The sequence below is a fragment of the Pseudoalteromonas fenneropenaei genome, from assembly GCF_042643375.1.
Classification (GTDB): domain Bacteria; phylum Pseudomonadota; class Gammaproteobacteria; order Enterobacterales; family Alteromonadaceae; genus Pseudoalteromonas; species Pseudoalteromonas fenneropenaei.
In genome coordinates this window covers 1-52,471 of the sequence record NZ_JBHRSD010000026.1, presented here as the reverse complement: position 1 = coordinate 52,471, position 52,471 = coordinate 1, and the positions used below count along the sequence as shown (strand labels likewise).

General features: G+C 46.2%; 49 protein-coding genes and 2 tRNA genes. 25 read left to right on the top strand and 26 right to left on the bottom strand.

Features of this window, described 5'->3' with window-relative positions; translation table 11 throughout:
- Positions 1 to 61 precede the first annotated feature (61 nt).
- The 3 genes from nusG to ACFOEE_RS14390 all read right to left on the bottom strand — a co-directional run bounded on the left by nusG (position 62) and on the right by ACFOEE_RS14390 (position 1,207).
- The gene (gene nusG, locus ACFOEE_RS14400) at positions 62 to 619 is read right to left on the bottom strand and encodes a transcription termination/antitermination protein NusG (RefSeq protein WP_377125607.1); all 558 of its coding nucleotides are present in this window, start codon (positions 617 to 619) and stop codon (positions 62 to 64) included.
- A 4-nt stretch (positions 620 to 623) separates the two neighbouring features.
- The gene (secE, locus tag ACFOEE_RS14395; RefSeq protein WP_377125604.1) at positions 624 to 1,001 is read right to left on the bottom strand and encodes a preprotein translocase subunit SecE; all 378 of its coding nucleotides are present in this window, start codon (positions 999 to 1,001) and stop codon (positions 624 to 626) included.
- Positions 1,002 to 1,130: 129 nt separating this feature from the next.
- Positions 1,131 to 1,207, bottom strand: a tRNA-Trp gene (locus tag ACFOEE_RS14390).
- A 241-nt stretch (positions 1,208 to 1,448) separates the two neighbouring features.
- Here ACFOEE_RS14390 and ACFOEE_RS14385 point away from each other — a divergent pair.
- Positions 1,449 to 2,612 (top strand): CsgG/HfaB family protein, encoded by a 1,164-nt coding sequence (locus ACFOEE_RS14385; RefSeq protein ID WP_377125601.1) that lies wholly within the window; start codon positions 1,449 to 1,451, stop codon positions 2,610 to 2,612.
- A gap of 7 nt (positions 2,613 to 2,619) precedes the next feature.
- On the opposite strand, the gene ACFOEE_RS14380 is transcribed toward ACFOEE_RS14385, so the two are convergent.
- Together ACFOEE_RS14380 and deoC are read right to left on the bottom strand one after the other, a co-directional pair.
- Complete coding sequence (locus ACFOEE_RS14380; RefSeq protein WP_377125680.1) at positions 2,620 to 3,120, bottom strand: hypothetical protein; 501 nt, start codon at positions 3,118 to 3,120, stop codon at positions 2,620 to 2,622.
- 70 nt (positions 3,121 to 3,190) lie between these two features.
- On the bottom strand, positions 3,191 to 3,940 hold the full coding sequence (gene deoC / locus ACFOEE_RS14375) for a deoxyribose-phosphate aldolase (RefSeq protein WP_377125677.1): 750 nt from the start codon (positions 3,938 to 3,940) through the stop codon (positions 3,191 to 3,193).
- Between the two features lie 460 nt (positions 3,941 to 4,400).
- Between deoC and cysG the strand changes: the two genes are divergently transcribed.
- From cysG to cysQ, 6 genes are read left to right on the top strand one after another with little or no spacing between them, the layout of a single operon-like run.
- Positions 4,401 to 5,840 carry a siroheme synthase CysG gene (gene cysG, locus ACFOEE_RS14370; protein ID WP_377125598.1) on the top strand — a complete coding sequence of 480 codons (1,440 nt, stop codon included), beginning with the start codon at positions 4,401 to 4,403 and terminating at the stop codon, positions 5,838 to 5,840.
- A gap of 34 nt (positions 5,841 to 5,874) precedes the next feature.
- Entirely contained in the window at positions 5,875 to 6,774 is a 900-nt protein-coding gene (gene cysD, locus ACFOEE_RS14365; protein WP_377125595.1) for a sulfate adenylyltransferase subunit CysD, read from the top strand.
- Positions 6,775 to 8,187, top strand: a complete 1,413-nt coding sequence (gene cysN, locus ACFOEE_RS14360; RefSeq protein ID WP_377125592.1) for a sulfate adenylyltransferase subunit CysN — start codon at positions 6,775 to 6,777, stop codon at positions 8,185 to 8,187.
- A 30-nt stretch (positions 8,188 to 8,217) separates the two neighbouring features.
- On the top strand, positions 8,218 to 9,942 hold the full coding sequence (locus ACFOEE_RS14355; RefSeq protein WP_377125589.1) for an SLC13 family permease: 1,725 nt from the start codon (positions 8,218 to 8,220) through the stop codon (positions 9,940 to 9,942).
- Between the two features lie 15 nt (positions 9,943 to 9,957).
- Positions 9,958 to 10,554, top strand: coding sequence for an adenylyl-sulfate kinase (cysC, locus tag ACFOEE_RS14350; RefSeq protein ID WP_377125586.1), 597 nt, complete (start codon positions 9,958 to 9,960; stop codon positions 10,552 to 10,554).
- A gap of 3 nt (positions 10,555 to 10,557) precedes the next feature.
- A complete protein-coding gene (gene cysQ, locus ACFOEE_RS14345) occupies positions 10,558 to 11,328 on the top strand; it encodes a 3'(2'),5'-bisphosphate nucleotidase CysQ (protein WP_377125583.1) in 771 nt (256 codons plus the stop codon).
- A gap of 27 nt (positions 11,329 to 11,355) precedes the next feature.
- Here cysQ and ACFOEE_RS14340 read toward each other — a convergent pair.
- Positions 11,356 to 11,429, bottom strand: a tRNA-Gly gene (locus tag ACFOEE_RS14340).
- A 754-nt stretch (positions 11,430 to 12,183) separates the two neighbouring features.
- Here ACFOEE_RS14340 and ACFOEE_RS14335 point away from each other — a divergent pair.
- The 5 genes from ACFOEE_RS14335 (at position 12,184) to ACFOEE_RS14315 (ending at position 16,631) form a co-directional block, all read left to right on the top strand.
- Positions 12,184 to 12,861, top strand: a complete 678-nt coding sequence (locus tag ACFOEE_RS14335; protein ID WP_377125580.1) for a phosphoribosylanthranilate isomerase — start codon at positions 12,184 to 12,186, stop codon at positions 12,859 to 12,861.
- Positions 12,862 to 12,906: 45 nt separating this feature from the next.
- On the top strand, positions 12,907 to 13,611 hold the full coding sequence (gene upp / locus ACFOEE_RS14330) for a uracil phosphoribosyltransferase (protein ID WP_377125577.1): 705 nt from the start codon (positions 12,907 to 12,909) through the stop codon (positions 13,609 to 13,611).
- The gene (locus tag ACFOEE_RS14325; protein ID WP_377125575.1) at positions 13,608 to 14,516 is read left to right on the top strand and encodes an EamA family transporter; all 909 of its coding nucleotides are present in this window, start codon (positions 13,608 to 13,610) and stop codon (positions 14,514 to 14,516) included. Before upp ends, ACFOEE_RS14325 begins: the two co-directional genes overlap by 4 nt.
- A gap of 11 nt (positions 14,517 to 14,527) precedes the next feature.
- Positions 14,528 to 15,616 (top strand): alkene reductase, encoded by a 1,089-nt coding sequence (locus ACFOEE_RS14320; RefSeq protein ID WP_377125572.1) that lies wholly within the window; start codon positions 14,528 to 14,530, stop codon positions 15,614 to 15,616.
- A gap of 214 nt (positions 15,617 to 15,830) precedes the next feature.
- Positions 15,831 to 16,631, top strand: a complete 801-nt coding sequence (locus ACFOEE_RS14315) for an arylamine N-acetyltransferase family protein (protein ID WP_377125570.1) — start codon at positions 15,831 to 15,833, stop codon at positions 16,629 to 16,631.
- 418 nt (positions 16,632 to 17,049) lie between these two features.
- On the opposite strand, the gene ACFOEE_RS14310 is transcribed toward ACFOEE_RS14315, so the two are convergent.
- The 5 genes from ACFOEE_RS14310 to ACFOEE_RS14290 form a co-directional block, all read right to left on the bottom strand.
- Positions 17,050 to 20,124, bottom strand: a complete 3,075-nt coding sequence (locus tag ACFOEE_RS14310) for an efflux RND transporter permease subunit (protein ID WP_377125567.1) — start codon at positions 20,122 to 20,124, stop codon at positions 17,050 to 17,052.
- Positions 20,121 to 21,233: an efflux RND transporter periplasmic adaptor subunit gene (locus tag ACFOEE_RS14305; RefSeq protein ID WP_377125564.1), complete on the bottom strand. Its 1,113-nt coding sequence runs from the start codon at positions 21,231 to 21,233 to the stop codon at positions 20,121 to 20,123. The genes ACFOEE_RS14310 and ACFOEE_RS14305 overlap by 4 nt, the downstream gene beginning before the upstream one ends.
- Positions 21,234 to 21,434: 201 nt before the next feature.
- On the bottom strand, positions 21,435 to 22,409 hold the full coding sequence (locus tag ACFOEE_RS14300) for a pseudouridine-5'-phosphate glycosidase (protein WP_377125561.1): 975 nt from the start codon (positions 22,407 to 22,409) through the stop codon (positions 21,435 to 21,437).
- 10 nt (positions 22,410 to 22,419) lie between these two features.
- Positions 22,420 to 22,644: an indigoidine synthase IndC gene (locus ACFOEE_RS14295; protein ID WP_377125558.1), complete on the bottom strand. Its 225-nt coding sequence runs from the start codon at positions 22,642 to 22,644 to the stop codon at positions 22,420 to 22,422.
- Positions 22,645 to 22,657: 13 nt separating this feature from the next.
- The gene (locus ACFOEE_RS14290) at positions 22,658 to 26,521 is read right to left on the bottom strand and encodes an amino acid adenylation domain-containing protein (protein WP_377125555.1); all 3,864 of its coding nucleotides are present in this window, start codon (positions 26,519 to 26,521) and stop codon (positions 22,658 to 22,660) included.
- Between the two features lie 220 nt (positions 26,522 to 26,741).
- Here ACFOEE_RS14290 and ACFOEE_RS14285 point away from each other — a divergent pair, with 220 nt between their 5' ends.
- Positions 26,742 to 27,236, top strand: a complete 495-nt coding sequence (locus tag ACFOEE_RS14285; RefSeq protein ID WP_377125552.1) for a MarR family winged helix-turn-helix transcriptional regulator — start codon at positions 26,742 to 26,744, stop codon at positions 27,234 to 27,236.
- A 145-nt stretch (positions 27,237 to 27,381) separates the two neighbouring features.
- Here the strand turns inward: ACFOEE_RS14285 and ACFOEE_RS14280 are convergent, their stop codons facing one another.
- Positions 27,382 to 27,663, bottom strand: coding sequence for a hypothetical protein (locus ACFOEE_RS14280; protein WP_377125549.1), 282 nt, complete (start codon positions 27,661 to 27,663; stop codon positions 27,382 to 27,384).
- Positions 27,664 to 27,855: 192 nt separating this feature from the next.
- Between ACFOEE_RS14280 and ACFOEE_RS14275 the strand changes: the two genes are divergently transcribed.
- Positions 27,856 to 28,221 (top strand): RNA-binding S4 domain-containing protein, encoded by a 366-nt coding sequence (locus tag ACFOEE_RS14275; protein ID WP_377125546.1) that lies wholly within the window; start codon positions 27,856 to 27,858, stop codon positions 28,219 to 28,221.
- A 40-nt stretch (positions 28,222 to 28,261) separates the two neighbouring features.
- On the opposite strand, the gene ACFOEE_RS14270 is transcribed toward ACFOEE_RS14275, so the two are convergent.
- Positions 28,262 to 28,945: a hypothetical protein gene (locus tag ACFOEE_RS14270; RefSeq protein ID WP_377125544.1), complete on the bottom strand. Its 684-nt coding sequence runs from the start codon at positions 28,943 to 28,945 to the stop codon at positions 28,262 to 28,264.
- Positions 28,946 to 29,201: 256 nt separating this feature from the next.
- On the opposite strand from ACFOEE_RS14270, the gene grxB reads away from it, so the two are divergent.
- The 3 genes from grxB (at position 29,202) to ACFOEE_RS14255 (ending at position 30,654) form a co-directional block, all read left to right on the top strand.
- Positions 29,202 to 29,837: a glutaredoxin 2 gene (gene grxB / locus ACFOEE_RS14265; RefSeq protein WP_377125541.1), complete on the top strand. Its 636-nt coding sequence runs from the start codon at positions 29,202 to 29,204 to the stop codon at positions 29,835 to 29,837.
- A 41-nt stretch (positions 29,838 to 29,878) separates the two neighbouring features.
- On the top strand, positions 29,879 to 30,325 hold the full coding sequence (locus ACFOEE_RS14260; RefSeq protein ID WP_377125538.1) for a PaaI family thioesterase: 447 nt from the start codon (positions 29,879 to 29,881) through the stop codon (positions 30,323 to 30,325).
- A 101-nt stretch (positions 30,326 to 30,426) separates the two neighbouring features.
- A complete protein-coding gene (locus tag ACFOEE_RS14255; protein ID WP_377125535.1) occupies positions 30,427 to 30,654 on the top strand; it encodes a hypothetical protein in 228 nt (75 codons plus the stop codon).
- A gap of 45 nt (positions 30,655 to 30,699) precedes the next feature.
- Here the strand turns inward: ACFOEE_RS14255 and ACFOEE_RS14250 are convergent, their stop codons facing one another.
- The 6 genes from ACFOEE_RS14250 to ACFOEE_RS14225 form a co-directional block, all read right to left on the bottom strand.
- Positions 30,700 to 31,227, bottom strand: coding sequence for a DUF4124 domain-containing protein (locus tag ACFOEE_RS14250; RefSeq protein WP_377125532.1), 528 nt, complete (start codon positions 31,225 to 31,227; stop codon positions 30,700 to 30,702).
- A 37-nt stretch (positions 31,228 to 31,264) separates the two neighbouring features.
- A complete protein-coding gene (locus tag ACFOEE_RS14245; protein WP_377125529.1) occupies positions 31,265 to 31,534 on the bottom strand; it encodes a hypothetical protein in 270 nt (89 codons plus the stop codon).
- The gene (locus tag ACFOEE_RS14240; RefSeq protein WP_377125526.1) at positions 31,528 to 32,043 is read right to left on the bottom strand and encodes a hypothetical protein; all 516 of its coding nucleotides are present in this window, start codon (positions 32,041 to 32,043) and stop codon (positions 31,528 to 31,530) included. The genes ACFOEE_RS14245 and ACFOEE_RS14240 overlap by 7 nt, the downstream gene beginning before the upstream one ends.
- A 152-nt stretch (positions 32,044 to 32,195) precedes the next feature.
- Positions 32,196 to 32,936 (bottom strand): phosphoadenylyl-sulfate reductase, encoded by a 741-nt coding sequence (locus ACFOEE_RS14235; protein WP_377125523.1) that lies wholly within the window; start codon positions 32,934 to 32,936, stop codon positions 32,196 to 32,198.
- Between the two features lie 49 nt (positions 32,937 to 32,985).
- Positions 32,986 to 34,707, bottom strand: coding sequence for an assimilatory sulfite reductase (NADPH) hemoprotein subunit (cysI, locus tag ACFOEE_RS14230; RefSeq protein WP_377125520.1), 1,722 nt, complete (start codon positions 34,705 to 34,707; stop codon positions 32,986 to 32,988).
- Positions 34,708 to 34,799: 92 nt separating this feature from the next.
- Entirely contained in the window at positions 34,800 to 36,602 is a 1,803-nt protein-coding gene (locus ACFOEE_RS14225; protein ID WP_377125517.1) for an assimilatory sulfite reductase (NADPH) flavoprotein subunit, read from the bottom strand.
- A 266-nt stretch (positions 36,603 to 36,868) separates the two neighbouring features.
- Between ACFOEE_RS14225 and ACFOEE_RS14220 the strand changes: the two genes are divergently transcribed.
- Positions 36,869 to 38,506, top strand: coding sequence for an endonuclease (locus tag ACFOEE_RS14220; protein ID WP_377125515.1), 1,638 nt, complete (start codon positions 36,869 to 36,871; stop codon positions 38,504 to 38,506).
- Between the two features lie 47 nt (positions 38,507 to 38,553).
- Here the strand turns inward: ACFOEE_RS14220 and ACFOEE_RS14215 are convergent, their stop codons facing one another.
- The 5 genes from ACFOEE_RS14215 to ACFOEE_RS14195 all read right to left on the bottom strand — a co-directional run bounded on the left by ACFOEE_RS14215 (position 38,554) and on the right by ACFOEE_RS14195 (position 44,194).
- A complete protein-coding gene (locus ACFOEE_RS14215) occupies positions 38,554 to 39,507 on the bottom strand; it encodes an ROK family protein (protein WP_377125512.1) in 954 nt (317 codons plus the stop codon).
- Positions 39,504 to 40,766, bottom strand: coding sequence for an MFS transporter (locus tag ACFOEE_RS14210; protein ID WP_377125509.1), 1,263 nt, complete (start codon positions 40,764 to 40,766; stop codon positions 39,504 to 39,506). Before ACFOEE_RS14210 ends, ACFOEE_RS14215 begins: the two co-directional genes overlap by 4 nt.
- Before the next feature lie 177 nt (positions 40,767 to 40,943).
- Positions 40,944 to 42,077 (bottom strand): polysaccharide deacetylase family protein, encoded by a 1,134-nt coding sequence (locus ACFOEE_RS14205; protein ID WP_377125506.1) that lies wholly within the window; start codon positions 42,075 to 42,077, stop codon positions 40,944 to 40,946.
- Positions 42,078 to 42,472: 395 nt separating this feature from the next.
- Positions 42,473 to 43,624, bottom strand: a complete 1,152-nt coding sequence (locus ACFOEE_RS14200; RefSeq protein ID WP_377125503.1) for a DUF3103 family protein — start codon at positions 43,622 to 43,624, stop codon at positions 42,473 to 42,475.
- A 186-nt stretch (positions 43,625 to 43,810) separates the two neighbouring features.
- Positions 43,811 to 44,194 (bottom strand): hypothetical protein, encoded by a 384-nt coding sequence (locus tag ACFOEE_RS14195; RefSeq protein WP_377125500.1) that lies wholly within the window; start codon positions 44,192 to 44,194, stop codon positions 43,811 to 43,813.
- Between the two features lie 166 nt (positions 44,195 to 44,360).
- On the opposite strand from ACFOEE_RS14195, the gene ACFOEE_RS14190 reads away from it, so the two are divergent.
- The 4 genes from ACFOEE_RS14190 (at position 44,361) to ACFOEE_RS14175 (ending at position 48,470) form a co-directional block, all read left to right on the top strand.
- Positions 44,361 to 45,074 (top strand): hypothetical protein, encoded by a 714-nt coding sequence (locus tag ACFOEE_RS14190; RefSeq protein WP_377125497.1) that lies wholly within the window; start codon positions 44,361 to 44,363, stop codon positions 45,072 to 45,074.
- Positions 45,075 to 45,157: 83 nt separating this feature from the next.
- The gene (locus ACFOEE_RS14185) at positions 45,158 to 45,772 is read left to right on the top strand and encodes an endonuclease (RefSeq protein ID WP_377125493.1); all 615 of its coding nucleotides are present in this window, start codon (positions 45,158 to 45,160) and stop codon (positions 45,770 to 45,772) included.
- Between the two features lie 298 nt (positions 45,773 to 46,070).
- Positions 46,071 to 47,684: a S41 family peptidase gene (locus ACFOEE_RS14180; RefSeq protein ID WP_377125490.1), complete on the top strand. Its 1,614-nt coding sequence runs from the start codon at positions 46,071 to 46,073 to the stop codon at positions 47,682 to 47,684.
- Between the two features lie 96 nt (positions 47,685 to 47,780).
- Complete coding sequence (locus ACFOEE_RS14175) at positions 47,781 to 48,470, top strand: 4'-phosphopantetheinyl transferase family protein (RefSeq protein ID WP_377125487.1); 690 nt, start codon at positions 47,781 to 47,783, stop codon at positions 48,468 to 48,470.
- Between the two features lie 57 nt (positions 48,471 to 48,527).
- Here ACFOEE_RS14175 and ACFOEE_RS14170 read toward each other — a convergent pair whose 3' ends face one another.
- Both ACFOEE_RS14170 and ACFOEE_RS14165 read right to left on the bottom strand, forming a co-directional pair.
- Positions 48,528 to 49,298: an amidohydrolase gene (locus tag ACFOEE_RS14170; protein WP_377125484.1), complete on the bottom strand. Its 771-nt coding sequence runs from the start codon at positions 49,296 to 49,298 to the stop codon at positions 48,528 to 48,530.
- Positions 49,286 to 50,380 carry a methionine aminotransferase gene (locus ACFOEE_RS14165; protein ID WP_377125674.1) on the bottom strand — a complete coding sequence of 365 codons (1,095 nt, stop codon included), beginning with the start codon at positions 50,378 to 50,380 and terminating at the stop codon, positions 49,286 to 49,288. The genes ACFOEE_RS14170 and ACFOEE_RS14165 overlap by 13 nt, the downstream gene beginning before the upstream one ends.
- 158 nt (positions 50,381 to 50,538) lie before the next feature.
- On the opposite strand from ACFOEE_RS14165, the gene ACFOEE_RS14160 reads away from it, so the two are divergent.
- From ACFOEE_RS14160 to ACFOEE_RS14150, 3 genes are read left to right on the top strand one after another with little or no spacing between them, the layout of a single operon-like run.
- Positions 50,539 to 51,153, top strand: a complete 615-nt coding sequence (locus ACFOEE_RS14160; RefSeq protein WP_377125481.1) for a methylthioribulose 1-phosphate dehydratase — start codon at positions 50,539 to 50,541, stop codon at positions 51,151 to 51,153.
- Complete coding sequence (gene mtnC / locus ACFOEE_RS14155; protein WP_377125478.1) at positions 51,150 to 51,836, top strand: acireductone synthase; 687 nt, start codon at positions 51,150 to 51,152, stop codon at positions 51,834 to 51,836. Before ACFOEE_RS14160 ends, mtnC begins: the two co-directional genes overlap by 4 nt.
- Positions 51,833 to 52,375, top strand: a complete 543-nt coding sequence (locus tag ACFOEE_RS14150; protein ID WP_377125475.1) for a 1,2-dihydroxy-3-keto-5-methylthiopentene dioxygenase — start codon at positions 51,833 to 51,835, stop codon at positions 52,373 to 52,375. The genes mtnC and ACFOEE_RS14150 overlap by 4 nt, the downstream gene beginning before the upstream one ends.
- Positions 52,376 to 52,471 lie beyond the last annotated feature (96 nt).

The window sequence follows — 52,471 nt, the reverse complement described above, 5'->3', positions numbered from 1 at the left end:
AGTTAATCAGCGGCCTTTTGCAATATTTCAACTGCGATATCGCGTGTTTTTTGCGCGCAGCTTATCTGTCTTGTTCTACTTGACCAAACTCAAGTTCAACCGGGGTAGAGCGACCGAAAATTAGTACCGATACTTTTAAGCGGCTCTTTTCATAATCCACTTCTTCAACCACACCACTGAAATCGGCAAATGGACCATCAGTAACACGTACCACTTCACCTGGCTCATACATTTTAGCAGGCTTAGGTGCGTTGATATTCTCTTGTAAGCGATTAAGAATACGGTCAGCTTCTTTCTTGCTGATTGGCGCTGGGCGATCCGAAGTACCACCCACAAAGCCCATAACACGTGGTGTATTGTTCACTAAGTGCCATGACTTGTCGTTCATTTCCATTTCGACTAACACGTAGCCTGGGAAAAATTTACGCTCAGACTTGCGCTTTTGACCGGCTCGCATCTCAACAACTTCTTCGGTCGGAACTAAAATCTCACCGAAATACTCTTCCAATCCCTCGATTTTAATGTGCTCAAGAATGGTTTGCGCAACACGTTTTTCAAAACCAGAAAAAGCTTGAATAACGTACCAACGCAATTTTCTTTCTTTATTCTCTTCAGACATGGGATTAGATCTCCACTCCAGTTAAATAGCCCACAACGCGGAATAAAATGCCATCCAATCCCCACAGGATAAGTGCCATCACTACGGTTGCAATCAATACGATGAAGGTAGTGTGCATCGCTTCTTGACGCGTTGGCCATACGACTTTACGCACTTCAATACGCGCTTCTTTGGCAAACGCGATAAAAGTTTTACCTTTCTCTGTGGTAGCTGCAATACCAAGCGCGGCTGCGATTGCTACGACAACGCCTACTGCACGTACTAGCACAGAAAGATCTGCGTACATGTAGTTACCCACTACCGCGGCACTTAATAGCACCGCTGCAACTAACCATTTAACCGTGTCCATCGAGCTTGACGGGGTTTCAACATTCGTGCTCATAGCTTATTACCTTTAATACAGACACAACAACCCTGCATCAGACAGGGTAAGTCATTCAATCCAAATTTAGAAATAAGTGCTTTTTTCGGAAAAACAAACATTATTTTAGACTTGGACTATTGAATTAAGTGGCAGGGGCGGCAGGACTCGAACCCGCAACCATCGGTTTTGGAGACCGCTGTTCTACCAATTGGAACTACGCCCCTGCAAAGTGGATGCTCATTATACTGACACTCAGCGTTAAAACAAGAGCAAAACATCGCCTTGGACAAAATTCCCTGCGTTCCGCATTCACCTCAACTGAAATGTTAGTCGCGTCCCCTACAGAAGACTGAGTATCTCTGGTACTCTTTTGAAAACTCTACGAAATAATGATTGTTTTTATTGACGAAAAGACATTATTCAGTTTAATTTATGTCCCGAATTTTTACGCAAGGATGTCTGCATATGTTCAATAATCTGTTTAATCGTAAACTCTACCCTATTCTTATCACGCCATTATTAAGCCTGTTGGTCGCTTGTAATTCTACTTCATCCGGTTCTAGTACCTTCACCAAACAATCCTCGACGCCTAACGTCAATGAAGTTGCTAAACAAGCCTATGACGGTCCAAAAGCACGCATTGCTGTTGCCCGCTTTACTGATAAATCAAATAATGCTTATTGGTACAATAAAGAAATTGGCGATGGCATGGCAGATCAGCTCACTACCGCTTTATTCAATACCAATCGTTTTATCGTACTGGAGCGCCAAGCGCTAGATGCCGTGACTGCAGAACAAGATCTTGCGGCCATGGGGCGAGTAAGCCAAGACACGGCAGCAGCCTACGGTGAGATCGAAGGAGCGGAAATTGTTGTGGTCGCCTCTGTCACCGAGTTTAAAGACAATGCGTCTGGTGGCTCAGTTGGCGGCGGTGGTTGGGTTGGTAACATGATAAGCACGGTATCCGCGGGTTTCTCTGGTGCTCACATGGCTGTCGATATTCGTCTTATTGATACCCGTACCTCACGAATTTTAGCGGCGACCAACATCGAAGGGGGTACCACAGACTTCGATTTCTCAGCAGCAGCCCTTAACTTTGGCGGCTCGATTATGGGCGGCGGCTTAAGCGGTTGGTCTAACACCCCAAAAGAAAAAGCACTGCGGGAAGTAATTATTAAAGCGGTTGCTTTTCTAGAAGGTAAAGTACCTGCCAGCTATTATCGCTATGACCCAAATAATCAACCCGTGCATGGGCAGGCAAGTGTAGCAAAGGCACCAGTGGCGGCAAAAAAAGTGCAAGCTAAGCCTCAAGATGAATTTAGCGTGCCAACAGGTCGTTTAACTCGGGTAGAAAAAATGAATATTGCTATGTCACGCATTCATTTAGTTTGCCTAGGGTATTTGAAAAATAAACCTGAATACGAAGATTTCGAAGTAGATGATGTCAGCTACGATCGCCCGACGGTGGCGGCGCTACGCGCTTATCAAGGCGAGAACGGCTTTGCGGTCACAGGGCTAGCTGATAAAACAACCAAAGAGGCCTTGGATAAATCAGAATGTATTGCACAAAGCAATGCAGCTGGAATGAAATCTCTAGGTAGTTATTTCGGTGTCGACGGCAGCAACTAACCTATCCCTACATGCGGCAAAGACCTTCTTTGCCGAAAAAATCGCAGATCAGCCAGATCTGTTCAAATGGCTGTTGCGGCGGCAAATGCAGTTCACTCAGTACGTGCGCTAAATCGGCGCGATGCCAAAGTGGACTGGCATTGCGAACAACCAACCACACTCGTTCACTGTGATAACTTTTCTTGAATTTTTGTTTCAGTAAGCGCGTCAAAGCTTGGCTGAGATGGTCGCAGTCAGGCGTTTGCGCCATCGCTGCGATATCGCGCTGCATGGCAACCGATAAAGGCCGCCCTAACAGCGCCATAGCTTCGGTTTCACTTGCATAAAGATGTGCAATTTCAAGGTCTAAGCGTGTTTCGCCTAAATAGCAACTGACATCAGGTTTACTGGGTTCATTATGCCAAATATGCCGCATCGGAATGGCAAACTGCTGTTCATACAAACGCATAAACAGCTTGGCTGCGTCATGTTCAAGTTGCAGTTTTTCTTTCTCACTGTCGCGTAACAAATTCATCATGCACCTCACCCGCTGTGACAGTCGATGCTAAAGAAAAAACCTCGTTTAGTCGATGTTTGTACTACCGAATCGTGCTTAAATGTTGGTAAACATCGCGCAGTAAACTCGATGCACCAAAACGAAAATGCGTTGCGTGAAGCCAATCAGCACCCATCAAGCGTGTTGCTAGCGCTAAATAAGGTGCTGCCTCTGCCACAGTTTTTACCCCGCCCGCAGCTTTAAAGCCAACCGCTTTTTGGCATTTAATAATGCTGTTTAACATCACTTCAGCAGCCGCTAAAGTAGCATTAACCGGTACTTTACCTGTACTGGTTTTAATAAAGTCTGCCCCCGCCAAAATCGCGATTTCGCTCGCTTGTGCAATCAAAGCAGGCGTTTGCAGCTCACCACTTTCTATAATGACTTTCAGTTTAACTGCATCACCACAGAGCTGTTTACTCGATTTAATGTATTGCCACGGGGTATCCGCATCATCCGCTAGGAGCTGTTGATAAGGCATGACTAAATCAATTTCATCGGCGCCATCAGCAATCGCAGCTCGCGTTTCTTCAAGCACTTTTTGCAACGCAAGATTCCCGTGCGGGAAATTTGTTACAGTTGCTACTTTGATAGTAGTCCAATCACGCGCCCGTAATTCTTGCTTACACAAAGCAACAAAGCGTGGATAAACACATACCGCGGCCGGTAAGCCTAGCTCAGGCTGAATACTGTCTAACATGGCCTTAATCGAATGCTCAGTGTCATCGCTATTGAGCGAGGTTAAATCCATTAAGCTTAGTGCTTGTCGGGCCACTGCCGTTAAGTCACTCATCATCTCAAATCCTACAAAGATTAAACTCTGTTCAGTAAAAAATATCTTGCCACTTTGCCACAGGACAAATGTCCGTAAAGCAATATTCTCGCTGCTTATTTAAGCGTTTAAGCGAGAATAAACGCTTTGCGTATGTCCACTTTACTTGACGTTGCCGGTACGCGACAAATAAGCAGATCCCCATCAGCCTAGGCCTACTATATAATTGGGATGAGGAGACACAGTCTCCATCGCAGCAACGACAAGTAAGAAAGGCATATCTCATAACCAAACCCTCTAAGCTGAGTTTAGCTCGCCCTATGTATCAAGTGCTTGTATTTATGCTGTTCTGGCCAATAAATTTGGTTTTTATAACTTTTAGATATATGGAGGCTATTTTTATTATTTTTTTGTCGAAATGCCTCACTATATCCTGCAAACCTGAAATATAAGCACCATTGTGATGTTCGAGGAAAGCCAAGTGCAGTACTTACCTATCTTTACCAAGTTAGAGAATAAACCTGTCGTCGTTATCGGCGGTGGCGAGGTAGCACTGCGCAAATGTCGCGCGTTGTTGAAGGCTAAGGCGCAATTGACCGTCGTCGCATTGCATTTTCACCCAGATTTCTATCAGTTTGATAGCGCACAAGTCACTCTGCTTGAGGCAGAGTTCAACCCAACGCAATTGACAGGTGCCATGTTAGTGATAGCAGCAACCGACAATGAAGACGTCAATCAAGCCGTGTTCGCTGCTGCAGAAGCCCAACATATTTTTGTTAATGTGGTCGATGATCAGCCGCGCTGCTCGTTTATTTTCCCCTCTATTGTTGACCGCTCACCTGTCACGATTGCCATTTCAAGTGCAGGTACAGCACCTGTGCTAGCACGCCGCTTACGGGAAAAACTAGAGACTTTGATCCCACAACATATTGGTCCATTAGCCGAGTTGGTGGGTACGTTTCGCGACAAAGTCAAAGCACGCTTTAGCAATCTCGCAGACCGCCGCCAGTTTTGGGAACAAGTATTTGACTCTACCGTGGTCAGTGATGTGCAACGCGGCGATCAAGTCGCCGCTACGCAGCAACTCGAAGCATTACTTGATGCTCAACCTGAGCCTCAAGGCGAAGTGTATATTGTTGGCGCAGGCCCTGGCGACCCAGAATTATTGACCTTAAAAGCACTGCAGTTAATGCAACAAGCGGATGTGGTGGTATACGACTACTTGGTTTCTGACGAAATTATGGAGTTAGTGCGTCGTGATGCAGAACTTATTTGTGTTGGTAAACGCATGGGCGACCACAGTGTGGCACAGGAAGACACCAATAACTTGTTAGTAAAGCTTGCCCAGCAAGGCAAGAAAGTGTGCCGCATTAAAGGTGGTGACCCGTTTATTTACGGTCGTGGCGGTGAAGAAGTTCAAGAGTTAGCGCGTCATCAAGTGCGCTATCAGATAGTGCCGGGCATTACCGCTGCTGCAGGCTGTAGCGCTTATGCAGGGATTCCACTTACCCATCGTGATCACGCACAAGCTATCCAGTTTGTGACTGGACACTGTAAAAAAGACGGACAAGATTTAGATTGGCAGTCATTAGCTAAACCAAATCAAACCTTAGCTGTGTATATGGGGGTAGTGAAGTCGCCGTATATTCAAGCACAGTTATTAGCGCATGGCCGCGGTGCAGACACGCCAGTCGCGATAGTAGAAAATGGTACACGCGCCAATCAACGTGTAGTCAGCACTAGGCTCAACGAATTAGCAAGCACTATAGAAGCGCATCAGATCCAATCACCCGCTTTGCTGATTATCGGTGAAGTGGCAGCGCTGCATAAAGAATTAGCCTGGTTTGGCAATACCGCGCAAACCGCCAGTTTTGCCCAGGCGCTCACCACGGTCAGCCATGCTGACACGAGTGTGGCATAGTTAAATTTAAACAGTTTGAAGTAGGACGACGAACATGGCTTTAACGCATCTTCAGCAACTCGAAGCTGAAAGTATCAGAATTATCCGTGAAGTCGCCGCTGAGTTCGAAAACCCAGTCATGCTCTACTCGATTGGTAAAGACTCGTCGGTGTTACTGCACTTGGCACGTAAGGCTTTTTACCCAGGTAAAATTCCTTTCCCATTATTACACGTGGACACTGACTGGAAATTCCGCGAAATGATCGAGTTTCGTGACCGTCTTGCCAAAGAATATGGTTTTGACTTGTTGGTTCATAAAAACCCTGAAGGTATGGCAATGGGCATCAGCCCGTTTGTGCATGGCTCAGCGAAACATACCGACGTCATGAAAACCCAAGGTTTGAAACAAGCCTTAGATAAATACGGCTTTGACGCTGCGTTTGGTGGGGCGCGCCGTGACGAGGAAAAATCCCGTGCTAAAGAGCGTGTTTACTCATTCCGTGATAAACACCATCGCTGGGACCCAAAGAACCAACGTCCAGAACTATGGAACAACTACAACAGCCAAATCAATCCGGGTGAAAGCATTCGGGTGTTCCCGTTGTCGAACTGGACTGAGTTAGATGTGTGGCAATACATCTACCAAGAAGGCATTGAAATCGTGCCACTGTACTTGTCCAAACCGCGCCCTGTGGTACGACGTAACGGTACTTTGATCATGGTTGATGATGACCGTATGCCACTTGAAGAAGGCGAAGTACCAGAAATGAAGTCAGTGCGTTTTCGCACGCTTGGCTGTTATCCGTTAACGGGTGCAGTAGAATCAACCGCTGATACGTTAACTGGAATTATCGAAGAAATGCTATTGTCGACCTCATCAGAGCGTGAAGGTCGGGTGATTGACCACGATTCAGCTGGGTCAATGGAAAAGAAAAAACGTGAGGGGTACTTCTAAATGTCAACCGCGAATGAAGTCAAAGAACTGGGTATTGAAGCCTATTTATCGCGTCAACAAAGCAAAAGCCTGTTGCGGATGATGACCTGTGGTAGCGTTGACGATGGTAAATCTACCCTGATCGGTCGTTTACTCCATGACAGCCACCAAATCTATGAAGATCAGCTGGCCGCGCTGCATCGTGACAATGAGAAAGTGGGTAACGCCGGCGATGAACTGGATTTAGCCTTACTCGTTGACGGCCTACAAGCCGAGCGTGAGCAAGGGATCACCATTGACGTAGCGTACCGTTATTTCTCAACTGCCAAACGCAAATTTATTATTGCTGACACCCCAGGTCATGAGCAATACACGCGCAATATGGTGACCGGTGCGTCAACCTCAGATTTAGCGATTATTCTTGTTGATGCGCGCTATGGTGTGCAAGTACAAACCAAGCGTCACAGCTTTATCTGTGATTCTTTGGGGATTGCGCAATTTGTGGTGGCTATCAATAAAATGGATATCGTAGGTTTTGATGAAGCGGTATTTAACCGCATCAAAGCCGAGTACCTGAAATTTGCTGAGCAACTCAATGTAAAAGACATTAAGTTTGTGCCTATTTCTGCTTTGAAAGGCGATAACGTGGTGAGCCGCTCGGCACACATGCCTTGGTACAACGAGCAACCGCTGTTAGAACTACTGGAAGATTCTCCAGCAGCAGAAGCAAATCATAGCTTTGAAGCGCGCTTCCCTGTGCAGTACGTGCTCCGTCCAAACCTAGATTTTCGTGGTTTCCAAGGCACCTTAAGCTCAGGTACGCTGGCCGCTGGCCAAGCCATCAAGGTGTTACCTTCAGGTAAACGCTCTACCATCAAAGAATTAGTTACCTTTGATGGTAATCTAGCAACGGCCGAAGCGGGCCAAGCCTTTACCATTACCCTGAACGATGAAATCGATATCAGCCGTGGCGATGTGATTGTGCCTGCTGAATCGAGCGCAGAAGTCAGCAACCAAGTCCAAGCTAAATTAGTGTGGATGCACGACGCGCCATTGGTATTAGGTAAAACCTATAACTTTAAGCTCGCCAGCAAGCGCACTTCGGCAATTGTGAAAAGCATTGATTACACCATCGACGTCAACACGCTTGCTCATGGCAGCGCAGACAATCTGCAATTGAATGAAATCGCGATTGTGACGCTGGAATTAACTGAAACTATCGTGGCTGATCTGTACCGCAACAATCGTGAAATGGGTGCATTCATCCTTATCGACAGACTCTCCAACCTCACCGTTGGAGCTGGCATGATTGAAGCAATTGCCACCACTCAGTCGCAACCACGTAGTCAGTTCAGTGAGTTTGAAGTGGAATTCAATGCTCTGGTTCGCAAGCACTTCCCGCATTGGCAAGCGCTTGATATCAGTAAGTTATAAGCGCATTAGTCGCTAAGGAAGTTTTACACTATGTATGATCAGCTCGTTTTGTCAGGCATTATGGTGGTATTGGTGGGGTGCCTATTTGGCACTCGCCTTAATCCGGCTTGGTTATTTGTCGGCGCCATCTGTACTGCATATCTGGCTGGTCTGATTTCACTGGAAAACATGCTTAGCAATTATGCTAATCCGTCCTTGATCACCTTAGTATTGTTGATCTTGGTATCTATTGCGGTGGAAAAAACCACCCTAATTCAATACCTCGCGCGCAGCCTCGCCAATGGCAGCCTGAATCGCTCGGTCTTGAAGCTGGGTGTTTCCACTGCATTTTTGTCTTCTTTTACCAATAATACCGCGGTCGTCGCATCGCTTATCAGCGCCGTCAAAGACAGTCAAACGCACAGCCCGTCTAAGCTGCTATTGCCACTGTCTTACACCGCCATTCTGGGTGGCACCCTGACACTCATCGGCACCTCGACGAATCTTATCGTTAACGGTTTTGCGGTTGAGGCAGGTATGGCGCCATTAGGCTTTTTCGATTTTACCTTAGTCGGCTTAGGTGCGTTGCTGGTTGGTTTAATCACCATTATGGTGATGCTCAAATACTTGCCCGACAATGGCAAAAAGAACCAAGAAGTGGTGCCTTTCTACCTTGAAGGGAAAGTCCAAGCAGATTCAAAGCTTATTGGCCGTACCGTGGAAGAAAATGGCCTGCGGGATTTAAAAGCGCTGTTTTTAGCGGAAATCATTCGTGGTGAACGCCGTATTTGTGCCGTCACACCGCAGCAAGAGATCCTAGAAGGCGATGTGCTGTTGTTTGTCGGTGATATTCATTCCGTGCCACTATTGCAGCGCTTTGATGGCCTCAAGGTAGTCCACGACAAACACGAAAAAGACGTCAATCATCTGGTTGAGGTGGTGATCAGTCAGTCGTCGAAGTTTCTTGGTAAAACCGTTAAAGAAGTACGTTTTCGTGAGCAATTTCATGCCGCGGTGATCGCTATCCGCCGCGGTCATGACCGTTTGCAAGGTGGCCTTGGTCACGTGCAGCTGCAAGCCGGCGACTCGTTAATTCTAGCGCCCAGTGAACAGTTTTATGAGTTACCAAACCTTAAACGCGAGTTTGTGTATATTTCTGGCTTAGACCTCCAAACTCATTTGGCACCAAAACAGTCAAATATGGTGATGGCGGGTTTTGTTGCCGTATTGGCGTTCAGTGTGTTTGATCTTGTGCCTATGGTAAAAGGCCTAATGGTACTGTTATTAGCGCTGTGTTTAAGTGGCGCAATTAAAGTGAATGAGATGAAGCGCCGCTTTCCAGTCGATTTGGTCGCCATTGTGGGTAGTGCCATTGGTTTGGCAAAACTGATGATAGATACTGGCCTTGCAGCGCAGATCTCCGCCGGTTTATTTGCCGTACTTGGTGATTTTGGCCCGTATGGTGCTTTTATCGCGATTTTTTTGATGACCGTATTATTTACCGAGCTTATCACCAACAATGCCGCAGCGGCGCTGTCATTTCCAGTTGCTTACGCTCTAGCGGTCGGTTTTGGCGTGAATCCACTGCCGTTTGTAATGGCGGTGGCGTTTGGTGCCTCAGCGAGTTTTATTTCGCCATTCGGTTATCAAACCAATTTAATGGTGTATAGCGCGGGTAATTATCGCGTGCGTGATTATGTTGCAATGGGGCTACCTTTGTCTGTGGTTTATTGCATCACAGTACTGACTTTGATCCCTATGGTCTTTCCGTTTTAATGAGTGAATCAGTTAATGGATGAAAACATTGTTTGGCATAACTATGCCGTTTCTAAAACATCCCGCAGTGAGCAAAAGCGCCACAAGCCTTGTATTTTATGGTTTACTGGTTACTCAGGCTCCGGCAAAAGCACAGTCGCTGGCGCATTAGAAAGTGCGCTGCAGCAATTAGGCGTGCACACTTACTTGCTTGACGGTGACAATGTGCGCCACGGTTTGTGCCGTGATTTAGGCTTTAGCGATGCCGACCGAGTGGAGAATATCCGCCGCGTTGGTGAAGTGGCCAAGCTCATGGTTGATGCGGGCTTAGTGGTATTAACGGCGTTTATTTCCCCCTTCCAAGCAGAACGTGATATGGTTAGGGCGTTAGTTGGCGACGGCGAATTTATCGAAGTGTTCCTTGATACCCCTTTGGATGTGTGTGAAGCGCGTGACCCTAAAGGTCTCTATAAAAAGGCCAGAGCGGGCGAAATCAAACACTTTACTGGCATAGACTCAAGCTACGAGCCACCGCTTGCGCCAGAAGTGCGTATCGACACCAGCCGCGGTCAACTCAACGATTCAATCCAAACGTTACTGAGTTATTTGAAAGAGCACAACATCATAGGATAAGCCATGAACCAAACGGAGCTGCTTGAGGAGATCTTGCATCTTGCCCGCGATGCCGGCAAAGCCATCATGACCATTTACGCCAAAGACTTTACGGTCGAATACAAAGACGATAACAGTCCTGTCACCGATGCCGATTTGGCCGCTCATCGCATCATTGCCGCCAAGCTCGCCGAGTTGACTCCAGAGATCCCTGTGCTCAGCGAAGAAAATGCCTCAATTAGTTGGCAAGAGCGACAACAATGGCAGCGCTATTGGTTAGTTGACCCAATTGATGGCACCAAAGAATTTATCAAGAAAAATGGCGAGTTTACCGTCAATATCGCGCTAATCAAAAACGGCGAACCTGTGCTTGGCGTAGTACATGCCCCCGCACTTAATGTCAGCTACTTAGCCGCCGAAGCGATAGGTGCGTTTCGTGAATGTGGTGAAGCACGCATTGAACTTAAAGTCACTAAAGTGCCAAATCAAGGCACTATTAAGGTGGTTGGCTCGCGCTCGCATCCTTCACCTGACTTAGCAGATTACCTCAGTCAATTTGAAGACGTCGACATGGTGCCAAAAGGCAGTTCGCTCAAGCTGTGTTTAGTCGCAGAAGGTGCTGCGGATGTGTATCCACGGCTTGGCCCCACCAGTGAATGGGATACTGCCGCAGGCCATGCCGTCGCAGCTATTGCTGGTGCACGTGTAAGCCAATTAGATGGCACACCACTGCGCTACAATCAAAAAGACAGCTATTTGAATCCGTATTTTGTAGTCTCGCGATTGGAATCTTAAGCTAGGCTTGGTGCAGGGATTAAAGATTGGAGCGGGTGATGGGAATCGAACCCACGTCTAAAGCTTGGGAAGCTCTCATTCTACCATTGAACTACACCCGCAATACTCACCAACTTAGCTGGTTGGTGAGTTCTAAGTTACTGAGATAAAAATAGTTTGTCAATTACTCCAGAGGATAATATTGGCACTCTGGATGATATTGATTACCTTCAAACCACCAATACACGTTTCATCTACTGAATCCTCCCCTCCTTATCTGAAAAACACCACCGCAGTAATACCAGCCCCTTCCTTGTATCTCAAAATTATTACCCTAGCCATCTAAGCGCACACCTATCGCGCAGCGATAACCAGAGCAAAGGTAAATAACCTCAGCTTCGCATAAGTAATGCGTTTCTAGGTGCTATTTTTACTGACTTCTGCGTTATTTTGAAGCGAAATAGCTCGCTATTCCAGCTCCAAAATGCCTTGAATTCAGACAAAAATATCAAGCTAGAAATATAAAAGATTGCTAAGTTATTGTTTTATTAAGTTTTGCACTATTTCTTATACAAACCTGAGGTTAAATAAGTACCTCCCTGAATACGCCGCCAGCCCAGTAAAACTGTCAATTTATAACAAAGATAAAATTAATTTAAATATCTTTACATAAAGATACTTGACACAAACAGATATTCGCAATATCTTTACATCAAGACAAAACATCCTCCACGAATTGCACGGTGCAATAAACAGTGAAGATTTGTTCGCCTTGGTGTGAGTTGAGTTCATCCAATGCATAAGGACATTTCTTGAACAAGGACGTTCTTACTAGGTAGTGGAAAATTAACTTTAAAATCTAAAAGGAGCTTTACCATGAAAAACATCATTCAAGTAGCAGGTATTATCGATACAAAAGAAGCGCAGCTAGTACTAGATAGCGGCATCGACTGGCTCGGTTTTCCACTGCGTTTACCTTCTGGAAAAGATGACATTACTGAGTCTGAAGCCATCAACATCATCAAGCAGCTAACACCAAATCAAGCGGGTGTATTAATCAGCTACATGCTTGAAGCTGATGAAGTAAGCACATTTTGTAGTCAACTAGGGGTAAAAGCTGTACAGCTACATGGTGATATCACGACCAAGGAGTTGGCAAAACTACGCGCAATGCGCCCGGATTTGTTCATCCTAAAAAGTCTAGTAGTGAAAGAAGATAACGCCGAAGAGCTATTAAGCTTGGTGGACGAAGTAGCAGAATATGTCGACATGTTCATCACTGATACTTTTGACCCAAGAACTGGTGCCAAAGGCGCAACTGGTTTAACTCATAACTGGGAAGTCAGTGCCGAACTGGTACGTCGTTCACCTAAACCACTCATGATGGCTGGCGGCTTGAATCCAGACAATGTCGCAGAAGCAATTCGCCAAGTGCGTCCCGCAGCAATCGACGCGCATACCGGCCTTGAAGGCGCGGATGGTCGCAAAGATCCAGCCAAAATCGCTAAATTTATCGCTGAGGCAGAAAAAGCCTTTGCCGAAATTACTGCTTAACTGACCTGAGCCAAGCCGATGCTTGGCTACCTCAAGGAGAGAATCATGTCTAATAATTCTGCGGCTCTGTCATTCGATTTGAATGTGAGTCAGGCTTTTAACACTGTTGTAGAGCTTGAACAAACCAATCGCTTAAAATCGTTACATGCCAAAATGCGCGATAAAACAGCGACAAAAAGTCAGTTCATCTTCCACGCTGACCAAGTTTTTCGTTTGTTAATCGAAAAAAGCTTCGAGCTACTGCCGTTTGATGATTTGTCAGTCACGACACCGGTAGGCGCGATTTATCGAGGCAAACAACTCGCAAACCCACTTTGTGCGGTTTCGGTGGTACGCGCGGGTGAAAGTATGGAAAACGAACTTCGCCATATTGATTTGAAAATTCCCATTGGGAAAATTCTTATTCAACGTAATCCCTTGACCAAACAACCGAAACTTTACTATTCAAAGTTGCCAGACGACATTGCCGATTGTCACGTCTTGGTGTTTGAGCCTATGTTGGCCACTGGTGGTTCTGCAGCATGCGCTATTCAAGTACTACTGGACGCCGGCGTGCTGGAAGAGCGGATCATTTTGGTCAATTTACTCTGTTCACCGCCAGGTATCGAATACCTCTGCACGCGCTTTCCACGCTTACAAATAGTGACGTCCTCCATTGAACAGCGCTTAAATGAGCACGCATTTATGCTGCCGGGCATTGGGGATTTTGGTGACCGTTATTTTGGCACAACAGATAAGGGGGCAACATGAGCAATCGAGCATTGCTCTTTTGGATGATGGTGGCGAGTCTCGCCCCTATCATCTGGGGGAGTACCTACATAGTTACAACTCAATTACTGGTTGAAAACAAGCCCCTAGTTGCCTCCATGCTACGCGCACTGCCTGCTGGGATCCTATTACTCTTATTTTCTCGTCAACTACCCTCCGGGATCTGGTGGTTTAGAGCCATTGTCCTTGGTGTTTTAAACATTGGTGGCTTTTTTTACTGTCTTTTTTACGCAGCTTACCTGTTACCCGGTGGAGTTGCCGCATTAGTCATGTCATGCCAACCAATCATAGTAATGTTGCTCGGCACCTTAGTACTTAACAACAAACTTTTACCTCGCCAGTTTATTGCATGCGTAGTCGCTGCCATTGGCGTCGCTTTATTAGTTATCAAACCTCATAGCTCGTTGAGTTTCCCTGGTATTATCGCGGGACTTAGCGGTGCCGCGTTGATGGCTACCGGTATCGTTTTCACCAAAAAGTGGGGAAAACCACAAGATGTTTCACTGCCCACGTTTACTGGCTGGCAATTGGTCGTCGGTGGGCTATTTTTATTGCCGTTTGCGCTCTTACAAGAAGGTATGCCAACCCATTTCACAATTAAAAATATAATTGGTTACAGCTACTTAAGTTTAGTAGGCGCATTACTAGCGTATGTTTTATGGTTCAAAGCGATTGAAAAACTACCCGTTGTCACTGTGTCGTTTATTTCCTTCGCCAGCCCAATCGCAGCAACATTATTGGGCTACCTGATTTTGGATGAAAAACTAAATGCACTACAGCTACTTGGGGCTGGGGTGATTATTTTCGCCATCATTATTTCACAGCAACAGCTTTTAAAACGCTCCACAACCACTCAACCAGACGCATTGAGTTCCGCTAAAAATTAAGGATAAACTTTATGAACAAGCTATTTCAACCCGTCAGCTATGGCAACATTATCAGCAGCAACCGTTTCGTGATGGCACCTATGAGCCGCAACCGCGCCACCGAAGATGGCTGCGCAACGGCCATGATGGCGACTTATTATGGCCAACGAGCCAGTGCTGGTCTGATTATTTCTGAAGGCATACAACCCAATCAAGTCGGCCAAGGTTTTATGAACTCACCGGGTTTACATAACCCAGCTCAAGCACAAAGTTGGCGCCGCGTGACACAAGCAGTGCACCATCAAGGTGGCAAAATCGTAGCGCAGCTAATGCATGCTGGACGCATTGGCCACCCATCACTTTATCCCAGCGCTCACCAATCACTTGCACCATCGGCCATTGCTGCAAAAGGAGAAGCTTATACAAGTATGGGACCACAGCCTTACCCCACACCCAAAGCGATGACCAAACAAGATATCATCGACACCGTTAAAGACTTTGCCCAAAGTGCTCAATACGCGATCGCGGCAGGTTTTGACGGAATTGAAATTCATGCAGGCAATGGCTTTTTACTGCATCAATTTATGGCTACCAATTGTAATAGTCGCGATGACGAATATGGCGGCTCAATAGATAACCGCTTACGCCTAACGCGCGAGGTGATAGCTGCGGTATGCGAAGCAATAGGTGCTGCTAGAGTGGGTGTGCGGATCTCGCCCGAAAACAGCTACAACGACATCGCAGAAACCGATAGTGCTGCATTGTACGAAGCGCTGGTGAATAGCTTGCCTAAAAATCTGGCTTACTTACATATTATGGAAGCGGCAAATCGCCCCCAAACCGAAATCATTCGTGCCCTGTGGCAAGGCAGTTTAATTCTCAATCCACATAAAAGTTGGCAGGATGGCCCTGTCAGTCCCACTGTTGCCGAGCAAGTACTTGCAGCTGAACTCTGCGATGGTGTTGCATTTGGTGCATTATTTGTTGCCAACCCTGATCTCGTGGAACGGGTACGCATCGGCGCCGAATTTAATGAGTTGGATAGTAGCAAATTCTATGGTGGTGATGAGGATGGCTACACCACATACCCGAACCTGCAACAAACAGCAGCGCTCGCTTAGCATAAACCTCTGACTACTCTCCTACCACATATGATCAAGGCAAGTTGTTACTTGTCTTGGTCATACATCGCCTTATGTAACCTTTATACAACTCGTTTCTACTCCCTCATTAAGGTACAATCCTTCACGAATTTGAAATAAATCAATTAACGTCCTTGACCTCAGCTTAACTTGAGGTTTTAGAGTGAACTGGAGAATTAAAAGGATGATACGAATGACGACCCAACTTTATCTGGATTCACTACAACTCACTCAACACCATAACTCAGTTGCACAATTAAATGAGATCATTGCAAAACACTTAGCCACCTACAGCTTCTCAAGTATCAATGCCATGAAAGCGGATATTCTATCTCTCGATCCTGAGGCACTAATTGAGCGCTTGGTACTCAAAAAACAAGGTGGCTATTGCTTTGAACAAAACAAGCTCGCCTACTTGGCGTTGCAATCTCTCGGTTATAACGTCACCCCGTTATTAGCGCGCGTCAAGCTTAACAACAACCCAAGTAATGCCAGAACGCACCGCCTAACTATGGTCGAACTCGCAGGTGAACGTTACCTATTTGACGTCGGTTTTGGTTCTAAATGTCCTGCTGGTCTGATCCCTATTTCACAAAGCGGCATGGTCACTCTCAACACCCATCAATACAAAGTTACTGTGACTGAGCAAAACGTTGAAGTCGCATTAGTTGAGCCGGAATTACTCGTGCTTTATAGCGCTGATTTTATTGAAATACTTGAAAGTGATTGTAATGTTGCACATTTTTATAGCCACCAGCATCCCGACTCTGGTTTTGTCCAGCATCTCGTCTTGTCGCGTCGTTTGCTTGGTAAGTGTTACACCTTACGTAACTTGCTGTTTAAAGAACAAGTATTTTCACCCCAGCTGAGCCATGAGCGGATACTGCAAAGCGGTGAGGAATTACGCACTGTGATCCGTGATATATTTAACATCACCATCACCAGTGATGACGCTGAACGTCTGTTTGAGCGTGCTAAACGTAATATGCGCTAACACCCAAAGGCCGCTATTTTGGCGGCCTTTGCCATTCATACTTTACTGCCTTTGCCACGTTATAGCCTTCATCACAAGATGTCGCCCACAACGTCCATCCTGCAATTAACAAGCAAAAGTAAAAAGCGTTAAGAAGGTCGCTTTGCACGAACCCCGCAAAAGGGCTTTGGTTAAGGTTAAGGTTAATCTTACACTTAACCGTCACTTCTAGAATGAGCGCAAACAAAGTTACACCTACTAGGGCAAAACAACAGCAGATGATAGGTTCTCCCTCAATAACTTACCTATACACATGATTTAATATAGATTTCAGATAATGCCTAAATGATGATAACCAGCATCTGAAGAAGGGAGTTTAGGGCTGACAATAAAAAATGGCCAACACTAGGTTGGCCATCACAATAAGGTTAATACTTGTTTATGCTAGCGCGACATTCTGGCTGTGAGGCTGTGTACTCTCGCTTTCGCGTTTGCTGGCAAGCCACACGTAAAAGGCAGGTAACACAAACAGCGTAAACAATGTACCAATCGCCATACCTGCAACTAAGATAATACCAATGCTATTACGCGCTTCGGCTCCTGCCCCACTGACTAGCATTAACGGAAAGTGACCTAGCACAGTCGCCGCAGTTGTCATTAATATCGGGCGTAAGCGCGTCGCAGCAGATTCAACCACAGCTTCTAAACGTGTCATATTTTCTTGCTGCAAATGATTGGCGAATTCCACAATTAAAATACCATTTTTTGCTATCAAGCCGATTAAGGTAATTAGCCCAATCTGCGAATAGATGTTCATGGTTGTAAATTCAAGATACGACAGCATTAGCGCTCCGCTCATCGCAAGTGGCACGCTGCCCACCAATACCACCAAAGGGTCGCGGAAGCTGTTAAACTGCAAGCTCAATAACATGTAGACAATCATTAAAGACACCGCCATCACCGTCAACAAGCTATTGCCTTGGGTTCTTAACTGACGTGATTCACCTGCGTAATCCACTGAATAACTAGGCGGTAGTAGTTCTTTCGCAGCGTTTTCAAGTGCTGTTAATGCAGCTTCTTTAGTGCTGTTGGGTAATACCCCACCAAAAATCCGAAATGCATTTTGCTGCCCAAAGCTACTCAATTGACGTGGTACAGTTTGCCATTTAATCGTCGCAATGGAAGACAACATGATGCTGCTGCTGCCGTCCGGGCCTTTAATAGGTAAACTTAGCAAACGCGAGGGATCCGATTTAATGTTTTGATTCACAACTGGAATAACTTGATAAGCTTTACCATCTGCGTCAAAGCGATTGACATAGTTGTTCGATAGCAACACGCTCAATTGCTTACTGACATAAGCCAAGTCCATATCCAAGTCGGCTATCTTATCGCGCTCAAGTTGAATTTCAATTTGCGGTAAGTCAATTTTCAGGTCGGTATCTGCATATAAGAAATGGCCCGACGCAAATGCCTTACCTATAAGTTGATCTGCATATGCTTTCATTTCCTCATACGGTGCAGATGAACGTACCACCATTTCTACGTCAAATTGACCAGCGGTAGGCAATGGCGCAGGTAAAATCGGCAATGGATTGATCCCCGGTGATTGTGATAAACGTCCGTACACCTCAGGCAAAATCGATTTGGTGGTATAATCGCGCTCACTCGCACTCACAAATTCCACACCACCAAACGCTGAGTTAGTGAAAATGTTTTGCCACATTTGCGTGGTGCCAGGAATTGCCAATAGTCTATCCACCATTGGACGAATATGTTGCTCGTTATAGGCTAACGACGATTCTGGTGGCGATTGTACCAACACGAAAATACTACTTTGATCTTCAACCGGTGCCAGTTCTTTTTGCGACCCCTGATAAAACGGAATAACCAATACACTTAAGGCAAGGGCAACAAAAATAACTTGTTGACGATAGTTGAGCGACTTTAACAACCAACGTTGATAATGATTTTTAAGCGTATCAAAGGCATCATTAACACGACGCGTGAGCGAATTTTCTTTGCCCCCTTCCGGTACTACATAAGCACTCATAATCGGAGATAATGTCAGTGCAACAACACCAGATAAAATCACTGTGAGCGCTAAGGTAAATGCAAACTCTTTAAATAATACGCCTGTTAATCCTGACAAAAACCCGATTGGTAAGTACACCATAGCTAAGGTCAATGTCATCGCCACGATAGGTTTAAACAATTGTTGAGCACTGATCAGTGCGGCGTTAATGCGGTTTTCTCCGTTACGAATGTGTCTAGCCACGTTTTCCACCACTACAATGGCATCATCAACGACCAACCCCACAGATAATACTATCGCTAATACCGTCAATAGATTTAGGGAGAAGCCCACCATATACATGGCAGCTATTGCGCCTAAGATAGATATAGGGATAGTGATCAATGGCACCGCAGCGCTGCGAAATGACCCCATCATAAACAGTACCACCACCCCAACTAGCACGACTGTTTCTATCAAAGTAGTGAAAATCTCATTGAGTGCATCACGCATATACAAAGTGCCATCGTAGGCATAATTAATACGCAGTCCATCTGGCAAAGTTTGGTTGATCTCATCTGTCATGGCATAAAGTGCATCCCCTACCGCGATTTCGTTAGCGCCAGGCAGAGGCCACACTGAAATATACACGGTGTCGTGCTGATCTAAGCGCGCGGATACTTGCGGCTGCTCAGAGCCAAGTTCAACTTTGGCGATATCCCGCAGGTAAAGTGTTTCATTATTAAACTGACGAACTACCAACTGTTCAAATTCAGCAACATTCTTAAGTTGAGTGTTAGCAACTAAGTCGATACGCTGCTTATTGGTTTCAGTAAATCCTAGCGTTGCGATAGTGTTGTTGGCACGTAGCGCTGCAAACACTTCGTCAGCGCTGATATTAAAGGCATCTAAGCGTTCAGAGTCTAAGTAAACACGCATCGCAGGCGTGCGACTGCCTTCAATATCGACTTTTTGCACCCCCTCAATACCTGTGAGGATAGGCGTAACTTGACGCGACAAATAGTCAGTGAGTTGTGTCAGCGGCACATTACGATGTTCAATATTGAGATAAAATAATGCATGGGGGCGGTCTGCGCGCGTCACATTGACGGTTGGATCTTCCGCTTCACTAGGTAGCAAATGCTTAACTTGACCCAAACGCGCCGTGAGCTCAGCTAACACTCGTGTACTATCTTCATTGAGCTTTAAATATGCCGTGACCGTACTTGTACCCGCTTTACTTACTGCATCAACATAATCAACACCGGGAACGGTCGCGGCAACCCGCTCAATAGGTTCAGTAATAAAGCCTTTCACCACATGTGCTGACGCACCAACATATTGGGTTTGAATGACCAAAGAAGCACTTTCAATTTTTGGAAATTGCAACACGGCAATTTTCGCTACTGACCATAAACCCGCGAGGCAAATCATCACAGATAGTACTATGGGTAAGGTAGGTTGAGTAACAAAGCGATCCATCCAATGCTGTTGTTTCATAGCGCTTGCTCCCCTATGGACTGAACTTGACTAGCCACGGTAACAGGTTCAGCATCACTCACAAAAGTTTTCAAACCTTGGCGTAACTTAAATGCCCCACTCCCAGCGATTAACATCCCCTCAGAGATACCAGATAGCACAAGCACTTGGTCGCCAATTCGCTCCCCTAGTGTCACTGGCAGGCGGACCGCCCGAAGCGTATTATGTTCATCCGCTTCAAGTGCATACACAAAATCACCTAAAGGGTCTTTGATAACTGCCAGATGTGATACCGAAAATACTGACTCTGCAGCGCCGACTGGCACGCGCACTTTGACCAGCTGATTAATCGCCAAATTAGCGTTATCGACTGTAGCGCGATAACTAAGTTGACGCGTTTGCTTCGATACTTCAGCAGCAACACTGACTATTTCTCCTGTTATCGCCTGCTGAGATGAGCCTATATTGAGGACTTCAATTGCCGTCTCTTTGCCAAGCACGGGATAAGATTGCGGTAGGGCGAAATCTATCCAAACTTCGCTTGCCACCCCAATCAATTGAGTAATGTTGGTATTTGCAGGCAAGAACTGCCCCAATTGCAAATTGTGGATGCCAACTTGGCCAGTAAAAGGCGCCCGTAAGATTTTCTTGTCTATCTGTACTTGCAACAGCTCAACTTGAGCTGCAAATTGCGCCTGTTGCGCTTGCGCTTCTTCAAGCTGCTGGGCACTTAATTTTTCGCTGGCATGGAGCTGCGTAAAGCGTTGTACACGATTTATTTGTTGACTCAGATTGGCTTTCGCGGCTTTTAGTTGCGCCAATTCTTCTGCATGGTCAATTTCCAGCAAAATGTCGCCCTGGGTGACCATTTCACCAGAATGCATGGCAATTTTACTGATTTTTCCAGCTAACTCATTAACTAACGCTAATGATTGCGGTGCGGTAACCACCCCACTGACTTCTAGATAGGACTGATGCAAACTGCGCTCAGCAGGAAACGCATCGACTAATGCAGCTTGCTCACCGTGTTGACCATTTCTAGCTTCAACTATATGGCTTTTCAGTACCAAACTCCCAACCCCTAACGTGGCGACGGTTGCTACTGCGAATGTCCAAGGTAAATATCTCATAATGAATTCCTTTTAAAACTATCGTTGAATGTTGATTTATACCCTTACCACTTGAAGTCATCTCAGTGGCAACCATCCTTGGTTTCACATACCTGCTGTCAGGTTTCCAACGAGCCGTGCTCACTATTTGGGTATAAACAAAGGCAAATGTTTATTTATGTAAAGTATCTTTATATAAAGATACTTTAGCAAAAAAATTTGTCAATGCTGTACTCGTGAAATATGTTCACGTTGTTCGTTCACACACCCGATGTGGTTACTGCGAGCATGCGCTACCGCAAGCCAACCTGCGGTTCTGGCAGTATTAATAAGTACCGCCTGATTGGCTGCCGCAGAGCGTCCAAACGTCACTCTATCAATGGCTTTCATAATAAACTTAGTCACTGCATTACCGCTCACGCCTTGATCCAGTGCAGCCGCATTCGCCTCGGCAATCGCCGCACTCACTTCCTGACTATCGATTGCATCTTCTTCTTTGGTTGGTGTGCAAATAAGCACAGAGCGCTGCGGGTCAAGTTGCCATTGCAGATTGATCACTTCAGCCAAAACCTCCGCATCATCTAAACGCTGCGGCGCTTTAAATCCACTGGTGCGGCAATAAAAAGCCGGGAAGTCATCAAACTGGTACGCTATCACTGGCACATTGTGGGTTTCTAAAAACTCTAATGTCAGGCCTAAATCTAAGATGTTTTTGGCTCCTGCGCACACCACGGCCACTTTTGAGCGCGTAAACTGGATTAAATCAGAAGAGATATCCATGGTTTGCTGTGCGCCGCGATGAACGCCACCAATACCCGCGGAGGAGAAAAAAGCAATCCCAGCCAATTCTGCAGCAATTAAAGATGACGCAACCGTGGTGGCACCGTGTCCTTTTTGCGCCAAGATAATTGGCAGATCTCGGCTACTGACCTTAGGAATCGCTGCAGTCGTGGCGAATTGTTCGATTTGTTCCACTGTCATACCAACGACAATTTTTCCAGCGATTATGCCTATCGTAGCTGGCACCGCTCCGGATTCTCGCACCGCCGCTTCAACCGCGAGTGCAGTGCGTTTGTTATCTGGGTAATCCAACCCGTGTGTGATCACATTTGACTCAAGTGCAACAACGGCTTGACCGTTATCTAGTGCGCGTTGTACTTCGGGGTTTATCACTAAGTATTTCTCTAACATATTCATTTTCAATCCTTTAATAGTTTGCAAACTTGACCAGTTTGTCTGACGCGTTGAGGAAATAAGGTTCAACAATCTTTTGTTGCCATTGCTCAGGTTGCTCTGGGCATAATGAGATTGAGATCACCTCATCGGAGCATCCCAACACCTTACTAATTGTCTGCATAAGCTCAGTAACCAATTGCTCTTTCTGACTATCACTAAGAAAACATTCAAAGTAATGGAGATTCACATGTGGCATCGTATACTCCCGCTTAACTCGCTTGCGCTAGCAAGTCTGAAGTTAAACTTACTTGAAACTGCAAATATCTTTGGTACAACGCCTGCACTCCATCTGTTTTCAAGATTTCGTAGTGATCTTCAGCCAAATGGACGGTTTCAATTTCCCGTTCGGAAAAACCAGACACATTTTCCAAGAATGAATAATCATCTCCCTTTGCCTTGAAGATCACGGTCGGTGCGTTTACTTTTCGCTCCATTAACTCGTGGAAGGTATATTTGAACTCGTATGTTTGTTCTACGATTTCCACAATTTGCTTCACCATATCGCGGTTCAAAGTACGATGGTTTTTACAAACGAAATCAATAAAGTCGGCTTTGCTACTAACCGTTGCTAAACAACGCTCTAAAATAGGGCCATCAATTCGCTGAAAGAACACCGAGAATAGGATGGTGACAAAGGAACTAGAATCAAAGCTTGGCTCATTCGCTCGCGATTGACCATTTTTGAGCAGCGGTGAACCCGGTGCTATCAGCACTAAGTTTTCCACGTCATCGCCTTGCTGCTCAAGTTGATAAGCCACTTCAAACGCCACTCGCGCCCCAAAAGAATAACCCCATAATTGATAAGGTCCTTGTGGCTGCTGTTCTTTTAACAGCTTAATGTCCGCTCGCGCCATCTCGGCAATGGTTTCATAAGGGACTTCATTGGCATTAATACCGTGCGCTTGTACCCCTATAAATTGGGCTTGTGGTGTAAGTTTTTCTGCTAACGGCTTTAAGCTCATTGGGTAGCCACCTAGACCGGGCCAGCAAAACACTCGACTACTCGCCTGACTCTGATTCAGTGTGATAAGGCGATTGCCGCTATCGTGATCAGCATGTTTGATATAATGTGCCAATTCTTCGATATTCGGTGCCTGAAACAGCACTTGCATTGGTACTGTGAGGTTTAGCTCTTTATTGATGGCATTGATAAGCGTCACGGCCGTCAATGAGTTACCACCACTTTCAAAAAAGTTGTCTTTGACTGAAACTTTGTCCCACTTCAGTGTAGCGCGCCATAATTCTGACAATTTCTCTTCTAATGGCGTACGGGCGGCGACAAATGGCACGTTACTTCCAGCTGTCTCAAGCTTATCTGACGCCCTAATCGCAATGTAATCGACTTTACCATTGGCCGTTTGCGGTAATTTATCAAACACCACGATTTGATTTGGCACCATAAAGCTCGGTAATGATTTTTCCAGCTCATCTTTCAAGATTTCCAACGGGCCACGCATATGGATGGCGTCTTCTTTCATCCCTTCGGAAGCACGTTGTTCATGCGAGATTTTACCACCAACACAGAAATAGAAAGGTCGCATCGGTTTTCCAGTCTGGGCCAAGATATCCCCCATGCGAATTGCCGACGGTAGGTCGTGTCCTGATTTTGAGCTATAACCAGAAGACATCAGACCTAAATACCACGAGTTCATCTGCAAACGCTGCAATTTACGACCAAGATCTATGTAGTGGCGCCAAGTCTCAGTACTGTGATTGAGTAAAGCGATGCCGAATGAAGCTCTCTCGTAAACTTGCTGATTAATCGCAATAACATGTTTTTTCTCAATGACATCTAAGCTAAGTGGTAAGAACTGTTGGCCGTCAAAAGTGTATGTCCCATCCGCTAACTCGTTCATACCTTGCACTTGCAAGATTGCTTCAACTTGCGCTAGTGGCTCAGCTTTACTTTCAGCAATAGTAAAACTACCTAAATAACAATCATCTTGTTCAACCGCTAACACCTCATTGAGCTGGTGATTAAAATAACCATCGCGCACAGACAAGCCATACTGACCAAGAATTTGGTCAAATAACCCAAGCATATGCCCAGTTTCCATCTCAAGTACCTCGAGAATATTGTTTTTGTAAACTGGCTCAATGGCTGATGGCTTACCTAAGAAATGCAGTGATAGAGCCGGCTGCCCTGTTTCAGGCAAAGCTTGTATCAAGTGCAACTGATGATCTTGTGGATTGTAGTAATAAATCCCCGCATCTAAATCAAACAACTGCTGTAATTCCACATAGAGTTGCGTCGCATACAGCGCACCAGGCGATGCATAACCATATTTTGGTAGCAGTCGCTCTGAACTTTTAAACTGGCCAAAATAACGCATGATCTGGCCAAATTCGCCGAAACTGAGTGTTGCAATATCGCGTTTGCCGTGCAGCTCTGGCTGTTGGCTAAACAGTTTAAGTAATTCATCCAACTGGACATCACCACCATCAAAATAGCGATAAGTCTTGCGTGCAAACACAGTTTCCAGTTGGCCTTTACTTGGAGTCGCATTCGGCAGCGCAATCGCTTCATTGCGTAATTGCGTCGTCAACGTTCGCAAACCAGCATTCGATAACTGCGCTTTCACTTGGAGCTTGTTTTTCTTCGACTGGTGATGCTCGCCATGACTACCTTGATCCATAAAAGCCGCTTCACGACTATTAAACTCAACACAGGCAACAAGATTTTGGAAACCCGTACGGTCATCATTTTTAACCACTACCGCTGCATTCTTAACCCAGCTGTGCTTTTCAATCGCCAAGCGGATCTCATCCAGCTCAACACGATAGCCACGTAACTTAATTTGATTATCGGTGCGAGAAAGAAAATGTACTTCACCATCATTATCTTCTCGAACTAAGTCACCCGTTCGGTAAAGTCGGTCATGGTTCGGTTCTGTGCTAAAAGGATTCGCGATAAACTTCTGCGCCGTGCTCGTTTCACGGTTGTAATAACCACGCGCAACTTGCACGCCACTAATGAACAATTCGCCACTTTCACCTTTTGCAACAGGTTGTAGCTGCTCATCCAAAATGTAAAAAGCAGTATCCGCAACGGCCTTACCAATCGCTATTGCCGCAGGTGAATCGGGCAAATTCTCTAAGGTAACTTCATAGCTCGATGCATTGATAGTACATTCAGTCGGGCCATAAAGATTAATTAGACGACGACCCTGTAACTCATTTAAACATTGCGCGGCAAGCTGTTTGGTGAGGATTTCGCCACCACTAAACAGCATAGTTAATGAATCACATAGCTGAATGCCTGGCGAGTCGAGCAATGCTTGTAGCAATGTCGGCACGCATTGTAGCACTGACACTTGATTTTCAATGATGCTATCAATTAGTGCCGCAGGGTTGCGATACATGCCGGCTTCACTAGCCACGATTGTCATACCAATGGCGTTAGCCAACAACTCCCATTGCGCCGCATCAAAGCTAAATGGTGTTTTCTGTAAAATTCGGTCTTGAGCAGTAAAACCAAACTGCGTCAACCATTGCATCTGCGCAGCAATACTATGGTGCTCTATCATGACGCCTTTAGGGTCGCCAGTACTGCCAGATGTGTAAATCATGTAAGCCAAGTCGTTTGGCATTACCTCTGCCTGAAAATGCACAATACAGCTCACTTCCTCAATCGCGATAACAAATACCGATTCATCGACCATGGCAGCGAGTTGAGCTTTTAAATGCTGCTGAGTAATAACAATACGTGCTTTTCCATCTTTGAGCATATATTCAATACGTTTAGCTGGATATTCCGGCGATAGCGGCAAATAACCACAGCCAGCATATAAACTGCCCCACACTGCGCTTATCAGATCCGCAGATGGCTCAATGTAGAGGCCAATATATTCATTTGCCTGTGCATCTAGCTGGTGCAGTAACGCCGCAATATTGGCGGCCTTGTCACCTAATTGGCGATAAGTCAGGCGCTTTTCCTTAGAAATAACTGCGACATTATCACCTTGAGAATTAATCTGGTGTTGCAACATGGCCACGAGATTGGTTGGCAATGTTGCATACTCACCGTTGTTGGCGTTGGTACGACATCGAAGTTCTGTTTTGTGCGAGTTCATAATCAATCCTTGTGTTTCAATCTGTAAATTGGGTCAAATTTTGAACTAACACTTATTAACCAAATGTATAAATTTGGTGAACATGTTAGTCATGTAAAAGATAAGCTATTTTTTCTTAATGTCAACTATCTTTATGTAAAGTTACTTTTCATAATGAGTCTTGTTTTAGAGCTTGATTTGCGTTACTGTGACGTTTTCAGTTAAACAAGGGGATGTATTTATGGAAAAAACTGACTTGGTAGATAAAGTACTAGCACAATGGGCGCGGGAAAAGCCCGAAATTGATCCATGGCCAATGGCAATTATGGGCCGTTTAGTCAGAGCGGATGCGATATTTAGTAAAACGTTGCAAGGTGTTTTCAAACAGTTTGGTTTAAATGGGGGCGAATTCGATGTGTTAGCAACTCTGCGTCGTTCTGGACAGCCTTACGCGTTAACTCCAAACCAGTTACTGCAAACCCTGATGTTGACTTCAGGTTCGATGACCAATCGTATCGATAGGTTAGAGGAAAAATTCTTAGTTGCGAGAAGCCCAGATCCCAATGACCGCCGTGGTGTGGTGGTATCATTAACTGAGCAAGGGCTCAACTTGATTGATGAAGTGATTGTTCAACACGTCGCCAAAGGCAATGATTTATTGGCACCACTTGAACTTGAAGAACAGCAACAACTTGCTAATTTACTTAAGAAACTTTTGGTAGCACACGCACATTAGCGTGTTTTATTAGCTCCTAGCTGATGTACAAAAAACACTATGGTGAGCTCACTTTTGCAATTTACTGTTTTATCAGTTGCAACAGCAGCTATCTCCATCTGCCGCGTGCTTTCTTGTTCGCTTAGGCGTATCCACTGTGGTCAGTTTAGACACGCATCAGCCAGCGCTCGACCGCCTGTTTGGGATAAACAATTTCGTTAAACAGGCGATGGCGCTCATAAGTGAGTTCACCTTCTGTACTCGGCAACCCAGCCTGCACTTGGCTGTGGTGCTCATTAAAACGACCAATCACATTAATCTGTGCAAGGTCACTTTGGGTGAGAGGGTCAATATGCTGTTTCAGATAGGCCCGTACATCATCCGCGGTCATTAAACCTTGTGCATCAAGATTCATTAATTCTTTTTTTAAAGCCGAACGAATGCCCACGTTTACTCCTCAGTTTATGCAAGTTACAACGTCTTGATCAGCGCGTTGCAAAATACACACCAATTGCTGCATTTATATTAAAGACAGCAAAAACAGTGAAAAAGTTTCACTGTCATTTCAGCGTAAGCGTTATAATGGCAAATTAAAGACAATGGCTCAAAGCCACGCTAATTCGCCTCCATGGGGTCATGCATGTACGAAATTGAACTTGAAGAAGAACCGATTGAACTGTGCAACTTACTGAAATTAATTGGTATAGCTGATACAGGCGGACAAGCAAAAATGCTCATAGCCGAAGGTTACGTGCACCTAAATGGTGAGCTTTGCACCTTAAAGCGCAAAAAAATTTATGCTGGCGATCAATTTGAAGTCAACGATGAAAGCTTTGTCGTTTCACTGGCCGCGGGAGTCACACCCGCAGAGCGCAAAGTCGCCACACCTCACACTGAGCCACAAGGGCAGCCGGTACCAAGTAAAGCCGCAAAAACACCAAAGCATAAACAGCGCCAATCTAACATAGATAAAAAAACCGGACGCAAACCCATTTCGTTTGGTTAGAACTGTAAGGTGCACGTTTTGCGGGCACCTTCACTGCCATTTAGTCCACCAAAATTACCTGCCAGTCACAATTTAGTGCGTCGTTCATTTTTTTACGATGACCAAGTGCGACTAACGTCACTGCAGGCTTTTTACCAAAGAATGTTACGACTTCGCCATCATGCCATTGATATGACTGCTCTTCGAGGTATTCACCGGTGCCAGCACTTAAAGTTAAAAAAGGCCGCGTAAAGCGCCAATACCCGTACTGTTTAGTGTTTTCCAGTTGCCAACTGCCATTATGGTTAAGATTTAATTTACGTTCATTCTGTGCGCAATTTAGCGCAAATAACTGCTCTGGCAGAGGAGTTTCACGCACACTACCCCGTAAATACAAACCGTAATGATGTTCTGAGTAAGTATGGTTTTCCTGATTAAAGTCACTGATATATAACTGTGAATACCCCAGCGCTGCGACAACTTCTCGTAACTGGTTAAAGAGTTTTTCATCCGCTTGCGGAGGGAATTTATTTAATCGCGCACCTTCATAGCGCTCAGGGATCGCCGCATCACTTAACTCGTAATCAATATCATGCTCTGTGAGTTGCTGATACAAAGCTTGCTGCTGCACAGCGGTCAGCTCATTGGCAAAAACGTGTACCATAGGTTTTTGTTGGCAAGCACTTAACAGCATCATGCTCGTCACTAAGGTAACTCGGCAAAAAGTCGCAGAGATTGGTAGCATACTCATTTCCTTGATTTGATTACACTCGTAATCTATCGTTCTCAGAAACTAAATACAAGAGTTTAGGTACGATTATGTTGTCGTGGTGATAAGTTACCCAACGCCACCGAGTTGCAATTTCTCATAAAGCGCGATAACTATATAAGCAACCCTTTGAGCAAGTTGCGGTAGCTCTCATGGTCCACACCTTCCCTACAGCGCCTATGTCGCTTGGCGGTGAATGAACCCTCCGCGCTTTTGAAAGTTGAAACTTGTCATGAAATTATATGTTTTTGAACACTGCCCTTATTGCGTCAAAGCTAGACTGGTAGCGAATTACCTTGCTTTACCTGTGGAGCTGGTTTATCTACAAAACGACGATGAAGTCACGCCTCATCGTTTAATTGGGGCCAAAATGGTGCCTATTTTACAGTTTGCCGATGGCACAGCCATGGGTGAAAGTCTTGATATTGCACGCCATTTAGAACAATTAGCGGGGACTGAACTCGCTGCTGGAGCGTTTTTAAGCCAAGCCAATCACTGGGTGAGCGAACATTTGAGCCTCATCTTCCGGCTCACCTTCCCGCGTTGGCCACAAATTACCTTGCCGGAATTTGCCACGCCACAAGCAATTGCGTATTTCCAAAGCAAAAAAGAACAAAAATTGCTGTGCTCATTTACCACGCTCTTGTCCCATAGCGCAGAAGATATTGCCCTGATGCAAACTGCGCTAACCCAACTGAGCTGGCTAAACAGCTCGCCTGAGCTTACCTGGCAAGACGTGCAATTACTGCCATTTATCCGCAACCTGACGGTCGTCAAAGGCCTGGAATTCCCTGAACACGTGCGCCAATACTTGCAATACTGGCAGGCTCGTTGCGATATTCCGCTCTTTTTTACCAACGCGGTGTAAGACATGACGCCCATGCTCAACTCATTTTCAGGAGTTATTTAATGTCTATTTGGTTTCGTCCCATTACCTTAGAACTTTGCCAGCAGTTAGATGAAGGTATGCATGGTAAAGGCTCACTGATGAAAACCCTTGGGATCAGCATCAGTGAAATCGGTGATGATTATTTAGTTGCAACTATGCCCGCAACGCCCGCGCACCATAACCCGATTGGCATGGTACATGGTGGCGCCAATGTCGCGCTCGCCGAGACTGTGGCCAGTTATGCGGCCAATTTTGTGGTTGATTTTGAACGTTTCTACTGTGTTGGTCAGGAGATCAATGCCAATCACCTTAAAGCTTCTCGCAATGGTTTACTCACTGCCACAGCAAGGCCGCTACATTTAGGTAAACGCACCTCAGTATGGGAAGTAAAGATCCACAATGCCAAAGGAGAGTTATGCTGCGTATCGCGTATGACAGCCGCGGTTGTGGCGCGCGCGGGTTGTTGAGCGTTAATTTGATCTGCCGCAAAGCAACCGCATTGCGCTGCTCACAACGCTCAGCATAGTGCGTATACTGAGGGCATGCTCAACAAGGCGAGAATAGCACCATGCCAGCGGTTAAGCTCATCCATGTGTTACATGCGATTATTTGTTGTGGCCTAGCGCTTATTTTGCTCGGCCATTATTTTATTACTTCCAATACATTGGCGCACCTTGGCCCGCTAGGTTTTGTGATCAGTGCGGGTTGCATTGCCTTTGGCCTGATCTTGTCTTTACCAACTAAAATTTACCTAACTATTTTGTTAATGCGGCGGGAAAAGCCAGTAGACCGTTAGAAGCGGGCTTAATCATCGAAACAAAACATCAAAACCATCACACCATTAGTGATGCTTTTCAAGTTGTTCTTCGATTTGCTTTTGCCGCTCGTCCATAAGTTGCTGAACATTTTTTGCATCTTGGAGTGTTTGTTTGATGGCTTGCGGATTTAATGTAGTCAGACCGATATCTGATTTAGCAGGTGTGGACGACTTCACTTGTGCTGCTGGCAGCTGCGATTCAGCAGGGATAACAGTGATTCGACTGGGGTCTAGCTCTAAGGTTTGACTAGGTCCTGCTGGGTTGGGCCTATCAGAATAATGCCACACTCCTTGTGCATCTTGCCAACTATAGATTGTCGGGTTTGGCTGTTGTGCGCTGTTGTCATTGCTATCTACTACTGATTTTGCTTGCTCAAGTAAGGTCGCACTACTTTGCTTAAGGGTGTGAAGTTGCTCATCGAACATTTGCTGACTACTTTCGCTCAGCGCTGAGAACGACAACCAGGTTTTACCATCCGGCCGCTTCAACATAAACAAGCTTGCCACCGCGACTAACATTAACAATATAAAAAAATAACTCGCATACTTCATCGCACAACTCCTTGCTGCGTCTAAACCGGCCCAAAAATTAGGTTTGCGGCTGATACTGACGCAGGATTTTACGATAAGCCTCGCTGCCAATAAAGTCTGTCAAAAACTCATTAAACGCCTGACATTTTTTAGTGGCTTCGTCATTTGCGGCAAACTGCAGTTGTAATGGTGCCGAGCCCACCACAAAACCCGCTTTTACTCGCTCTAATAGCAGAGGAGAGCGCTTTTGATACCAATCTAAAGTTGGTTTGGCGACCACCCCAAAGTGCGCCTGTGCGGTGGGTGCTTTGGCCACTGCGATTAACAACTCAAGTTCAGAATAATAATCACGCCGTTCAATCTGGCCTGTCGCCACTGCGTTTTCAAATGCCGGATAAGTGTAACCAAAACGGCCAAAAAAATCGCCCCTCGCAATTGCTCAATGTGTTGAAACGACGTGTCACTGCTGGTAACGACCACATCTTCAACTGGCAATAACGGTAAACTCCAACAATGTTGGCTAGTGCCTAAAAACCAAGTTTCGGACTCAATGCGCGCATCCACTTGCTGAGTTTGAATAAGCTTTAACGTGCGCACTTCAGGCGCATACTGGATCTTAAGTGGTTGCCCTGTAGCTTCGGAATAAGCACGTAAGATATCCAAGACAATACCAGAGCCTTGCTCAGGACTCAGTACATAAGGTGGATAAGGGGAATTTAATAGAGCAACCGACAGCGGCGTGTTTGACTGCTGCAGGTTTGCAGAGCTAAGCGCAAACACCTGAGCAACTGCCAGGCTCATTCCAGCGAATAGTAACCACTTCAGCAACAGCCTCATTGCCTCTCCAACACAACCTCAACCTTAGCGTGCAAGTTAGGTTTTAAGTTCATATATCAAGGATATTAGCAGCGAATGTAACCGTCAGATAGCAAAAAGGCGCGTCCGCTGCGCCTTTTTAGGAGAATGAAAAAATCGTCACGCGTTTCTAATTAAATACCATCCCCGTCAATATGCAAGCCACATTCGCGATTTAATCCAAAGAAACGTGTTTCTTCTTCGCTCATGCCAGGCTCCAATTTCCGCGTGGTGTGGACATCACCCATAGAAACATAACCTTGCTCCCACAATGGGTGGTACGGTAAATCGAATTTGGTCAGGTACTGGTACACATCGCGGTTGTGCCATTCAATAATTGGATAGACTTTAACCGTGCCACGGCTGATTTCCAAAATGGGCTTATCAGCCCGCGTTGACGACTGACTGCGACGTAAACCACTAAACCAAGTACCCGCACCTATGTCTTGCAACGCGCGTGTCATCGGCTCAACTTTGTTCAGCTGATTATATTGTTTAATCCCCGCTTCACCTTGCTCCCACAGTTTACCGTAACGCGCTTCTTGCCAAGCTGGGCTAAATGGTGAGCGGTACACCTGCAGGTTGAGCTTCAAACGCTCAGTAAGCTCGTCAACAAACTGATAGGTTTCTGGAAACAAATAGCCCGTATCGGTCAATACCACCGGAATATCTGGGCGCGCTTGCGTGACCAAATGCAACATTACGGCAGCTTGGATACCAAAGCTTGAGCTTAAAAAAGCGGTATCAGGCAAATTTTCCAATGCCCAAACTACACGCTCTTCTGCCGTTCTTGACGACAACAAGTGATTAGCCTCGGCCAACAAGGCGGCCTGCTCTTCACTACTGAGTTGTAATAACTGTTTATAGTCGCTCATGTTTTTTCTTGGCGGGGGACTCCCGCCAAGCCTCATTCATTTAATGCTGTTAAGCGTGAAAATCCGTTTTGGATACTTTCACTTCAGCAACGATGCCTTTGCGAATAACAAAGTCACCAAATCCTTCGTTTTCAGTACGCTCATTAACCCACTTACCAATTAGCGCATCCAGCGCTGGCAGATAAACGTCTTCGCCCACGTTTTCTAGGTATAGTTTTGGAATACGCGTGCCTTCACGGTTACCACCTAAGTACACGTTGTATTTGCCTGGGCCTTTACCCACTAAACCGACTTCGGCCAACATCGCGCGGCCACAGCCGTTCGGGCAACCTACCACACGCAGAATAATGTGATCTTCCGCGACATTGTGTTTAGCAAGTAGCACTTCCACTTTGTCGATTAAGTCTGGTAAGTAACGCTCAGCTTCAGCCATTGCCAACGGACACGTTGGTAACGCCACACAGGCCATTGAGTTTTTACGTTGCTCGGTGTGTGAGTCGTCAATCAAGCCATGTTCACGAGCTAATTGCTCAATCAGTGCTTTTTGCTCGGCTGGTACACCCGCAATGATTAAGTTTTGGTTTGCTGTCATGCGGAAATCACCTTGGTGAATTTCAGCGATTTTGCGACAACCTGTTTTTAATGGCTTATCTGGGAAGTCTAAAATACGGCCGTTTTGGATAAACACAGTTAAGTGGTGTTTACCGTCGATGCCTTCTACCCAACCAAAGCGGTCGCCACGGTGGGTAAACTCATATGGACGGCTTTCTTCAAACTTCACGCCTGCACGGTTTTCTACTTCCGCTTTAAATGCGTCAGTACCAAACGCGTCTAAGGTGTACTTAGTCTTGGCGTTTTTACGGTTTACGCGGTTACCCCAGTCACGTTGCACCGACACCACGTGCTCAGCGATTTTCAGCGTGTGCTCAAGCGCGATAAAGCCTAGGTCGTCTGCTTTACGTGGATAGGTTTCAACATCGCCGTGGGTCATTGCCAGACCACCACCAACTAACACGTTAAAGCCAACTAACTTGCCGTTGTCTGCAATAGCCACAAAGTTTAAATCGTTGGCGTGCACGTCCACTTCATTGTTAGGTGGGATCACCACTGTGGTTTTGAACTTACGAGGTAAGTACGTTGAACCTAAAATTGGCTCTTCGGTGGTTTCGGTTTTTTCACCGTTTAACCAAATTTCTGCATACGCTTTAGTGTGCGGCAGTAAATGCTCAGAAATTTTCTTCGCCCACTCATAGGCTTCTTGATGTAACTCAGACTCAACTGGGTTGGTGGTACATAACACGTTACGGTTTACGTCGCCCGCCGTTGCAATTGAGTCGATGCCCACGCTGTTTAGCATTTGGTGCATGCCTTTGATATTCGGCTTTAATACACCGTGAAACTGGAAGGTTTGACGCGTTGTTAAACGAATACTGCCATACATGGTTTTTTCATCGGCGAAAGTGTCGATGGCCAACCATTGCTTAGGCGTGATAATACCGCCTGGCATACGAGCACGTAGCATCACGTTGTGCAGTGGCTCGAGCTTTTGTTTAGTACGCTCAGGACGAATATCACGGTCGTCTTGTTGGTACATACCGTGGAAACGGATCAACTGGAAGTTGTCGCCGTTAAAACCGCCGGTGAGTTGATCCGATAGATCAGCTTCAATGGTGCCACGTAAAAAGTTACTTTGCGTTTTCAAGCGCTCGTTATCAGCCAACTTTGCATTTGGGTCGAGCTTACTGTTTGGCTTAAATTCTGAATTGCTCATGTTAAATCCTAAACTCTGTTCTTTGACGGTAGTAAACGTGTAGTTTGCAGCGTGACGACCAGCCCCTTAGCGGCCGTCTATTGCGTCTTCGCTTAGTACACGTCTTTTTGATAACGATGCGCTGCGCGCAATTCTTTTAAATACTCTTCGGCTTGCTCAGCGTCACGGCTTGAGTGTGCAACTAAAACATCAACAAGCGCCTGATGCACATCTTTCGCCATACGGTTGGCGTCGCCACAGATATAAAGGTGCGCGCCTTTTTCTAACCACGCAACCACTTCAGCACCTTTTTCACGAATACGGTCTTGTACATAGACTTTTTGTGCTTGGTCGCGGCTAAAGGCCAAATCTACCTTAGTCAGTAAGCCTGATTTCACATACCCTTGAATTTCCACTTGGTACAGGAAGTCTTGTGTAAAATGCGGATTACCAAAGAACAACCAGTTTTCGCCTGCCGCACCGCGCGCATCACGCTCCTGTAAGAAAGCGCGGAATGGCGCAATACCTGTACCTGGACCAATCATGATCACTGGTGTGTCGTCGTTTTGTGGCAAGCGGAAGTTGTCGTTGTGCTCAGAGAACACTTTCACTTTTGCGCCTTCTTCAGCGCGTAGCGCTAGGTAGCCCGAACAACCGCCGTGGTGTTTTTCACCAAAGGCATCAAACTCAACTAGACCCACCGTTAAGTGAACTTCTTCTTCCACTTCTGCTTGGCTAGACGCGATAGAGTACAAGCGAGCTTGCAGCTTACGTAAACAATCGACTAAGGTTTGCGCATCGATTGTTGCAGTGTTCTGCTTAATCACATCGTAAATTTGTCGCTCGTTTAAGTACTCGCGCAGTGCTGCCTTGTCTGCAACTAAAGCTTGTAGCGCTGCATTTGCAGTCACTTCTGCATATTTCTCAACAAAGCCAGGGTATGACTGAGTAAGCTCTAATTTTTCAATTAACGCGGTGCGTATTGAAAGTGTTTCCTCACCCACTTTTACCTGCGCATCAGCATCTAGGTTCAATAACGCTAATACTTCGTCAACGCGTGCTTCATCGTTCAGGAAGTACACGCCTAACGCATCACCCGGTAAATAAGTAATGTCTGAGCCTTCTAATGAAATTTCGATATGGCGTACGTCTTTAGTTGAATCACGGCCAGTAATTTTTTGTACCACGCTGAGCTCAGCCGCAAATGGGTTTTGCTTGTTGTATTGTGAAGCCGGTGCTGATACCACAGCAAACGGATTCGCTGCCGCTGGTGTGGCTGCAGCTTGTGCTTTTACAAGCGGTTCGAAGGCGTCTAATGCGCCGGTTAGCCAAGTCGCAGCTTGTGCATCATAGTCAACATCTAAGTCAGCGCGAGCATGCAACACGTCCGCACCTAATGCGGTTAAACGCGTTTCAAAATCTTTTGCGGTTTGGCAGAAGAATTCATAGCTGGTGTCGCCAAGCCCTAGGACGGCGATTTTCACTCCGTCCAGTTTTGGCGCTTTCTTGCTGGCTAAAAAGCCATGTAATGCTTCTGCGGGTTCTGGCGGTTCACCTTCACCATAAGTAGACACCACAATCGCGATAAACTTTTCTTTCTTTAAGTTAGCTGGCTTGTAATCCGCCATATTCACTAACTGCACACTCAGACCACGGGCTTGCGCTTGTTCTTTCAGTTTATTAGCAACACCTTTGGCATTACCGGTTTGCGAACCATAAAGAATCGTTAACGGTGCGCTCTCAACCGTTGGCGCGGTTGCAATGCCAGCCACAGCCGCACTATTTGCACTAGCAGCCAAATAACCACTGACCCAAGCTTGCTGGATTGGATTAAGTTCCGCCACCAGCCCTTGTAACTTCTGAATTTGCTCTTGTGTCAACGGACTGGCCGCAGCACTGAGTAGGTTTACCAACATGTGAGATTCCCCGTAACCCGAAACGATAATTTCTCCCCGTCGGGAGAATGGATTTCTATCCGTGCAGAATACTGAGATCTTGGCCCAACAAAAAAGAATAGAATCGCCTTTTATATTCCATTTAGTTATTGATGAGATAAATATCCTGCAAAAACAGTTTAAAAGAATTATTAAATAAAATGGGACAGGCAATGTTAACATTAGTATAACAAAGGCACCGTAAGCTCGGCCTTTGTTTTTAATAACACTATAAAATAGAGAAAAATATGAAACACGGGAAAATTACCTCAATCTTAGCACTGGCTGCCAGCAGCTGTGCTCTTTACGCCTCGGCGGAGGTCGCCAATGGCGACTTTGAAAGTTGGTCAAATGGCCTACCGAGTAATTGGTCTATTATCGATAGCGGAATTAACGTTACTGCAACCTCGCAGTTTGTTAAGTCTGGCCAAACTGCGGCAAAAATTATCGTTAACACCACAACGCAAAGCGAAACAGACTTCCTGCAAGAAGTGCCAGTGAGTGCAGGCCAAAGCTATACATTTAGCACTTGGCTATACCACACTGAAGGTGGCGTCAAAGCCCGCTTGTATGTTGATGGCTATCAAAATTACTCCGACAACACGCAAGTCAATCAATGGCAGCAAGTTAGCTTTAACTATACGGCTAGCAGCACCAAGAATATCCAAGTTGGTTTGCGCTTTTATGATGTAACGGGTTTTGATGGTAGTGAAGCTGTCTATGTTGATAACTTTCAACCGACGACCACAACCACCACACCTCCACCGCCACAAAGCTGTAGCGCCCACAACGTAACACTGAGCCTGACCACAGATAACTACGGCAGCGAAACCAGTTGGCAACTCAGCTCCGCAACGGGTACTGTAGCCAGCGGTAATGGCTACACCAGTAACTCAACCAACACTGAAAACTTCTGCCTAAGCGACGGTGACTATACCTTTACTATTTTCGATGCTTACGGTGATGGCATTTGTTGTAGCTATGGTAATGGCAGCTACAGTGTTAAAGAAGGCACCACAGAGCTGGCTGCTGGCGCTACATTTACTTCGCAGCAGAGCCACACATTTACCCTAGGCAGTAATAACGGTGGTGACAATGGCGGCGATAATGGTGGTGTAGATACCAGTGGTTACTATGCTTCAGCCAATGGCCTAACAGGTTACAACTTAAAAACTGCGCTCTATAACATTATTCGCGACCATTCCAACCAAGGTTACGGCGCGATTTGGACTTTCTATGACCAAGTGGGGCGCGATCGCTATTTCGAAAACGACAACTCGATTTTAGACCGTTACTCAGAAAAACCAGCGGGTGCAGACAGTTACTCGTACACCGCAGTAGCCGACCAATGTGGTAGTTATAGCGCTGAAGGTGGTTGTTACAACCGCGAACATTCATTCCCGAAAAGCTGGTTTGGCGGCACAGTTGAACCTATGCATTCTGACGTACATCATATTTTTGCCACCGATGGTTTTGTTAACGCCAAACGTAGCAACTATCCATATGGTGAAGTTGCCAGCGCCACTTACACATCGAGTAATGGCAGCAAACTTGGCGCGGCAACGACAAGTTTAGGCTATAGCGGCACGGTATTTGAACCTATCGATGCGTTTAAAGGCGATTTCGCTCGTGCTTACTTCTATATGGCAACACGCTATCAAAATGTCATTGGTAGCTGGCAAAACATCACCACTTCCAGCGATGCGGTGCTAAACGGTAGTAGCGATCAGGTGTTTGAAGCTTGGGTAGTCAACATGCTAAAACGCTGGCACCAGCTCGACCCAGTCGATGCTGCAGAACGCGCGCGCAACGATGCGGCATTTAACCACCAAGGTAACCGTAACCCCTACATCGACCATCCAGAGTTCGTAGAAGCGATTTGGTAAGGTTTGAATTTAACAAGGCCAGCACACGCTGGCCTTTTTTATCTTTGCTAGGCGCAGCAGGAAGCGGCTGACACTTCATAACTTTCACAGAACAAAGCATAAGCGCCGAGCAAGGGTGCATAACTCAGTTGACTCGCGACTACGCTCAGTTGCGGCACCAATAGTGGATGTAACAGCTGCTCTAAGCTTGCTTGCATTGCAGGGGCAAATAAGCCAAAGGATTGCGCCACTGAACCACCCAATACTACTTTGTCGGGATTGAATGCCAGCACAGTGAGCGCGATGGCTTCACCAAGATATTGGCCAAAACTGGCAAATTGCGCCAACGCAGTAGCATCGCCCTGTTTAGCAAGTTCGGCCTGTACTGCACCATCCAGCCCAAGACGGCGAAAAAACTTACCACTGGTAAAATCCTCAACCACGCCATCGCGATAGGGGAAACTGCCAAACTCCCCCGCTGCAGCAAATTTACCCGTGTAGAGTTGTCCATTGAGAATAAGCCCAGCGCCGAGCCCGGTGCCAAGCGTTACCGCAACTAAGTTGTCGACGTCATGGTCGCCATAAGCAAACTCACCCATCGCAAAGCAGTTAGCATCGTTGTGTACCACAACCGGCACAGCAAACTGTAATTCCAAAAATGCCTTGAGCGGCACATTTTGCCAAGCAGGAATATTCACTGTTTCCAGCACCACGCCATTAACCATATCGACCATGCTGGGTACGCCAATGGCAATCCCCACAGTGTTATCGCTCACGGCGTGTGCCACAATGGTGCGGATAAATTGATTTACTTCCGACAAACTACCTGAACTTGGTACATCGTAACGTTGTACCGCACTCATTTTACCATCACGGATCACCACCACATTGGCTTTAGTGCCACCAAGGTCAACACAGATCACCTCTTTCATACTGGCTTTAGCACCGCCGAGATCAACACAGTTCACCTCTTGCACGCTGGCTTTTGCCCTGCCTAAATCAACACAGCTCACTTCTTTCATGCTGGCTCCGGCTTGCTTGCTGCACGCTTACTAAACAAACCTAAAGTGTGGTTGCGCACCAAAGGTTTTGCCCAAATACCGACACTTAAGATATAACCGAGCGGCAATAGCAACACTAACATTGCCAGTTGCAACGAGCCACTCCACTGCGCCAGCAAACCTATGATGGGTGATGCAATCGCACCGCCTACGATCCCTGTGCATAAAATCCCCGCTACCGCGCCATGGCCACTTGCCAATGAATTCAGCGCCAAAGAGAAAAGTACCGACCACATAATAGATAAAAAGAAACCACAGGCAGGAAAAGCCAATAATGCCCAACTTTTGTTGCCAAATACTGCCATCAGCAATGCAATCGCCGCCGATAAAGCAAATACCATCAGCACACGCTGCGCATCAAACAGCTTTAATAACACTAAACCAAACAAACAGCCTAAAGTCAGCATCAGCCAGAATTGGCTCACCACTTCCGCCCCTTGAGTGTTTGGGTCTACTTGATGATATTGTTGTAATAACACCGAAATCGAGTTGGCTATACCTTGCTCCAGTGCCACATAGGCAACGATTGCAAAGAAGAATTTAATCACCGTTGGGTGTTTAAAGTAGTGCCAAGTTTGCGCCGCCTCCACCGTTTCATCAGCTTGGCGAGCTGTACGCGTAATAGGTGTCAACGCAATCCAAACTAACAACAGTACGCAGACCAGCGCGAACAACCAATACATCACCACCCAGCTCATATCTGCTGGCACCAATCCGGCAAACCACGCCCCTACACCTTGTTGCTCAGCAATACCCTGTACTAAATAACTGAATACCAGTGGCGAGAGTGTCGCTGCTGCGCCAAAGGCAAGCTGCGCCAGCACCGAAAACGCCGCAAAATGCTGACTGCCACCACTGCTGCGTAACAATGGATTAATCGCCACCTGTAACAGCGCCATCGCAGTGCCGATACAAAATAATGCCCCCATCGCCACTGCAAAATACGGCCAAAGTGCAAACGTCAGTGCGCCTAACATGGCGAGTAAAAATGCCGCCAACATAGTGGCTTTTTCACCATAGCGTTGTACTAACAAACCTGCTGGAATAGACATCACGCCGTAAGCAATGAAAAATGCAAAGGGAAATAAACCAGCTAGCGTCAAACCAATCTCAAAGCTGCTGATCAGTGCGGGGAAAATAGGCCCCAGAATATTTGTGATAAAAGAAATGGCAAAGAAGGTGGCTATCACCAAAATTACCACAGGTACGTTGATTTTCATCTGCTCCTCCGATAGCCACCAAATGGGCCGTTGTCCTGTATTTGACCATTTAGAGGATGAAAATGTAGGCAATTTCAATGCGCAATTGATACAAACCAATCATGTTAACAAATACGAAACAAGCGCATTGCAGGTGACTCCTTCACCTACAATGTGCTGGCCGATACGGCGAGATTGTTACTTCTCTAAAGTCCACAGCGCCGGTGTGGCAGTTGGCTGCCAGTTTGCTTGTGATGTGTGAGCTTGCAACACGGAGTAGATCTTATCTTGATAAGACACGAACTCACCCAGTTCATAAACGGTTGTGGCTTGCCACGCTGGCGCGTAGTTATCCATGGTATCGAAACGATAGCCAGCCGCACGCGCCTGCTCAGCAAATGCTTTTAGCTTAGGTAAGTTAATGGTTGCACCTTGACCACGCGGACCATCTTCAAATAAAAAGTCATGGGTAAGAATGACGACTTTGTTGTGTGCGATACCGTCGCTACAGTCTAAGTTTGGTGTACGGCTGTTCAGTGGATTCATCACGGTAGCATTACACTGGTTGATAACGCTTTCCATATTTGCCACCATTGCCACACCATCGGCCATCGTTTCTGCAGGGAATGCTACCCCCCAGTTTTCTGGACCCCAATCGAAATCCCAACCATAGACTTTATAGTCATTCGCTGCGAGCTTGTCGGTAATTTGAATCGCAACTTGAGAACTGTTCGTTGAGGTGGCAGGAGTGCAGTTAAATGCAGGATCCCATGGTGGTACCGTATCCGACGTTGCACACAAGCCATCCCCTTTCATCACGGACGTAACACGCCAACCGTTGGTGTAAGGGAGACGCGCCATAGTGCGCATTTTGAAGTTTGGATACAGCTCTGCATCGGGAATAAGCGCCAATAACTTTTCGGTATTGAGCGCAAAAAACTCATAGTCTGATTCCACATTCTGATACGACTTAACCGGCCACAAGCCCACTTCATTACAGTACTCAGCGCCCGAACGTACACCATCAGTACAGTTATGTAGCATATGGTCATAGCTGTGGTTCGCTACCACATGGCCGGCATCAAATACCTTGCGCATTGCTGCCGCCGCCATATCTTCATTTTCATCCCCTTCGCCATACATGTGGAAGGCATTAATGAAAAAAGTCGCTTTAATATCTGCTTCGGTTAATGCATCAACCAGTGCGCTTGTAGCATTAATAGGACCATCATCAAAGGTCAAGAATATAACTTTGTCGTCAGATGGTTGTGCCGCTAACACGCTACTGAATAACACCGCAGCAAGTGAGGCAGATAATTGAGTGAGTTTCATAAATTGTCCTTATTGTTGATTGTTTCAACATATTTATAACAATTAAGAAGCGACTTAAGTGATACGCAACCAGCCAAGACTTATACTTTTTACGCGCAAAAAAAAGACCACCTGAGGTGGTCTTGCCTTTACACGCTTTGACAGTCGGCTTAGCCTTTTCCTTAAGAGCATCTACCCACTGCGCTAAGACTCCTTGTTAACTCTGTATTCCTTCATTCGGCGATGCATACAATGTGCATCCTAGTCAGATTTGATTGTCGCCAAAGCATTGCTGCTCTAGACTTTCTTGCTTCCTTGAGGTTTCCCTAAATTTCCATTAAGAATCCCTATTCTTAAAAAAAGCGGCTTAGTCCTTTAAGCCAGACACCAATAAGCCAATCCTGTTGACACAAGGTTTATCGCGGATTGATGGTCAAGGGAGATAAACTGATTTTTGCATTGCTGCTTGCTCCCATCCGCCCAACGTAACTCTTGCCTTCAAACAGGGTATAAAATACATCAACATAATCATCATCATTGCTAAACCAATGGTCAGGCATGGCTTTGATCAATTGATTGGTCAGTTGGGGGATCAGCGCATAGCCCTGTACTGTTGGATCTGGGATTGCGCGCATGGCAGCGGCCACAATATCCAATAAGGTTGTCGCCAAAGTTTTGTAATTAGTATTGTCATCGTGCTCCATCAGTAACACATCAGCAGCCTGCCAGCGGTATCTATCCCAATAGATCAGGATTTGATTTGGCATATAGTCTTTACCATCATCATCAAGATAAGGCATATCAACGATATCCAATACAGGTTCGTCGCGACTTGGGTTTACGCCATTAACGATGGCATAAATTTCAGCATTACCTAAGACCCAGGGCTCTTGATCATTATTAAGACGGATACGATCAAGCACGCTAGTCGAAATCGGCGTATCATTTAAAGTTTGTAATGGTTGGGCAAATTCTGCCTGACCCTGACGCGCTGCCGTAAAGGCTTGCTGCATCACCGCAAGGCCTTCTTTGAGGCTTTGTTTGGCATCAATTTCTAGCACCAATACGGGTTGCGTTGGTACGTTATGCACGTCAAGTAAATGTACATTGCCAAAGCTGTCAAACGCTTCAACATACTGCCAGTGCTTTTCATCGCCTTGCGGTGCAAATGCGACCAAAGGCTGTTGGCCCTGTTGCCATGCAGATAACATCTCAGCATTGACTAAGCGTAGCTGGTAAAGGTCTGCACCTACGCTGTTTAATCCTTTTAGCTCGCGAGTACGTTGATTCGCTTGCTGCACACTCGGCAATAATGCTGTTGAGGCGGCAAGGTCTTGCAATCCGGCTTTTAATTCATAGCTAGAAAAAGCCTGTTGCCACTTGGCACCACTGGTTGGTAACTGAGTTGCCAACTGGCGCGCCATGGTAGATTTTAGGTTTGCTATCTCATTGCTTTGTACTTGTTGCTGATGTTGCGATGGTTGCGACGTTGCAGCCAAGCTGGCATCAGCCTGAGCTGCACTACTCAGTACCACCATAGTACTAGCAATAGCCATAAGTGTTTTCATATCTGCTCCTTAGCGTATTCCTCGTGTGTTGGAGCGTACATTAAACTTAATTTAACAATTTTGCAACTGGTTAATTATTTTTTAACAAATGAAGCTGAGGCACGCTAAACGACTATATGTAGCATGCTGCATTTGGTTAGAGTAAAAAATCTATCTGGCGCAGCTAAGCGCCACAGGATGAGAGGATTATTCAGCGACAGGATATAAAGTGATTTCCATTCCCGCCCCGATAGCAGAAATGCGCAGCAAGGTATCTACATGTAACGCCTGAGAAAACAGTTTAGGTGCGTAGCCAGAACTAAAGCCAATATCGAATGTCCGTTTACTACAACTTAACCATTGCTTTAATGCCGCTTTTGAGCATGATTCAATTAACTCACACAATTGATTAATCGCATCGTCAGGATTGTTTACTTCGCCTGTAGCCTCAATACGTGCCAGCTGCCGATATTCATCACGATCATAATGCAGCACCACCGCAGTTTTACTTAAGTCTGCAACTAATGCACTGATATCGTGTTTTGATTCGAGTTCAAGATCAACATTTAAAAATTGGATTTCAGGTTTCAACGTGCCCATTCCTCTACTGACAAAGTAACAATGCATATCTTTACAAGTTTATCTAAGTATAGTCTTGCTGGCTATGCCAATCTGCGCCGCTGCGACAATTTGTCTTATTTACCCGCGCGCAAAATCGGGGTAGTTTAAACTTCAATCGCCACAAAAAAAGAACAATATGCTAAAAACTTGGCTAAAACCCGCACGCAAACTGCATAAACTGCTCGGCTACTTACTCGCACTGCAATTATTCGCTTGGCTACTCGGTGGCCTCGTGATGAGTGCGCTACCACTAGAGAAAGTACATGGTAAACATCTTGCCCAGCGCAGTATTGCTAACCCTTTTATACTTAAAGATTATCCAGCTTGGCAACAGCTCGCGCTAGCCACAGAAAGTGTGATCACGCAGCTGCATTTTACCCACTTTTTGGATACGCCCTTGCTAAAAGTTGAGCGTAGCGAACAACCCGCGCTGTATTTCTCAGGTAATACTGGCCAACCTTTTTCACCACCAACGCAACAGCAAATTCAAATTCAGGCCGAGCGCCATTATTTGGGGTCAGGGCAAGTCAGCAATATCACGCTTCTTGATGTAGCCCCCCGTGAAGCAGGCTTTAGAAAAAACGTCTGGCAAGTAAATTTTAACGATTCACTTAGCACTTCATTGTACTTAGATGCACAAAGCGGCCAAGTTATTACAGTACGCAGTACCCTATGGCGGATTTTTGATTTTTTCTGGATGCTGCACATTATGGATTATGATGAGCGCGAGGATTTTAATCACCCGCTATTGATCTTCTTCGCCGCTTGTAGCGTGCTGTTTTGTTTATCCGGCATGGTGCTGCTGTGCCAATCCCCACCTTGGCGCCGTAAGTCTTCCCTGCGTAGTTAAGTCACTAACCGAGCGCATTTTATTGCGCTCAGCACAATAGCTTAGTTATAGTAGCCCAGTCAGAAGTCCACTAAGTGAGTGACATGCGCTACCTATTGTTATGTTTAGGCTTTTTCGCTTTTTCCGCGATCAGCAACCCCATCGATAATTTCTCTGAGGCTAAACGCCATTTACAGAAAACCTTGCCTGCCAATAGTAAAACTTTGTACTGCGGCTGCGATATCAAAAAACAGGGCAAAAAGCTTGTGCCAGATACCACAGCGTGTGGCTATCAAGCGCGCAATCCGACCTTAAAAGATGGCAAGCCCAATCCTCGTGCCGAGCGGATTGAATGGGAACACATAGTTTCAGCGTGGGAATTTGGCCATCAGTTACAATGTTGGCAAAATGGCGGACGGAAAAATTGCCGCGCCACCAGCGAACAATTTCGCATTATGGAAGCCGATATCCACAACCTCGCACCCGCGATAGGGGAAGTGAATGGCGATCGCAGCAACTACAAATTTGCCATGTTGCCTGACGCCAAGCCGCTCTACGGCGCCTGTGAAGTCAAAATCGACTTCAAACAAAAGCTAGTTGAACCGCCACCCGCGGCACGTAAACGCATTGCCGAGGCCTATTTTTATATGGAAAAAACCTACGGCATGAGCATTGCGGATAAACAACGCAAACTCTTCAATGCTTGGCTCCAAGAGTGACGCCTGTAAGTGGTTTGTCACTTTGCAAGTGACCCCATTTTAGCTAGGCTAAACTTAAAGTCGCTACCAAGGTTTGTGCTGTGTAATTAAAGCTTGTAACTGAGCGAGTTTTTTGTCACTTTGTTGCAAATTAAGAGACGGAAAATCACACAGCGCTATACCCATTACTTGGAGTGGCAGGTAGGCGACAAATAAGCTCATCCCCATGAACATAGATCTCCTATGTGATTGTGGTGAGAGCAAACAGTCAACACCGTTGCAACTTCAAATAACACGGGTATAGGACGAAGAGGAACTCATGAATAAATTAACCCACAAGTTATCGTACACGTTATCGTACGCGTTATCGCACGCGACGCTTTTGAGCGGAATTTGTTTGGCATTAACTGCTTGCGGTGGGGGTGGCTCTGGTACGCAAACCGCCACACCTACGCAACCCACTCAACCCGTACAAACCACATGGCAACTCGGCGTCTACCCAGCCAGCAGTGAACTGCAAAACTTATGTGCCAATCCGCGCACTGGCATTGATGAATATACTGGAACTCGTTTTGCCGATAAAACCGGCTCAGCATTTTTGGAAAAAATGTGGCTACGCTCTTGGACCAATGAAACCTACTTATGGGCCAATGAAGTCGCCGATAAAGACCCCAACTCCTTCAGCGATGTCGCAAGCTATTTTGCGCAGTTAAAAACCACTGCGACAACCGCATCCGGTAAGCCTAAAGACTATTTTCATTTCTCTAGAAGCTATGAGGATTACGCCAAAGAATCCCTCAAAGGTGAAACAGCTGGCTATGGCGTACATTGGGCGTTTTTGAGTAATGTGCCCCCACGCGTGTTAAAAGTGGCTTATGTCACCGCAGATACCGCAGCAACGCAAGCGGGACTGCAACGTGGTGACCAAATCCTTGCCATTGATGGTGTCGATATTAACGACAGCACAGAGACAGGCATTGCCGCCTTAAATGCGGCGCTTTCTCCTCAGCAGGGTAAATCGCATCAGTTTTTAGTTAAAACCGTTCTTGGTGAGCAGCGCCAAATCACCATGACAGCAAGTAATTACCAACAACGCCCAGTACAAGGCAGCAAAGTAATTGAACACGCAGGCAAAAAAATTGGCTATGTGCAATTTAATCAATTTATTAGCGTCGCCCAACCAGACTTAATCAGCACCATAGAGCTATTTCGTAATTCTGACGTAAACGCCCTAGTGCTGGATATGCGCTACAATGGCGGCGGATTGTTGGCACTGTCTTCACAGCTTGGTTATATGATAGCGGGCCCAGGTCGTACTTCTGGTCGGGTATTCAGTAAAGCCATCGACAATGGTAAAGGCAACCTCTACGACAACGCCGCGCAGCAAACTACCGCGTTTTATAATCGCGAAATTGACTATCAAGCTGGTAAGTTTACCAATACCGCCTTACCCGATTTAGACTTAGACACTGTATATATTTTAACGACTGGCAATACCTGTTCTGCTAGTGAGTCGTTGATCAACGGTCTGCTTGGCATTGACGTCAATGTGGTCTTAATCGGCACCACTACCTGTGGCAAACCGTATGGTTTCTTCCCAACCCAGAATTGCGGTACGGTTTATTACAGCATCCAATTCAAAGGCAGCAATGAAAAAGGCTTTGCAGACTTTACCGATGGCTTCTCACCTACGCAAAACCCGCAAACTGAAGCTCAGGTCAAAGGCTGTACGGTAAGCGATGACTTTAACCATGCGTTGGGTAATGAACAAGAAGCCATGCTAGCAGGCGCATTACAACATTTAGCAACGGGTCAATGTCCTGCCGCTAAACCGCAACTTGCACCACGCCCTGCGCCAGATGGTAAGCCGTTGGCTATACCAAGTAACGTATTTGATAACGGTACTATCGTATTGCCACTGCGAGAAATCTAACTTTATAAATGCTCTTGAAGCTTAGCTGCAAGAGCATTTTCACTTGCAACTCAACGCAATTTTCACAACACTACCGGCTCGCATGCTGGAGTAATCATGAATATTCAACCCATTACAACGCTGACCCCACAGCTAAAACACGCTTTTCATGCGCTGCAGTTTGAACCAGAGAGCTTTCAACAAACTGACTTTGCGCAGTTTGATGTAGCCTTTCCCGACAAACTAAAAAATGCCGTTGCCAAACGCCGTGGCGAATATCTTGCGGGCCGTATTTGCGCGCAAGCTGTGCTGGCGCAATTGCAGCAACCTCCGACTCAAATAGCCAGTGGCGAAGACCGCGCACCGATTTGGCCACAAGGCGTGGTCGCATCCATTACCCACAGTAAAAATATCGCGATTGCAGCCGGCTTTATCAGCCAAGTGTCCAACGCGGGGTTAGGGATTGATGTGGAGCATTTGATGAAAGACAAACAAGAATTGGAGTTACAGCGCCATATCCTAGCACCCGGCGAAGAAGCATTGCATAAAGAACTGGGCAAGCATTTTTCTCATCCACTGACGCTGATTTTCTCCGCCAAAGAAAGCATTTTTAAAGCCTTATACCCCAGCGTGCGGAAGTTTTTTGGTTTTGAAGCGGCGCGTCTTATTGCGTTTAGCCACAACCAGCTGCAGTTTGAGATGCAAACTACGCTATGCCCACAAGTGCCTGCGGGGTTAGTGCTCAGCGTGCATTATCAAACACGCGAGCTGTGGCTATTGACCGAATGTGAGTTTATTCCTTCATAACAGCAAAACCTACAGCGCTGCGTATGAACCCTGTTAGATCAATACGCAGCATGTGGCCTAGCCCAAAGTAAAAGGGTCAGCATCTAAATGGGCCGGGAAACGGTGTCGAAATGCCTCAAGCGGGGCTTTATCTAAAGTGGCCATCACCACACCAGCTGTATCATCACTAACTTGCGCCATTGGCTCAGCTACATAGTTGTACGCCGCGGTGCCACCGTTATGAGCTACGCCATTACCATCCGCACCAACTCGATTACAAGCCAGCACATAGCATTGGTTTTCAATCGCCCGTGCTTGCAACAAAGTATCCCAAATACGACGACGTGCTGCAGGCCAGTTGGCCACGTTGACCATCACATCATAATCATTGCGATTGCGCTGAAACACGGGAAAACGTAAGTCGTAACAGACTTGCGGAAGAATGCGAAAACCATTTAAGGTAAATACGCTACGCTGCTGGCCAGCCACCACAAAATCACCTTCTTTACCCAAACAAAAAAGATGTCGCTTGTCGTAATACTCAACTCTGCCATCTGGCCAACACCAGTAAAAACGGTTGGCTTTTTTGTCACCTTGTTGCACCAACACTGAGCCTGCAACCACAGCTTGGTGGCGCGCCGCCAAAGTTTGCAAAAATTGCAAACTGGCGCCGTGCACAGCTTCCGCGCAATCAAGATTAATGGCAAATCCAGTCGCAAAGGTTTCTGGCAATACAATGAGTTCGGCACCAGCTACGTTTTCCAGCAAGCCATTAATCTGTTGGTAATTCGCCTCAGGGTCGAGCCACGCGATATCGGTTTGCACTAAAGCGACCGTTAAAGTTGACATAATTTCTCCGCTGCACGTATAAGGGTACTGTCTTCTTTCGCAAAACACAGGCGGATCACTTGGTCTGCTGTTGGGGTTTGATAAAACACGCTAAGGGGAATAGCTGCCACCCCCACTTCACTCACCAAATATTGGCAAAAGGCCACGTCGTCCAAATCTGAAATGGCACTATAGTCGAGCAGCAAAAAGTAAGTACCTTCACTTGGCAATACTTTAAAGCGGCTACTCGCTAACGCGCTTACCAATACATCCCGCTTAGCTTGATAAAATGCACTTAATTCATCCACATGCTGAGGATGCTGCGCCAACATATCCGCCAAGGCCAATTGCGCAGGCGTAAAGCTAGAAAACGTCACAAACTGATGGATTTTACGAAACTCTACTGCCAATGCAGGGGGCGCAACGCAATAACCCAACTTCCAACCCGTACAATGGAAAGTTTTACCAAAACTCGAGATCACAAACGCCCGCGCAAAAATCTCAGGGTCGCGCAGCGCACTCCAATGCACATGACCATCAAATGTAATATGTTCATACACTTCATCGCTAATAAGCAATAAATCATGTTTGATGAGCAAGGCTTTTAATGCCTGTACATCGTCAAACGACAGCACTTTGGCACTCGGATTATGGGGCGTATTGACAATAATAGCGCGGGTGCGGGCAGTCACACGACTCTGCACAAGTTGCCAATCGATGCCATAATCGGGCGCGAGCAGTGGAATATGCACCGCCGTACCACCAGCAAGCACAATTGCAGGCTCATAAGAATCATAAGCCGGATCAAACACAATAACTTCATCGCCCTCAGCAACTACGGCTTGAATTGCCACATATAGGGCTTCTGTGGCACCAGAAGTGACGGTGACCGACGCCGCGGCATCAATGGTTAAGTCATATTTGCGCGCTACCAGCGCGGCGATTTGTTGCTGCAATGCTGGCGCACCGCTGGAAGGTGAGTATTGATTAAATCCCGCCTGACTGTGCCGGGCCAGCGCCGCTTTGAGTTCCGCTGGGGTGTCAAATTCAGGAAATCCTTGTGATAAATTAATGGCTTGATGCTGATTTGCCAAGCCCGTCATAGTGCTAAAAATGCTGGTTCCAACGGCAGGTAATTTACTCTTCACGGTGTGATTCTCATTGATTATGGTACTTAGCCGCACACGATGCTATCATTGCATCAATTAGATGTATAGCCGTCTAAATGAGTTTGGATGGCCTAACGCAAAGGTAACATAAGATGCACAATGATGCTGCAAAAACGGCACTCATCGACGCGGGCCGTTGGGTCGCTAACAAAGGCTGGGTACCTGCTACGGGTGGCAACTTTTCAATTCGTACCGAACACGGTTTTGTGGTCACGGCCAGCGGCCACGATAAAGGCAATTTGCAACCTGAGCATTTTCTTGAACTCGATGCACACGGCGTAATTGTTGCGGGTTCTGGCAAACCTTCAGCCGAAACCGAGCTCCATCTTAAACTTTACGCACTAAAACCAAGCACTCGTTGTATTTTGCATACCCACTCAGTGGCCGCTACTGTGCTATCGCGATTTATTCAAGGTGATACGTTTAGTGTAACCGGCTACGAAATGCAAAAGTCGCTTTCGGGCGTCACCACTCACCTTGAACCGCTCAATATTGCGATTTTTGATAACGACCAAGATATCGCACGCTTAGCGGACGTTGTTGCCAAACATCATGCAACAACGCCTGTGGTACATGGTGTGCTGATCCGCGGTCATGGTTTATATGCTATGGGCGACAGCGTGTTTGAAACCCGTCGTCATATCGAAGGCTTAGAGTTTTTGTTTGCGTGCGAACTAGAGCGCATTAAATTAGAGGGCACACGATGATTAAAGCCATCCTAACCGACATCGAAGGCACTATCACCCGCATTACCTTCGTCAAAGACATTTTATTTCCGTATGCCGCGGCGCATCTTCCTGATTTTGTGCGCGCTAACCACGCAGAACCCGCGGTTGCCGAGCAAGTCACCGCCGTGCGCCAAGAACTTAACCAGCCAACTGCAACGCTCGATGACGTGATCGATGCACTGCTCACTTGGATTGCCGAAGATAAAAAAATCACGCCGCTCAAACAGCTGCAAGGGCTCATTTGGCAAACGGGCTATGAGCAAGGCGATTTCACCGGCCACCTTTACCCCGACGCGATGGCGTTTTTGAATGTCATGGACGCGCAAGATATCGCGCTGTATGTCTATTCGTCCGGTTCAGTTAAAGCGCAGCAACTGCTATTTGCTTACTCTGATTTTGGTGATGTTCGCCCTTTATTTAAAAATTATTTTGATACCAAGGTCGGTGGTAAAAAAGAGCCACAGTCTTATCAGACTATTTTGACGCAACTACCCTATCACGCCCACGAAGTGCTGTTTTTAAGTGATATCGTCGAAGAACTTGATGCCGCAAAAGCCGCTGGCATGGCAACCTTACAGCTATGGCGCGACAACCAAGCAAGCAGTGAACAGCATCGTAAAATTAGTGATTTTGAGCAATTTGATAGCGAGTATTTAGCATGAATAAATTGAATATTTTCAGCGATAAAGACGCAAGTACCGTGGTACTTGAAAGCAACCAAGTTGAAGTAATACAAACGGAGTTAGCAAAGCGCGGCGTGCGCTTTGAGCAGTGGCAAGCAGGGGCAACTATCGATGCGACCACCAGCCATGATGCCATCTTAGCCGCCTATCAAGCCGATATCGCTCGCGTGCAACAAGACGGCGGCTACCAAACCGTGGACGTGATTTCGCTAGCAAAAGGTAACCCCAATGCCGCAGAGCTGCGTCAAAAGTTTTTGTTTGAACACACGCACGGCGAAGACGAGGTGCGTTTTTTTGTTAAAGGCCAAGGCTTATTTTACTTACACATCGGCGACGAAGTGGTACAAGTGTTATGCCAACAAGGCGACTTAATTTCAGTCCCTGCATTGACGGCACATTGGTTTGATATGGGCAGCGACCCTGAGTTTACCGCCATTCGTTTGTTCAACAACCCCGAGGGTTGGGTAGCACAAGCGACTGGCTCTGAGATTGCCAAGCGCTATCCTCTTCTGGGGTAAATCAAAGTAAAGTAAAAGATCCACCTTCTGAAGAAGGTGGCTTTGCATTAGCCCCCTAGAAGGGGGCGTTGTTTACTCTAGTGTCAGCTGAGCTTG

Excerpts from the sequence above, each read along its gene's own strand:
- ACFOEE_RS14175 (WP_377125487.1), top strand. The coding sequence starts at position 47,781 with ATGAATATTCAACCCATTACAACGCTGACCCCACAGCTAAAACACGCT.
- ACFOEE_RS14335 (WP_377125580.1), top strand. The coding sequence starts at position 12,184 with ATGAAAAACATCATTCAAGTAGCAGGTATTATCGATACAAAAGAAGCG.
- ACFOEE_RS14240 (WP_377125526.1), bottom strand. The coding sequence starts at position 32,043 with ATGAGGCTGTTGCTGAAGTGGTTACTATTCGCTGGAATGAGCCTGGCA.
- mtnC (WP_377125478.1), top strand. The coding sequence starts at position 51,150 with ATGATTAAAGCCATCCTAACCGACATCGAAGGCACTATCACCCGCATT.
- ACFOEE_RS14320 (WP_377125572.1), top strand. The coding sequence starts at position 14,528 with ATGAACAAGCTATTTCAACCCGTCAGCTATGGCAACATTATCAGCAGC.
- ACFOEE_RS14180 (WP_377125490.1), top strand. The coding sequence starts at position 46,071 with ATGAATAAATTAACCCACAAGTTATCGTACACGTTATCGTACGCGTTA.
- ACFOEE_RS14160 (WP_377125481.1), top strand. The coding sequence starts at position 50,539 with ATGCACAATGATGCTGCAAAAACGGCACTCATCGACGCGGGCCGTTGG.
- ACFOEE_RS14260 (WP_377125538.1), top strand. The coding sequence starts at position 29,879 with ATGTCTATTTGGTTTCGTCCCATTACCTTAGAACTTTGCCAGCAGTTA.
- ACFOEE_RS14275 (WP_377125546.1), top strand. The coding sequence starts at position 27,856 with ATGTACGAAATTGAACTTGAAGAAGAACCGATTGAACTGTGCAACTTA.
- ACFOEE_RS14200 (WP_377125503.1), bottom strand. The coding sequence starts at position 43,624 with ATGAAAACACTTATGGCTATTGCTAGTACTATGGTGGTACTGAGTAGT.
- ACFOEE_RS14285 (WP_377125552.1), top strand. The coding sequence starts at position 26,742 with ATGGAAAAAACTGACTTGGTAGATAAAGTACTAGCACAATGGGCGCGG.
- deoC (WP_377125677.1), bottom strand. The coding sequence starts at position 3,940 with ATGAGTGACTTAACGGCAGTGGCCCGACAAGCACTAAGCTTAATGGAT.
- cysQ (WP_377125583.1), top strand. The coding sequence starts at position 10,558 with ATGAACCAAACGGAGCTGCTTGAGGAGATCTTGCATCTTGCCCGCGAT.
- ACFOEE_RS14210 (WP_377125509.1), bottom strand. The coding sequence starts at position 40,766 with ATGAAAATCAACGTACCTGTGGTAATTTTGGTGATAGCCACCTTCTTT.
- ACFOEE_RS14215 (WP_377125512.1), bottom strand. The coding sequence starts at position 39,507 with ATGAAAGAAGTGAGCTGTGTTGATTTAGGCAGGGCAAAAGCCAGCGTG.
- ACFOEE_RS14295 (WP_377125558.1), bottom strand. The coding sequence starts at position 22,644 with ATGCCACATGTGAATCTCCATTACTTTGAATGTTTTCTTAGTGATAGT.
- ACFOEE_RS14305 (WP_377125564.1), bottom strand. The coding sequence starts at position 21,233 with ATGAGATATTTACCTTGGACATTCGCAGTAGCAACCGTCGCCACGTTA.
- ACFOEE_RS14170 (WP_377125484.1), bottom strand. The coding sequence starts at position 49,298 with ATGTCAACTTTAACGGTCGCTTTAGTGCAAACCGATATCGCGTGGCTC.
- ACFOEE_RS14300 (WP_377125561.1), bottom strand. The coding sequence starts at position 22,409 with ATGAATATGTTAGAGAAATACTTAGTGATAAACCCCGAAGTACAACGC.
- ACFOEE_RS14385 (WP_377125601.1), top strand. The coding sequence starts at position 1,449 with ATGTTCAATAATCTGTTTAATCGTAAACTCTACCCTATTCTTATCACG.
- ACFOEE_RS14255 (WP_377125535.1), top strand. The coding sequence starts at position 30,427 with ATGCCAGCGGTTAAGCTCATCCATGTGTTACATGCGATTATTTGTTGT.
- ACFOEE_RS14355 (WP_377125589.1), top strand. The coding sequence starts at position 8,218 with ATGTATGATCAGCTCGTTTTGTCAGGCATTATGGTGGTATTGGTGGGG.
- ACFOEE_RS14205 (WP_377125506.1), bottom strand. The coding sequence starts at position 42,077 with ATGAAACTCACTCAATTATCTGCCTCACTTGCTGCGGTGTTATTCAGT.
- ACFOEE_RS14270 (WP_377125544.1), bottom strand. The coding sequence starts at position 28,945 with ATGCTACCAATCTCTGCGACTTTTTGCCGAGTTACCTTAGTGACGAGC.
- ACFOEE_RS14235 (WP_377125523.1), bottom strand. The coding sequence starts at position 32,936 with ATGAGCGACTATAAACAGTTATTACAACTCAGTAGTGAAGAGCAGGCC.
- ACFOEE_RS14185 (WP_377125493.1), top strand. The coding sequence starts at position 45,158 with ATGCGCTACCTATTGTTATGTTTAGGCTTTTTCGCTTTTTCCGCGATC.
- cysC (WP_377125586.1), top strand. The coding sequence starts at position 9,958 with ATGGATGAAAACATTGTTTGGCATAACTATGCCGTTTCTAAAACATCC.
- upp (WP_377125577.1), top strand. The coding sequence starts at position 12,907 with ATGTCTAATAATTCTGCGGCTCTGTCATTCGATTTGAATGTGAGTCAG.
- ACFOEE_RS14220 (WP_377125515.1), top strand. The coding sequence starts at position 36,869 with ATGAAACACGGGAAAATTACCTCAATCTTAGCACTGGCTGCCAGCAGC.
- grxB (WP_377125541.1), top strand. The coding sequence starts at position 29,202 with ATGAAATTATATGTTTTTGAACACTGCCCTTATTGCGTCAAAGCTAGA.
- ACFOEE_RS14250 (WP_377125532.1), bottom strand. The coding sequence starts at position 31,227 with ATGAAGTATGCGAGTTATTTTTTTATATTGTTAATGTTAGTCGCGGTG.
- ACFOEE_RS14315 (WP_377125570.1), top strand. The coding sequence starts at position 15,831 with ATGACGACCCAACTTTATCTGGATTCACTACAACTCACTCAACACCAT.
- ACFOEE_RS14225 (WP_377125517.1), bottom strand. The coding sequence starts at position 36,602 with ATGTTGGTAAACCTACTCAGTGCTGCGGCCAGTCCGTTGACACAAGAG.
- ACFOEE_RS14190 (WP_377125497.1), top strand. The coding sequence starts at position 44,361 with ATGCTAAAAACTTGGCTAAAACCCGCACGCAAACTGCATAAACTGCTC.
- cysN (WP_377125592.1), top strand. The coding sequence starts at position 6,775 with ATGTCAACCGCGAATGAAGTCAAAGAACTGGGTATTGAAGCCTATTTA.
- ACFOEE_RS14165 (WP_377125674.1), bottom strand. The coding sequence starts at position 50,380 with ATGACGGGCTTGGCAAATCAGCATCAAGCCATTAATTTATCACAAGGA.
- ACFOEE_RS14325 (WP_377125575.1), top strand. The coding sequence starts at position 13,608 with ATGAGCAATCGAGCATTGCTCTTTTGGATGATGGTGGCGAGTCTCGCC.
- nusG (WP_377125607.1), bottom strand. The coding sequence starts at position 619 with ATGTCTGAAGAGAATAAAGAAAGAAAATTGCGTTGGTACGTTATTCAA.
- cysI (WP_377125520.1), bottom strand. The coding sequence starts at position 34,707 with ATGAGCAATTCAGAATTTAAGCCAAACAGTAAGCTCGACCCAAATGCA.
- ACFOEE_RS14150 (WP_377125475.1), top strand. The coding sequence starts at position 51,833 with ATGAATAAATTGAATATTTTCAGCGATAAAGACGCAAGTACCGTGGTA.
- ACFOEE_RS14310 (WP_377125567.1), bottom strand. The coding sequence starts at position 20,124 with ATGAAACAACAGCATTGGATGGATCGCTTTGTTACTCAACCTACCTTA.
- secE (WP_377125604.1), bottom strand. The coding sequence starts at position 1,001 with ATGAGCACGAATGTTGAAACCCCGTCAAGCTCGATGGACACGGTTAAA.
- ACFOEE_RS14290 (WP_377125555.1), bottom strand. The coding sequence starts at position 26,521 with ATGAACTCGCACAAAACAGAACTTCGATGTCGTACCAACGCCAACAAC.
- cysD (WP_377125595.1), top strand. The coding sequence starts at position 5,875 with ATGGCTTTAACGCATCTTCAGCAACTCGAAGCTGAAAGTATCAGAATT.